This window comes from Catenulispora yoronensis, assembly GCF_039531695.1.
Classification (GTDB): Bacteria; Actinomycetota; Actinomycetes; order Streptomycetales; family Catenulisporaceae; genus Catenulispora; species Catenulispora yoronensis.
Map to the genome: position 1 here is coordinate 1 of NZ_BAAAQN010000055.1, position 57,671 is coordinate 57,671.

Below are 57,671 nucleotides of genomic sequence, written 5' to 3' on the forward strand. Positions count from 1 at the left end.
GGCCGGCGGGCCCGGCGCGGGGTTCCCGGAGCCGGGTGCCCGGCCGCTGCCGGGCGGCGCGCCCGGGGCGTCGCAGGGCCCGGACGGCGCGAACCGCCCGACCCGGCCGATCCGTCCGCGTCCGGCCGGGGCGCCCGGCGGCCCGGCGGTGCCGCCCGGTTCCGGGTTCCGCGAGCAGCCGCAGCGTCTTCCGGTCGACGGACGTCTGGACGGCCGGCTCGATGGCCGCCTTGACGGTCGCCTCGACGGCCGCCTGGACGGCCGCGCCGACGGCCGGGGGCAGCGTCCCGGCCCGCCGCCGGCCCGGGGCCCGCAGAACGGCCCCGGCGCCCGGAATCAGGGCTCTGACGCCCGTGGCTTCAGCCTGCCGCAGCAGCGCGACTCCAACGCCGACTCCGGCACCCGCCGCGCGCCGACCTCGCCGACCGCGCGCGGCGCCGAGGCGCTGCGCCAGGCCCAGCAGTTCGACGTCTTCCGCCGCGACCCGGTGGTCCCGCAGCAGACCTCGCCGGCCGACGGCAACGACTTCGACGAGGCCGCCGACCGCACCCCGCTGGGCCGCGACGGCCGCGCCGACGGCCGGGGCCCGGACCCGCGCACCCCGGACCCCCGGGTCCAGGACGGCCGCGGCCAGGTGGACATCAGCGTCTTCGACGGCGGCGAGCCGGCCGAGCGCCCCGGCAGCTTCGACCTGCGCTCCCCGCTGCCCGGCTCGGCGTCCTACGACCAGCCGACCGACATCATCCCGGCGATCGTCGACGACTCCGAGCCGCGCCCCAACCCCGGCAGCCGGCGGCCGCGGACGCAGAACGCTGAGAACCGCGGCTACGGCGCCGCGCCGACCACGCCGCCGTTCGGCGCTCCGCAGAACGAGGAGCCGGCCTACGACCCCTTCGGCGGCCAGGGCTTCCCGCCGGCGAACCCGCACGGCGACGCCTTCGCCGCACCGGGCTTCCCGCCGGCCGCCGAGGAGCAGCCGCCGGCCGGCGCGGGTTTCCCGCCGGTCGGGTTCGGCGCCGAGACCGCCGAGGACCCGCAGGCCGGGTTCGGCGTGCCGCCGGGCTTTCCGCCGGCCGCGCCCGGGTTCGGCCCGGAGGCCGAGTTCTCGCACGAGTTCCCGGGCCAGGCCGCGCACGAGTTCCCTGGTCAGGCTCCGGGCCAGATCCCGGGCGAGTTCCCGGGTCAGGCGCTGGGCGAGTTCCCGGGCCAGCTGCCGCACGAGTTCCCGGGCCAGGCGCCGGCCCAGGGCGGCTTCCCGCCCCAGGCCGAGGACGAGCCGTCCTACGGCTTCCCGCCGCCGGTGCCGCCGCCGTTCCTGAACCAGGCTCCGAACCAGGCCCTGAACCAGCTCCCGAACCAGGCCCCGAACGCCCACGGCTTCGGCGAGGCCGGCCTGGATCCGGCGGCGACCTTCGGCGGCCCGATGCCGTTCCCGCAGCAGGCCGGCAGCGATCCGTCGTTCAACAGCCGCTCGGCCTTCCCGCCGGCCGCCGAGGTAGCCGGGTTCCCGGCGCCCCCGGCGGAGATCCCGACCGGCCTGGGCGACCTGCGAGCCTTCGGCCCGAACGGCGAGTCCCCGCTGGCCGGCCCGGTCTTCGGCCCGGACGGCGGCCTGCCCTCGTTCGGCGACCGGCCGCTGACCGCCACCACCGGCCCGGACTACGGCCTGCCGCCGGCCGCCGAGGAGCACGGCGCGCCCGCGCCGGAGACCTTCCCGGGGGCGCACTTCGACCCGCCGCGCTTCGAGCCGGCGCCGCCGGTCTTCGACGATCCGGCCGAGGGTGTGGAGTTCCCGGCCGGCGACGGGTTCCCCCCGGCCGCTGAGTACGCGAACGCCGAATACCCGAACGCCGAATACCCGAACGCCGAATATCCGGCCGCCGACTACGCGAACCCTGACTACGCGAACCCCGAGTATTCGAACCCCGAGTACCAGAACACCGAGTTCCCGGCCGCCGAGTTCCCGCCCGCCGGCTTCGCCCCGGTCGCCGAGGCCGCCGACGGACCCGGCCCGGTCTTCGCCACCCCGACCGTGGCCATCACCCCGGCCGAGGCCTTCGCCGACTTCCCGGAGCCCGACGCCGTGGCCGGCGCGCTGCCCGCCGCGGTGGCGGCGGCCGTGAACCACCCGGCCCCGGCCGGTGCCGCCGTCGAGGACGAGGACCCCGAGGACGCCGACGCCGAGCCCGAGATGCTGGTGCCCTGGGCCGCCCCGGCCGAGGCCGCCGACGTCGCCGAGGCCGCAGAGGCCGGCGACGCCGAGGACGACGCCGCCGACCCCTACGACGAGACCCTCGACGCCTTCGACGACGTCCCCCGGGTCCCGCCGTACGACGACGCCGAGCTGGCCGCCGTGCACCGCGTCATCCGCGAGCGCCGCGACGTCCGCTCCACCTTCCTGGCCGACCCGATCCCGGACGAGGTCCTGCACCGGGTCCTGGAGGCCGCGCACACCGCGCCCAGCGTCGGCTTCTCGCAGCCCTGGGACTTCCTGGTGCTGCGCAGCCGCGAGACCCGGCAGGCGGTGCACGAGCTGGCCGCCCGCCAGCGCGACGCCTACTCGGCCTCGCTGCCCAAGGCCCGGCAGCGCGCCTTCAAGGACCTGAAGATCGAGGCCATCCTCGACACCCCGGTCAACGTCGTCGTGACCTGCGACCCGACCCGCGGCGGCCGGCACACCCTGGGCCGCCACACCCAGCCGCAGATGGCCCCGTACAGCGCCGCGCTGGCGGTGGAGAACCTGTGGCTGGCGGCCCGGGCCGAGGGCCTGGGCGTGGGCTGGGTGTCGTTCTTCGACGAGCGCGAGCTCACCCGCACCCTGGACCTGCCGGACCACCTCACCGTGGTGGCCTACCTGTGCGTCGGCTACGTCCGCGAGTTCCCCGAGGAGCCCGAGCTGTCCGGCGCCGGCTGGGCCAAGCGCCGGCCGCTGGCCTGGGCCGTGCACGACGAGCAGTACGGTCGCCGCGCGCTGCCCGGCAGCCACCCGGTGTCGCTGTTGGATGAGACGCTGGCGGCGATCGCGCCGCTGGACGTCGACGCCCAGGAGGCGGCGCTGGCCCGGCAGGCCGCGATGACCAAGCCGGCCGGTTCGCTGGGCGTGCTGGAGGACGTCTCGGTGCAGCTGGCCGGGCTGGCCGGGGTCTGCCCGCCGCCGGTGCCGGAGCCGGCCGCGGTCGCGGTGTTCGCCGCCGACCACGGCGTGCACGCGCAGGGCGTCACGCCGTGGCCGCAGGAGGTCACCGCGCAGATGGTGCTGAACTTCCTGGCCGGCGGCGCGGTGGTGAACGCCTTCGCGCACCAGATCGGCGCCGAGGTGTGCGTGGTGGACGTCGGCGTCAACGCCGACCTGCCGCAGCAGACCGGCCTGGTGCCGCGCAAGATCCGCTACGGCACCGCGGACCTGGCCGAGGGCCCGGCGATGACCCGCGAGGAGGCGCTGGCCGCGCTGGAGGTCGGCGTGGAGACCGCGCGCGACCTGGTGGCGGCCGGCAACAAGGTGCTGCTCACCGGCGACATGGGCATCGCCAACACCACGGCCAGCGCGGCGCTGATCGCGGCGTTCACCGGCGCCTCGCCGACCCAGGTCACCGGCTACGGCACCGGGATAGACGAGCAGACCTACGCGCACAAGGTCGACGTGGTGCGCCGGGCCCTGGACCTGCACCGCCCGGACCCGGGCGATCCGCTGGGCGTGCTGGCCGCGGTCGGCGGCCTGGAGCACGCCGCGCTGGCCGGGTTCATCCTGGGCGCCGCCTCGCTGCGGATCCCGGTGATCCTGGACGGCGTGATCGCCGGCGCCGCCGCGCTGGTGGCGCAGGCCCTGGCCCCGGACGCGACGGCGGCCATGGTGGCCGGGCACCGCTCGGCCGAGTCCGGGCACCAGCTCGCGCTGGAGGCCCTGGGCGTGGTCCCGCTGATCGATCTCGAATTGCGGTTGGGGGAGGGCAGCGGCGCGGTCCTGGCCCTACCTTTGGTGCAGGCGTCCGTGCGCGCGCTGCGGGACGTGGCCACTTTCGAGTCGGCCGGCGTCGCCGGGCGCGAGGACGAGGACGACGCCGCCGACCACTAGGCCGACGGGTCCTGCGGACCCCGCGAACACCGGGAACCACCTTCTATGAGCACCTACGGCGACGCCACCCCCGTCTACCCGGCCGCCCTGCGGCTGGCCGGCCGGCGGGCGGTGGTGATCGGCGGCGGCCCGGTCGCCCAGCGCCGGGTGCTGGGGCTGCTGGAGGCCCAGGCCGAGGTGCTGGTGGTGGCCCCCGAGGCGACGCCGGCGCTGGAGGCCCTGGCCGACGGCGGCGAGGTGCGCTGGGAGGCGCGGCCCTACCGCGACGGCGACCTGGCGCAGGCCTGGTACGCGGTCGCGGCCGCCGACGACCCGGCGGTGAACGCCGCGGTGGCGCGCGAGGCCGAGGCCGGGCGGGTGTTCTGCTCCCGGGCCGACTCCGCCGAGGACTCCACGGCGTGGACCCCGGCGGTCGGGCGGCACGACGGCGTCACCGTCGCGGTGATCGGCGGCGGCGATCCGCGCCGGGCCGTGGACCTGCGCGACGGCGTGCTGGAGGGGCTGCGGGCCGGCACCCTGGCCGCGCCGCACCACCGGGGCCGGACCCCGGGCGTGGCGCTGGTCGGCGGCGGCCCCGGCGACCCGGACCTGATAACCGTGCGCGGCCGGCGGCTGCTGGCCGAGGCCGACGTGGTGGTGGCCGACCGGCTCGGCCCGCGCGGGCTGCTCGACGAGCTGGCCTCCGACGTCGAGATCATCGACGCCTCGAAGATCCCCTACGGCCGCGCGCTGGCCCAGGAGGCGATCAACGAGGTGCTGATCGAGCGGGCCAAGGCCGGCAAGTTCGTGGTCCGGCTCAAGGGCGGCGACCCGTTCGTCTTCGGCCGGGGCTTCGAGGAGGTGCTGGCCTGCGCCGAGGCCGGCGTGCCGTGCTCGGTGGTGCCGGGCATCACCAGCTCGATCTCGGTGCCGGCGCTGGCCGGGATCCCGGTCACGCACCGCGGCGTGGCGCACGAGTTCACGGTCGTCTCCGGGCACGTGGCGCCGGACCACCCGAAGTCGCTGGTGGACTGGGCCGCGCTGGGCCGGATGACCGGGACGCTGGTGATCCTGATGGGGATCGAGCGGATCGCCGCGATCTCCGCCACGCTCATCGCCCACGGCCGCGACCCCGAGACCCCGGTCGCGGTGGTCCAGGAGGGCACGCTGCCCGGCGAGCGGCGGGTGCGGACCACGCTCGGGCTGGTCGAGGCGGCGGTGGCCGAGGCCGGGATCCGGCCGCCGGCGATCGTGGTCGTCGGGCCGGTCGTCGCGCTCTCCTGAGCCCTTACGGAACCCTTATTCACCGGCGGTTTATCCCGGCCGCTGTCTACTGGCGGCATGAGCCAGGACGACGACCGGGAACCGTTGGACGCGACGCGGCAGTTCCAGCCGATCGATCCGTACAACATCGGCCCGGACACCGCCGGGGCGCCGCTGCCCGGGTACGAGGACGGCTACGCGGGCGAGCCCGGGTCGCAGGGCGCCGGCTACGGGGCGGCGGGGCCGGGCGGCGCGGCAGGGCGGACGCGTGCCCTGAAGCAGCGCCTCGGGCGCCTCGGCGCGCCGAAGCTGGCGGCGCTCGGCGCCGGGCTGGTGATCGTCGTGGGCGGCGCGGCGTGGGGCACCTCGGCGGCGCTGGCCTCTTCGTCCTCGGACAGTTCCAGCTCCAGCACCGCGCAGCCGCAGGGCCAAGGCCAGCCCCCGGCCGGTCCGGACGCGACCACCGGGACCGGGAAGAAGGGCAAGAACGGCGGCAAGAACGCGGCCAGGACCGCCGCCCGCGTCAAGATCACCAAGGTCGACGCCGGTTCCTTCACCGGGACCGAGGCCAAGGGCAAGGCGGTCACCGTGGTCTACGGCGACGACACCAAGTTCGGGACCAAGGCGCGGCCGCTGAGCGCCGACCAGCTCCAGGTCGGGATGACCGTCACGGTCGCCGGGACCCTGGCCGGGGACAAGATCACCGCGCTGCTGATCTCCGAACCGATGAAGAAGGCCACGCCGGCGCCGGGCGGGGAGACGTCCGATTCCGGGGCGAGCCCCGACCCGAGCGGCGTGCCGAGCAGCGCATCGAGCAGTGCGCCGACAATATCGGGCTGACAAAACTTGAAATCTGTCAGCTGTCAGTCGTAGAGTCGAAGTATGACGACGACTGACAGCACCCGCGCCCTCCGCACGCTCGGCCGGACCGGCCCCCAAGTCTTCCCCCTCGGCCTCGGGGCCATGGGCATGTCCGCCCTCTACGGCCCGGCCGACCGCGACGAGTCCATCGCCACCGTCCACGCCGCCCTGGACGCCGGGATCACCCTGATCGACACCGGCGACTTCTACGGCATGGGCGACAACGAACTGCTGCTCGCCGACGCGCTGCGCGGTGTCGACCGGGACCGGTACCAGCTCAGCGTGAAGTTCGGGGCCCAGCGCAGCCCCGACGGCGCCTTCATCGGCTTCGACGGCAGCCCGGCGGCGGTGAAGACGTCGCTGGCCTACTCGCTGCGCCGCCTCGGCGTGGACCACGTCGACATCTACCGGCCCGCGCGGCTGGACCCGCGCGTCCCGATCGAGGAGACCGTCGGGGCGATCGCCGAGATGGTGCAGGCCGGCTACGTCCGCCACATCGGCCTGTCCGAGGTCGGCGCGGACTCGCTGCGCCGCGCCGCGGCCGTGCACCCGGTTTCGGACCTGCAGATCGAGTACGCGCTGATCACGCGCGGCATCGAGAACGAGATCCTGCCGACCGCGCGCGAACTCGGGATCGGCGTCACCGCCTACGGCGTCCTGTCCCGCGGCCTGATCAGCGGCCACTGGACCAAGGACAGCGGCGCCGCCGGGGACTTCCGGTCCCGCTCGCCGCGCTTCCAGGGCACGAACCTGGACCACAACCTCGCCCTGGTCGAGACGCTGCGGGCGATCGCCGAGCGCAAGGGCGTGACCGTGGCGCAGCTCGCGATCGCCTGGGTCGCGGCCCAGGGCGCGGACATCGTGCCGCTGGTCGGCGCCCGGCGCCGGGAGCGGCTGGCGGAGTCGCTGGGATCGCTCGACGTCGCCCTCGGTGCCGAGGACTTCGCCGAGATCGAGAAGGCGGTGCCCGTGGGCGCGGCCGCCGGCGACCGCTACGACGCCGGGCAGATGGCCCACCTGGACTCCGAGAAATAGAGTTCAGCGATGAGCACCAGCGTCCCCCTGACCCCCGAGCGCATCCTCGAAGCGGCGGAGGAGACCCTGCGCCGCTTCGGGCCGGCCAAGACCACGGTGGTCGACGTCGCGCGGGCGCTCGGGGTCAGCCACGGTTCGGTCTACCGGCACTTCCCGACCAAGGCGGACCTGCGCGACGCCGTGGTCGACCGGTGGCTCCAGCGGATGCACCCGGCGCTCGCGGCGGTCGCCGACGGCGCCGGGCCCGCGCCGGAGCGGCTGCGGCTGCTGCTGTGGACGCTGGCCGAGACCAAGTGGGAACGGGCCCAGGACGACCCCGAGTTCTTCTCGGCCTTCGCCGAACTGGCCGAGGACGCCCGCGCGCCGGTGGTCGCGCACATCGACTTCGTCGTGGCGCGGCTGACCCAGGTGACCGCCGAGGGCGTGGCCCGGGGCGAGATCGCCTCCGCCGATCCCGAGGCCACGGCCCGGGCCCTGTTCGACGCCACCGCGCGCTTCCACCACCCGGCCGGCCGCTCGGCGTGGGTGCGGCCGCGGATCGACGCCTCGTTCGAGGGCGTGTGGGACCTGCTGCGCACCGGACTGCTGCCGCGCGATTCCGGCTGACCGGGGCCGATGCGGCAGGATGCCAGGCGTGGGAGAACTGATCGAAGTCACCGACCCGGCCGACCCCCGGCTGCACGACTACTCCGGCCTGACCGACATCGAGCTGCGCAAGGTCCGCGAACCGGCCGAGGGCCTGTTCATGGCCGAGGGCGAGAAGGTCATCCGGCGCGCGCTGACCGCCGGCTACCCGATGCGCTCCATGCTGCTGTCGCCGAAGTGGGCCGAACCGATGCGCGCGCTGATCGACACCGCCGACGCGCCGGTCTACGTCGGGGCGGAGCCGCTGCTGGAGGCGGTGACCGGATTCCACGTGCACCGCGGAGCGCTGGCCTCGATGCAGCGGACCCCGGCGCTGGAAGCGGGACCGCTGCTGGCCCGGGCGAAGCGGATCGTGGTGCTGGAGGACATCGTCAACCACACCAACCTCGGCGCGATCTTCCGCAGCGCGGCGGCACTGGGAATGGACGCGGCGCTGCTGACACCACGCTGCGCCGACCCGCTGTACCGGCGATCGGTACGGGTGTCGATGGGCACGGTCTTCGCGCTGCCCTACGCCCGCCTGGAGTCCTGGCCCGGCGGCCTGCACACCCTGGCCGACCACGGATTCCGCACCATCGCCCTGACCCCGGGCCCGACCGCCGTCGACCTGCCGGCGCTGCGCTTCGGCCCGGACGAGAAGGTGGCGCTGCTGCTGGGCACCGAAGGCGACGGCCTGTCGGACGACGCACTGGCGGCCGCCGATCTGCGGGTGCGGATTCCGATGACGGCCGGAGTGGACTCGCTGAACGTGGCCGCGGCGGCTGCGGTTGCTTGCTATGCGATCGCGGCGGCGCCGGCTGACAGCTGAGGGTGATTCTTGAAACAGGAGCTATGAGCTATGCGATCGTGGCGGCGTCGGCTGAAAGCTGAGCGTGATTCCTGAAACAGCGGCGGCGTTTGTTATCGCAAGTTTTACTATCGCGGCAGTGCGGGCTGAATGCTTCGGGCGATTCGTGAAGCATCCCGGCTCTGTCTCCGGCCGCGGTTGCTTGCATTTACGATCGCGGCGGCGCGCCTGCTAACAGCTGAGCGCTGCTAATGACAAGCGGCTGCTGCGGCTGCCCGCTCTGCGATGGCGGCAGCGCGAATCGTCGATGCGGGAAGGCGATTCGCGGTTCCAGCAAAACATCGAGCGCCGGGGGACCCCTGCGATCCGGCCCGGCGCTTCGATGTTCGTGGCTGCGTTTGTGGCTGCTTGCTGTTCCCGTTGTTCCTTGCTGTTCGTGCACTGCTCCGGCGGCTGCTGGGGCCGGGCAATGCGGCGGCGGTCAGGCCGCCACCTCGGTGCCCTCCCTGGACGGCTGCTGGGCCTGGGCCTGGGTGTCGGCGAACCCGCGGTCGCGCTGGCTGCCGATGCGGATCGGCACCACCACCGGTGCCCGGCCGGTGCCGGCCGCGCCGCGGCGGCGCCGTGATTCGTCGGCCCGTTCCAGTTCGGTCAGGCCGCCCCAGATGCCGAACTGCTCGGGCAGCGCCAGCGCGTGCTCCAGGCACTGCTGGCGGACCGGGCATTCCTCGCACACCCGCTTGGCCGCCGCTTCCCGCTTCTCCCGCTCCCGGATCCGTTCGGAATCCGGGGCGAAGAACGCGGAGGCGTCCCCGGACTGGCATGAGCCGCGCTCCTGCCACCCCAGCTTCAACTCCGCGATCGGCGGGATCCTGGCCGCCGTCCGCGCCGACGACGAGCGGGCCGGTATCGGTCCGACGGCCCCTCGGATCGTGGTCTGCTGAGCCATTGTTCCGGCTCACCCCCTTCATAACTCTCCCGCGCACCTGCCGTGTCCCACCCGGCACGGCCACCACTCCCCAGCAGGAGGCGTACAGCGGCGATACCGGGCTACGGGTGTAACGGATCACGGCCGTCCCGTGTTCCCGGGAATCGAGGTGGAATCTTCTCAGCTCGTTTCGATGAAGCGGCCTGGGGAAGGGCCCGCGTCGGGGGTCCGCCAGGGCCCGGAGGCGTCCGCGATGCGACCTTTGTCAACGATCGCCGCTTATCAGAGATCTTGTTGCGGTAAGCGAATTAGCGGTTTGGTTACTCAGGTTCGTCAACTATTGTCGCGCCTGGTCGATCCGACGGTGGCGTCGCCCGCCACCCCGGCGCCGACCGCGCCACGCCGTTCCGGTGCCCGTCCGGCGACGCACCGTCATCGGCTCTGGTAGCGCCCTGCGATCACGCCGTGACGGCCCGCGCCCTCGGGGTTTCCGTTCAGGGGGCGCCGGTGACGCAGGGTCCTGATCAGCGTGATCCTTGTTTTCGCAGGTATTCGCCATAGTCCTTTCGGGTGGTTGTACTACCATTGGAGGCTTGTTCGGGTCTAACGTCTGAACCAGCCCTCTGCGACAATCGATCTCCGATCGGTGGCGGACCGGGCTGCGGTCGGCGCGGGGCCGTCCGCCGTTGCGCATGGACCGAAGGGTTCTGCCATGCAGGTGGATTCTGGCTCCTCCCCGGGAAGAAAACCCGCGGGTAATACCGCGTTGAAGGCCTTGCGGCTGTCCCGCCATTGGACACAGGCGGAATTCGCCGCGGAGTTCGAGAAAGCCTCGCGGGCCCTTGGTAAGGTGCTGTCGCTTTCCGTCCGGCAGGTCCGCCGGTGGGAGAGTGAGGACCCGCCGTGTCCGCTGCCGGCGTACCAGCGGGTCCTGGAGGAAGTGTTCGGCGTCTCCGTCGCGCAGATGGGGTTCCAGGTCGGATGGACGGTGCCGTGGGCACCGCGGCCGGAATCGTCGCAGCCACCGACCGCCGTCACCGGGCGCGCTCCCGAGCCGGAGCCCGAGGACGGCGGGGGAGCTGGGGGAGCCTCGCAACACGGACGGATGGCAGGGCTGTGCCGCACGCGGCCCGCCGACCGATCTGGAGGGCACGACCCAGTGAAGCGCCGAGAATTCGTCACCAGCGCCGCCGCCGCGCTGACCGTGGCCGGGGCGGGGGAGTCCGCCTACGGGGCGGAGTCCGCCGAGCGGCTGCCGGCCGCCGCCGACCCGGCGGGCCGGGCGGTCCCGTTCGACCGGCAGATGGTCGACGGCTATGAGTTCATCACCAGCCAGCAGCGATCGCTGTACTACACGGTTCCCCCGGCCCGCATGTACTCCCCGGCCGTCGCGCACGCCCAGCTCGGCGCGGCGCTGCTCAGCGGCACCGGGCCGCAGGCGCAGCGGACCCGGCTGGCCGGGTCGCTGGCCGAGGCCTCGCTGCTGGCCGCCCGGCTGGCGTTCTTCGACCTGAAGCGGGCCGACCCGGCCCGGCTGCACTACCGCAACGCCCTGGTCGCCGCCCGGGAGGCCGACGACCACCAGCTGGGCTCGGCGATCCTGGCGCACCTGGCCTTCATCCCGGCCTGGGACGGCAAGGCCGGCGAGTCGCGGGACCTGATGCGGGCGGCGTACGCGCACGCCGCGCGCGGGGTCAGCGCCGTGCAGCGCTCATGGCTGCACGCCGTGGACGCCGAGATCGAGGCCCGGCTCGGCGACCACAAGCGCGCGGTCGACCTGATCGGCCGGGCGGAGGAGGCCCTGTCCGACGCCGACCGCTCCCCGGTGCCGGACCCGGAGTGGCTGGACTATTTCGACGCCACCCGCCTCAACGGCTTCAAGGGCTTCTGCCACATCAACGGCGGCAGTCCCGAGCTGGCCCAGGAGGCGCTGCTGTGCTCGCTGATGGCCCTGAAACCGGCCGAGGCGAAACAGCGCACCATCGTGTTGGCCGACATGGCCGACATCCATGTGCGCACGAAGGAGATCGAAGCGGCCTGCTCCACATTGGAGCGGGCCTTGGTGAATCTGGACAAGCACTGGTACGGCATCGGCTGGGACCGGATCTACAACGTGCGCCGCAAGATGGACACCTTCGACGACACCCGCTGCGTGCGCGAGCTGGACATGCGCATGAACTCCTCGTGGGGCGCGACCATGCGGCTGGCGACCTGACCGGTGCTTTCCGGCAGGCGGGGTCCGCCGTCGCGACGGCCTCCGGGCCGCGCGGCGGACCCCGGCCCCGGCCGGGTCCCGGCGTTGCCTGGACGGCCCGGGGCACGAGGGACTAGCGTCCCAGCGTGTCACAGCCTTCTTCGACGGAATCAGAGCCCATCGACAGCGGCGACGGCCGCGATCACGCCGGCGATAGCGCCGGCGACAGCGGTAATGGCGGCAGCGGCGGCCGCGTGGTCGTCGTCGGCGCCGGTCCGACCGGCCTGCTGCTGGCCGGCGACCTGGCCGAAGCCGGGATCCCGGTCACCCTGGTGGAACGACGGCACGCCGGGCTGTCCAACCTCAGCCGCGCGCTGGTCGTCCACGCCACCACCCTGGAGGCCTTCGACGCCCGCGGCATCGCCGCCGACCTGATCGCCAAAGGCGCGCCGGTGCAGTCGCTGCGCCTGTTCGACACCGCGGTCGTGGACGTCTCGGAGCTGCCGACGCCGTACCCGTACCTGCTCGTGGTGCCGCAGTACGAGACCGAGGCCGTGCTCCAGGCGCGGCTGGACCGGCTCGGCGTCCGGATCCGCTACCAGACCGAGGTGGTGGACCTGCGTCAAGACGCCGACGGAGTGACGCTCACCGTGCAGGACGCCGACGGCACCCGCGAGGAGCGGGCCGCCTACGTGGTCGGGACCGACGGGCACAACAGCTCGATCCGCCGGCTGCTCGGCGTGCCGTTCCCCGGCCACACCGTCGTCGCCTCGGTGATGCTCGTCGACGCCGTGCTCACCGACCCGCCCTCGCTGCGGATCGCCACCAACACCGACGGGGACAAGTTCGCCTTCGTCGCGCCGTTCAAGGACGGCTATCACCGGATCATCGCGTGGGACCAGTCGCACCCGAAGGCCGAGTCCGAGCCGGTGGACCTCGCCGAGGTCCGCGAGATCCTGCACGCCACCCTCGGCACCGACTTCGGGATGGGGGAGCCGCGCTGGTCCAGCCGGTTCCACAGCGACGAGCGCCAGGCCGAGCGCTACCGCGTCGGCCGCGTCTTCCTGGCCGGCGACGCCGCCCACACCCACAGCCCGGCGGGCGGCCAGGGCATGAACACCGGCCTGCTCGACGTGGCGAACCTGTCGTGGAAGCTGGCGGCGGTGCTGCGGGGCCGCGCCGGCGAAGCGCTGCTCGACACCTACGAGAGCGAGCGCTATCCGGTCGGGACCGCGGTGATCAAGGGCTCGGGCCGCCTGCTGCGCGCCGCGCAGATCAAGGTGACCCCGGCGCGCAAGCTCCGCAACGCGGCGATGCACTTCGCGCTGCAACGGCCGGCGGTGAACCACCGCCTCGGGCTCGCGCTGTCCGGCCTGTGGATCAAGTACTGGGCTCCGATCGGCGCCCACGAGCTGACCGGTCACCGGGCCGGCGACGTGCCGCTCGCGGGCACCCCGGCGCGGCTGTTCGAGGCCATGCGCGGCGGCGGCTTCGTGCTGCTGGCGCCGGAGGATCTGCACAAGACGGCGACCGAGGCCGGAGTCAAGGCGGCGGTGCCGACCGACGGCGGACCGGTGCGGCTGGTGCGGCCGGACGGCTTCATCGCCTGGGCCGCGGACGCGCCGAGCGCGGAGGAGGCAGGGCTGGCGATCGGCGCGGCCGGGGCTTGAGTTGCCGGGTCGGGGTCGCGAGGTGCGCCCCGGCCCGCGATGAACGGTGGATGGTGGACGGTGGACGGTCCCAGGCTTCGATGAGAGCCTATGGCGGTGTCCAAGCCTGGCAGTCGGCGCCGCGATCGGCGCTGCCGGATCCACCGGATCCGCCGCGGCTCGGGATCGGCGGCGGCCGCCGTGCTCGTGGCCGTGCTCATGGCCGGGTTCGCGAGCGCCTGCGGCGGCGACGACCGGCCGGCGCCGATCCCGGCCGACTACCACGGCGTGCCGGTGGCGGCGGAGAAGTTCAACGGCGCGGTGCCCAGCGGCGGCCCGGGCTCGGCGGTCATGGCCACGCCGCTGGCCGAGCTCGCGCGGCAGATGGAGAACTCGCTGGCCGGCCAGCTCGGCTCCTACCAGCCGGTGCAGCCGGACTGTGCCGCGTCGCTGGTGTTCGACGGCACCTACAAGAGCTTCACCTGCGACGCGAAGTGGCAGAACCTGTCGGTGCCGTTCCAGGTCTCGATCGAGGGCAACGCCAAGCCCTACTTCACGATCGCCAGCCGGCAGGCCAAGGGCCTGCTGACGCTGGACAGCGTGCGCCGGCAATGGGGACGCTCCGGCTACGGCAAGGTTCTGAGCTGCGACAGCACGATCCCCGCCGCGGTGCTGGTCCCGTTCGACACGCCGACGCCGTACCGCTGCGTCGCCGACGGCGAGCTCTACCACGTGGAGATCATCTCCGACACCACGATGCTCCAGCAGGTCGCCTTCGACCAGGGGTAGCGAAAAAAGGGGCAGCGAAAAAGCGGTGGGGAGGCCCTCTTCCGAGAGCCTCCCCACCGCTGTCGTGCTATTCAGCGGGTCCTGCTGTGCGGGCCGGGACTACGAGACCAGCACGCCGTCGTCCGCCGCCCGCGCCGCCTCCAGCGAGCCGCCGTTCGGCTCCTCCGACGTGGACAGCTTGCTCGGCCACCAGATCCGCTTGCCGATGTCCAGCGTCAGCGCGGTGACCAGCACCGAGCGGACGATCATGGTGTCCAGCAGCACGCCGAGCGCCACCGCGAAGCCGATCTCGGCGAACGGCACGATCGGCAGCGTGGCCAGCACGCCGAAGGTGGCGGCCAGCACCAGGCCGGCCCAGGTGATCACGCCGCCGGTGGCGGACAGGCCGACCAGCGCGCCGCGCCGGGTGCCGCGCCGCACCGACTCCTCCCGGATCCGGGTCATCAGGAAGATGTTGTAGTCGATGCCCAATGCCACCAGGAACACGAACCCGTACAGCGGCATCCCGATGTCCACGCCGTGCCAGCCGAAGCCCTTGAACGCCAGCGCGCTGATGCCCAGCGAGGCGGTGAAGGACAGGATCACCGTCAGGATCAGCAGCAGCGGCGCCAGCACGGCGCGCAGCAGCAGGCCCAGGATGATGAACACGGCGATCAGGATCAGCGGGATGATCAGCTTGCTGTCGTGGCTGGAGGCCCGGGAGATGTCCAGCGTGATCGCCGGACCGCCGCCGACCTTGGCGTCGGCCCCGGGCACCGCGTGCACCGCGTCCCGGACCCGGTCCACGGTCTTCTGGGCGGCCTTGGAGTCCGGCGCGTCGGTGAGCGGCGCTTCGAGGTAGAAGTGGCCGTTCACGACCGCCGACTTGATGATCGACGGCGTGCCGACCCCGGCCGCGTCCACCCCGGACACGGTCTTCAGCTTGGCCTCGACCGCGTCCTTGGCCGCCGCGTTCCCGATGACGACCAGCGGCTGGCCGTTGTCGGTCGGGAACAGCTGGGCCTGGACGACCGCGCCCTTCACCGAGTCCGGCTCGCTCACGAACTGCTCGGCGACGGTCTGCTGGTGGGCGTTGAGCTGGCCCATGCCGGCGGCGAAGGCGGCCAGGATGATCGCCGTCACCACCCACACCGCGCGCGGCCGCACCGCGATGCGCTTGCCCATGCGGGCCCACACGCCGTGCGCGGTCGGCTCGTCGGAGCCGAAGGTCGGCTTGACCGGCCAGAACACCCAGCGGCCGAAGATCACCAGCAGCGCCGGCATCAGGGTCAGCATGGCGGCCAGCGCGATGATCACGCCGATCGCCAGCACCGGGCCCATGCCCTTGGTCGAGTTCATCTCAGCGACCAGCAGGATCAGCATGCTGACGGCCACGGTGGCGGAGCTGGCGACCAGGGCCGGTCCGGCGCGGTGCACGGCGTGCGCCATCGCCTCGTGCCGGTCCTCATAGCGCCTGAGCTCCTCGCGGTATCTCGCGATGAGCAATAGGGCGTAGTCGGTTCCAGCCCCGAACACCAGGACGATCAGGATGAACGCGGCCTGGCCGTTCACGGTCAGGCCGGCGTGCTTGGCCAGCAGGTAGATCACCGACTCGGCCACGGTCAGGGCGCCGCCGCCGACGGTGATGATCGGCAGCAGCCACAGGATCGGGCTGCGGTAGGCGATCAGCAGGATGACGATCACCGCGATGCCGGTGAAGTATGTCAGCGAGCCGTTGATCTTCTTGAAGGCGTCCGCCTCGTCCCCGGCCTCGCCCATCGGCCCGGTGACCCAGGTCTTCAGACCCGGACCCGCGGTCGCGACCGCGTCCTTCATGGCCTTGATGGTGTCCGGGAACTTGTTCCAGCCGTCGGTGCCGGGGTTCACCGGCACGATCACCTGCATCGCCGTCCCGTCCTTGGACGGGATGACGGTGACCGCCGAGTGCACGACCAGGCCCAGGTTCGCGGCCGCCGGGTCCTGCTTCATGATGTCGGCGGCGTGGTTGATCTTCGCCTTGTCGTCATCGGTCAGCTGGCCGTCGGTCTTCTGGAACAGCAGGATCGCCGGGTACCAGTTCGGGTGGAAGTCACCCTCGATCTTCAGTTCCTTCGTCGATTCGGCGCTCTTGGGCAGCCACGACGTGGTGTCGTTCTTCTGGGCGTCGTTCAGCTTCGAGGCGAAGCTGCCGAGACTGATGATCAGCAGCACCCAGATGCCGAAGACCACCCACTTTGACTTCTTCCCGGACACGAACCGGGAGTAGGCCCCCGGCTCCGAATCCGCGTTGGTCAACGCGTTACCACTCACGAAAGAGCCCCCTCAGGCTATCGCGACCTTCGTCCGCGGACGGCTCCCGGCGCGTGCGGGTCCGCAACACGGACTCGTTACCCTCCCATTGTGACACGCGATACAACGCGTTTTCGCAACGGGTCGGAGAACTCTGATGGTCGGGCCGTGAGCGGCCAAGTTCCGGCTAGGCATGGAGAAACGGTTGGACACCGGACCGAACCATGCGAAACGCTGCCGCGATGAGCGCCGACGCCGACGAACTCACCGACGCCGACCTGGCGCTGGTGTACGACATGGAGAATCCGTGGGACCGCCGGGGGTTCCCGCAGGACCGGTTCTTCTCCGACGCGGTCGCCGCCGCGGATTCCGTGCTCGACGTCGGATGCGGGACCGGGAGCATGCTCCATGTGGCCCGCGCCGAGGGACATACCGGACGGCTGACCGGAGTGGACCCGGACCCGGCGATGCTGGGCCGGGCCCGGCGGCGGACCGGACTCGGGCCCGGCCTCGAACCTGGCTCCGGCCCTGGCCCTGAGATCGAGTGGGTCGCGGGAACGGCCGCGGAACTCGCCTACGACGCCGAGTTCGACCTGGCGACGATGGCGAGCAACGCCTTCCAATGCCTGGCCGACCCCGACGAGCTGCGGGACTCGCTGACGGCGATCCGGCGCGCGCTGCGGCCCGGCGGCGCGTTCGTCTTCGGCACCCGGCACCTCCAGGCCCGGGCCTGGGAGCAGTGGAACCCCGCGAACGCCGGAACGCTGACGCTGCCCGACGGCCGCGAAATCCGCGGCTGGCACCAGGTGGAGCGGGTCGAGGGCGCGCTCGTGACCTTCACCGAGACGGCGGCGCGCCCGGACGGCACGCCGCTGCGCGTCTCCCGCACCACGCTGCGCTTCCACACTCCCGAGACCCTGAACCCGCTCCTGGCGGCCGCCGGCTTCACGGTCGAGGCCCAGTTCGGGGACTGGGACCGCGGGCCGCTGACCGACCGGAGCCGGGAAATCGCCACGATCGCGCGGGCTCGATAACCCGCGGGGCCGCGCCCAATAAGATGCTCATAGCAGTCCTGGACGCTCCTGGCAGTCCTGGAAACGATCGTCGAACAGCGAAGGACCACGCATATGACCGAGACCGGCGCCCCCGTCGAGCGGACGCTCGTCCTGCTCAAGCCCGACGCCGTGGCCCGCGGCATGATGGGGCGGGTCCTGACCCGGTTCGAGGACGCGCTGCTGAAGGTGGTCGGGTCCAAGATGGTCTGGATGGACGCGGACCTCACCCGCAAGCACTACTTCGACCTGGAGGAGCGCTTCGGGGCCGGCGTCTACAACGCCACGGCGTCGTTCATGCAGTCCGGGCCGGTGCTGGCGTTCGTGCTGGAGGGCATCGACGCGGTCAAGACCGTGCGCAAGATCGTCGGCTCCACTTACCCGAACGAGGCCGCGCCCGGCACCATCCGCGGGGACTACGCGCACCAGAACAAGGCCTACGCCACCGCCAAGGGCATCGCGGTCGCGAACCTGGTGCACGCCTCCGGGAACGTGGACGAGGCCAAGCAGGAAGTCGCGCTGTGGTTCCAGGACGAGGACCTCTTCGAGTACTCCACGGTGGCCGAGAAGTTCGTGCTCTAGCCGATTCCGGGCTCTGGACGATCGAGTCCTGGGGGCGTCCGACCGGCGCCGCCGATCAGTCGTTTCGCGGCGGTACCCCCAGGAATCGAGCGTCTAGGGCCTAGGATCGCTCTCGCGAGTTAGCAGGCCTTTATCTGGCGGGAGTACCACGCGTGGCAGCGACAGCAGCGTCCATCCACCTGCGCATCGCCGAGGAGCTCGGCGTCGCCGACCGGCAAGTCCGGGCGGCGGTCGAGCTCCTGGACGGCGGCGCGACCGTGCCGTTCGTCGCGCGGTACCGCAAGGAGGTGACCGAGGGCCTGGACGACGAGCAGCTGCGCACCCTGGAGGAGCGCCTGCGCTACCTGCGGGAGCTGGAGGAGCGGCGCGAGGCGATCCTGGAGTCGATCCGCGGTCAGGGCAAGCTGGACGACGCGCTGGAGGCGCAGATCCTCGCCGCGGACTCCAAGGCCCGGCTGGAGGACATCTACCTCCCCTACAAGCCCAAGCGCCGCACCAAGGCGATGATCGCGCGCGAGGCCGGGCTGGAGCCGCTGGCCGACGCGCTGCTGGCGGACGCGAGCCTGGACCCGACGGCCACCGCCGCCGGCTACGTCGACGCCGACAAGGGTGTGGCGGACGCGGCGGCCGCGCTGGACGGGGCGCGCTCCATCCTGGTCGAGCGCTTCGGCGAGGACGCCGACCTGATCGGCGCGCTGCGGGAGCGGATGTGGAGCTCCGGGCGGCTGACGTCCAAGGTCCGCGAGGGCAAGGAGGAGGCCGGGGCGAAGTTCGCCGACTACTTCGACTTCGCCGAGCCGTTCACCGCGCTGCCGTCGCACCGGATCCTGGCGCTGCTGCGGGGAGAGAAGGAGGAGATGCTCGACCTCACCTTCGACCCCGAGTCGGAGGACCCGGACCCCGGCGCGCCGGTGACGCAGACCGGGTATGAGGTGCGGATCGCCAAGAACTTCGGGATCCCGTCCCCCACCGCGCCCGGCGCCGGGGTGAAGTGGCTCAACGACACCGTCCGCTGGGCCTGGCGGACCCGGATCCTGGTCCGGCTGGCCGTCGACGTGCGGATGCAGCTGTGGACGCTGGCCGAGGACGAGGCGGTGCGGGTCTTCGCCGCCAACCTGCGCGACCTGCTGCTGGCGGCGCCGGCCGGGACGCGGGCGACGATGGGGCTGGACCCGGGGTACCGGACCGGGGTGAAGGTGGCCGTGGTCGACGCCACCGGCAAGTCGGTCGCCACCGACGTGATCTATCCGCACGTGCCGCACAACAAGTGGACGGAGTCGCTGGGCAAGCTGGCGACCCTGGCCAAGGCGCACAACGTCGAGCTGATCGCCATCGGCAACGGGACCGCCTCGCGCGAGACCGACAAGCTGGCCTCGGAGCTGGTGGCGGCGATGCCGGAGCTCAAGCTGACGAAGATCGTGGTCTCCGAGGCCGGGGCGTCGGTCTACTCGGCCTCGGCGTACGCGACGCAGGAGCTGCCGTCGATGGACGTCTCGCTGCGCGGCGCGGTGTCGATCGCGCGCCGGCTCCAGGACCCGCTGGCCGAGCTGGTGAAGATCGACCCCAAGAGCATCGGCGTCGGGCAGTACCAGCACGACCTGGCCGAGGGGAAGCTGTCGCGGTCGTTGGACGCGGTGGTCGAGGACTGCGTGAACGCGGTCGGGGTCGACGTCAACACCGCTTCCGCGCCGCTGCTGACGCGGGTGTCGGGCATCGGGTCGTCGCTGGCCGACAACATCGTGGCCTACCGGGACGCGAACGGGCCGTTCGCGACGCGCGGGGCGATAAAGGATGTGCCGCGGCTGGGCGCGAAGGCGTTCGAGCAGTGCGCGGGCTTCCTGCGGATCCCCGGCGGGGACGACCCGCTGGACGCCTCGTCGGTGCACCCGGAGTCGTATCCGGTGGTGCGGCGGATCCTGACCGCCACCGGCGCCGGGATCAAGGAGCTGATCGGCGACACCAAGACCCTGCGGGCGCTGAAGCCGACCGAGTTCGCCGACGAGAAGTTCGGTGTGCCGACGGTGACGGACATCCTGGCGGAGCTGGAGAAGCCGGGGCGGGACCCGCGGCCGGCCTTCAAGACGGCCACGTTCAAGGAGGGGGTCGAGAAGATCGGCGACCTCCAGCCGGGGATGATCCTGGAGGGCGTGGTGACGAACGTCGCCGCGTTCGGGGCGTTCGTGGACGTCGGCGTCCACCAGGACGGCCTGGTGCACATCTCGGCGCTGTCGAAGACGTTCGTGAAGGACCCCCGGGACGTGGTGAAGCCGGGGGACGTGGTCCGCGTGAAGGTGCTGGACGTCGATGTGCCGCGCAAGCGGATCGCGTTGACGCTGCGGCTCGACGACGAGGCGGGCGCCGGAGGCGCCGGAGGGCCGGGCCGGCAGCGGCAGTCGGGCGAGAACAGCGGCACCGGCGGCGGAGGCGGCGGAGGCGGCGGCCGGGGGCGCGACGGGCGCGGTGGCGGCGGCAACGACCGGCGTGGGGGCCAGGGCGGCGGCGGCAACGACCGGCGCGGCGGCCAGGGCGGCGGCGGTCACGGCGGTGGCAGTGGCGGTGACCGGCGCGGCGGGAGCGAGCCGCAGGGGGCTTTGGCGGACGCGTTGCGGCGGGCCGGGCTGGCGTAGCGGCCCGGCGGCCTTGGCGGCGTAGCGGTCTAGCAGACTAGCGGCGTAGCCGGGCCGGACGCCGGTGAGCTGTCGGCGCCCGCTGGAGACCTCGGTCTCCAGCGGGCGCTTTCGTCGTCTTCCCGCTTCCCCCTACTGCCCCGCCAGTTCCTCGATCACCGGCTCCAACGCCGTCAGGTCGTCGACCAGGAACGAGCTGATCCCCAGCGTCTCCCGCAGGGCCACGATCTTGTCCGCGATCTCCCGCGTGCTCCCGATGAACACGTGCGGCGACTCCAGAACCTCGTCGAACGTCAGCTCCACGCCGGTCCTGGTCCGGATCTGGTCGACGCGCCGCTGCACCTCGCCCCGGGTGTCGCCGGTGACCACGATCGGCCCGCCCGTGGGATAGGTGTTGAGCTCGATCTCGTCGAACCGGTCGCCGGCGGCCTCGCGGATCCAGCCGATCTTCTCCTCCGTCGCCGCCACCGTGATGCTCGGGGCGTCGAGCCCGGGCTCGTCGCCGGGGATGATGCGCGGCGCCAGCCCGATGATCTGGGCCTCCCGGCCGGCGAGCGTGAGCAGACGCTTGCCCCCGCCGCCGACGAAGAACGGCGGATGCGGGCGCTGGACCGGCGCGGGCGCGGCGTCGAAGTCGGTGATCGTGTAGTGCTCGCCGCTGAAGGAGAACGGTCCCTCGGCGAAGCAGCCCTTGAGGATGGTGATCGCCTCGGCCAGCCGCTTCAGCCGGACGCCGACCGGCTCGAACGGGATGCCGATGGCGTCGTGCTCGGGCTTGTTCCAGCCCGCGCCGATGCCGATGTCGAGGCGGCCGCCGGACAGGGCGTCCAGGGTCGCCAGCTCCTGGGCCAGCACGGCCGGGTGGCGCAGGCAGACGTTGAGGACGAACGTCCCCACCCGCAGCCGCTCCGTGGCGGCCGCGACGGTGGCCAGCGGCAGCAGCGGGGCGGGGTACATGAGGTGGTCCGGGATCACGAAGCTGTCGCAGCCGATCGCTTCGGCGCGGCGCGCCAGCTCGGGCAGTTTCGCGAGGTCGTTGGTGTCGTCGAAGGTAGCCAGGAAGCGGAATGGGCGCATGGCGGCCATCATTGCAGGATCCTGACGGACTGCGGCGGGAGATCGGCGGCTCGCGCGAGCCGGCGACACGGACCGGCGACACGGACCGGCGACACGGACCGGCGACACGAGCCGCCGACGCGGCCCGTCAGCCGTTGACGCTGCCCCAGAACCGGAACAGGTGGTACCCCCAGAACTGGCCGTCGGTCGGCACGTGCCCGGCGAGGATGTCCTGGGTCCAGTTGGCGATGAAGTTCCGGTCCGGGCCCAGGGCGTAGAGCAGGGCGAAGACGATCAGGATGCCGTAGGGCGCGATCTGGGCCGCCATCCGGCGCCACTCGTGGCTCAGGAACGGCTCGATGATGCCGTAGCCGTCCAGGCCGGGGATCGGCAGCAGGTTCAGTATCGCGCTGGCGACCTGGATGTAGGCCAGGAAGGTCAGCGCGGACCAGAAGGCCGCGTGGTCGGGGGCGGAGGGGCTGTAGATCCAGCCCGGGCCCCAGACGTCCAGCACGACCAGCAGCACCGCGGAGAAGACCACGTTGACGGCCGGGCCGGAGGCGGAGACCAGCGAGTCCTTCCACTTGCCGCGCAGGCGGTGCGACTCGATCGACACCGCGCCGCCGGGCAGTGGCAGGCCGCCGATCAGGAGGAAGAACAGCGGCAGGACGAACGTCAGGACCGGGTGGCCGTAGACGCGGGGGTCCAGCCGGAGGTAGCCCTTGCCGGCCACGGTGTGGTCGCCGCCCCAGTAGGCGGCCGCGGCGTGCATGAACTCGTGCAGGCACAGCGAGATCAGCCAGCCGCAGAGGACGAAGATGAACACGCCCGCGCGGTCGCTGCCGAAGCCGCGGTAGAGCGCCACGCCGCTGGCCGCGGTGCCGGCGACGAGGCCCAGGAAGATCGGCGAGATCGGTCCGCCGCGCGCCCGCTGCGACCAGTCGGGGCGGTACTCGCCGGCCACCAGGCGCAGATTGTTGCGGGCCATGTGCTTCACTCACCTCGGCATTCGGCGGGAGCCGGGGCCTCCCGCTGATCGGTGCGGGAGGTTGGGCCCGCCGCGCCATCGTAGGCGCTCTGTCCGGACAACGAGGCGGGACCGTCAAAGGATCCCGCCTCGCCGCGGTGCGCTGGACCGTCGCCGAGCCGGTTGCCGAGCCGTCGCCGAGCCGCGGCTGCACCACCGCTGTACCGCCGCTGTGCTGTGCCGGACGTGCCGTTGCCGTGCCGCGATCGTGCCGCCGCAGTGCCGCAGTGCCGCAGTGCCGCGGTCTGCCGGCCGATCCGCCGCGGTACCGCCGCCCCGCACCGGGTCAGAGCTGCCCGACCTCCGTGACGGTCACCACAGCGGTCCCGGCCTCGTCGCTCGCGGCCAGGTCCACCTCGGCGCTGATGCCCCAGTCGTGGTCGCTGTCCGGGTCGTCGAAGATCTGCCGGACCTGCCACGTGCCGGGCCGGCCCTCGGGCTTCTCGTCGATGATCAGCAGCTTCGGGCCGCGGGCGTCGGGGCCGGTCCCGAGGTCGTCGTGGGCCTCGAAGTAGTCCTCGATCGCGTAGTACCAGCGCTCCGAGTCGAATCCCGAGCCCGCGTCCAGCTCCCCGAGGTCGTCGTACTTCTTCAGGGCGAACAGCTCCACGCGGTGGAACAGCTCGTTGCGGACCATGACGCGGAACGCGCGCGCGTTGGCGGTGACCGGCGGCGGGCGCTCGTCGAAGTTGTGCGGCGAGATGGCGGGCGTCTCCTCGCCGGGGTTGACCAGCTCCTCCCACTCGTCGAGCAGGGAGGAGTCGACCTGGCGCACCAGCTCGCCGAGCCACTCGATGAGGTCGTTGACCTCGTCGTTGCGCATCTCCTCGGGCATCGTGTGCTTCAGCGCCTTGTACGCGTCGGCGAGGTAGCGCAGCAGGAGGCCTTCGGAGCGCGGGAGCGTGTAGAGGCTCACGTACTCCGCGAACGTCATGGCGCGCTCGAACATGTCGCGCGCCACGGACTTCGGGGCGACCTCGTAGTCGGCGACCCAGGGGGAGCTGCGCTTGTAGACGTCGTAGGCCGCGTAGAGGAGCTCCTCCAGCGGCTTGGGATACGTGACCTTCTCCAGGAGCTCCATCCGCTCCTCGTACTCGATCCCGTCGGCCTTCATCTGCGCGACCGCCTCGCCGCGCACCTTGTTCTGCTGCGCCGACAGCACCTGGCGCGGGTTGTCCAGCGTGGACTCGATGACCGACAGCGCGTCCAGCGCGTAGGTGGGCGACTCCGGCTCCAGCAGCTCCAGCGTGGCCAGCGCGAACGGCGACAGCGGCTGGTTCAGCGCGAAGTCGAACTGCAGGTCGCGGGTCAGGCGCACGACGCGGCCCTGCTCGTCCGGCTCGTCCAGGCGCTCCACGATGCCGGCGGCCAGCAGCGCCCGGTAGATCGCGATGGCCTTGCGGATCAGCTTCAGCTGGGACTTGCGGTCCTCGTGGTTGTCCTCCAGCAGGTGCCGCATCGCCTGGAACGCGTCCCCGGGGCGGCTGATGACGTTCAGCAGCATGGCGTGGCTGACCTGGAAGCTGGACGTCAGCGGCTCGGGCTCGGCGGAGATCAGCCGCTCGAAGCTGGGCCGGCCCCAGGACACGAAGCCCTCGGGCGCCTTGACCCGCACCACCCGGGACAGCTTCTTCTTGTCGCCGCCGGCCTTGGCCACCCGCTTGGAGTTCTCGACCTCGTGCTCGGGGGCCTGCGCCACCACGTAGCCGGCGCTGTCGTAGCCGGCGCGCCCGGCGCGGCCCGCGATCTGGTGGAACTCGCGGGCCTTGAGCTGCCGGGTCTTCACGCCGTCGTACTTGGTCAGGCCGGTGAACAGCACGGTGCGGATGGGCACGTTGATGCCGACGCCCAGCGTGTCGGTGCCGCAGATCACCTTCAGCAGCCCGGCCTGCGCCAGCAGCTCCACCAGCCGCCGGTACTTCGGGAGCATGCCCGCGTGGTGCACGCCGATGCCGTGCCGGACCAGGCGCGAGAGGGTCTTGCCGAACCCGGCGGTGAACCGGAAGTTGCCGATCATGTCGGCGATCGCGGCCTTCTCCTCCTTCGTGCAGACGTTGACGCTCATCAGCGCCTGCGCCCGCTCGATGGCCGCGGCCTGGGTGAAGTGCACGACGTAGATCGGCGCCTGGTTGGTCTGGAGGAGCTCCTCCAGCGTCTCGTGCAGCGGCGTCTCTTTGTAGGAGTAGTACAGCGGCACCGGGCGCTCCCCGGACGAGACCACCGCCGTCGGCCGGCCGGTGCGCCGGGTCAGGTCCTTCTCGAACCGGGTGACGTCGCCGAGCGTCGCCGACATCAGGATGAACTGCGCGTTCGGCAGCTCCAGGATCGGCACCTGCCAGGCCCACCCGCGGTCCGGTTCGGCATAGAAGTGGAACTCGTCCATCACCACCTGGCCGAGGTCGGCCGTCGCCCCGTCCCGCAGCGCGTGGTTGGCCAGCACCTCGGCGGTGCAGCAGATGATCGGCGCGTTGGGGTTCACGCTGGCGTCGCCGGTGAGCATCCCGACCTTGTCGGCGCCGAACATCGCGCACAGCGCGAAGAACTTCTCGCTCACCAGCGCCTTGATCGGCGCGGTGTAGAACGTCCGCTGCTTGGGGTCCTCGCGGTAGCGGGCCAGCGCCGCGAAGTGCGCACCGGCCGCGACCAGCGACTTACCGCTGCCGGTGGGGGTGGACAGGATCAGGTTGGACCCGCTCACCACCTCGATCAGCGCCTCCTGCTGCGCCGGATAGAGGGTGATCCCCCGCTCGCCGGCCCATTCGCTGAAGGCGTCGAAGAGGGCGTCGGGGTCGTCGCGGTCCGGCAGGCGGTCGGTGAGGGTCATAGTGCCGTCAACTTTAGGCGCTCCGGTGCCCCGGTCGCGGTGCTGAGCCGGGCCGGGGTGCTATTCCGTACCGAAAGCGGCACCGCTTAAGCTCTCCTTCATGACCATCCCGGACCCGCCCGACGTCCCGACCGCCCCGGCCGAGCTGCAGGAGCAGCACGGGGTGGGCGAGCCGGACGGCTTCCGGCGGCTGTGGACGCCGCATCGGATGGCGTACATCAAAGGGGAGAACAAGCCCACCGGGCCCGATGCCGGGCAGGATCCGTTCTGCCGGATCCCGGCGCTGTCCGACGAGGACGGGCTGATCATCGCGCGCGGCGAGCTGGTCTACGCGGTGCTGAACCTGTATCCGTACAACGGCGGGCATCTGATGGTGGTGCCGTACCGGCACGTCGCCGACTACACGGACCTCACGGTGCCGGAGACCGCGGAGCTGGCCGAGTTCACCAAGCGGGCCATGGTCGCGGTGCGGGCGGCGTCCGGCGCGCAGGGCTTCAACATCGGGATGAACCAGGGCGACGTGGCCGGCGCCGGGATCGCCGCCCATCTGCACCAGCACGTGGTGCCGCGCTGGGGCGGGGACACGAACTTCATGCCGGTCGTCGGGCACACCAAGGTGCTGCCGCAGCTGCTGGGGGAGACCCGCAAGCTGCTGGCCGACGCCTGGCCCGCCGCCTCGTGAGCGGCTGTTCTTAGCGGGTTGACAACCCGGTCCCAGGCTGGCGAACGTTTGTGCGTGCTTTACCCTGAGAGAGAAGGGCAGCCGGAGCAGGGCCTGGTGGGGGCGGGATGAAGCTGAGGCCTTTTCTTGTTGTACTCGGTGTATGGCAGTCCGGCTCAGGCATCAGCAAAGGGAGGGCCAATGCGTGAGTCCAGGTTTGACAAGCCGGTGCTGATTTTCGACGGCGACTGCGGCTTCTGCACGCGCTCGGTCAACGTCTTCAAGCGCCTTCCGGTGGACGCGGACGTCACCGCGTACCAGTTCGCAGACCTCGCGTTGTACGGAACAACGGAGGAGCGGGCGTCCTACGAAGTGTTGTGGGTGGACCGCTCGGGTCAGGTCCACGGAGGCGCGCAAGCAATTGCGCGCCTTTTGGTTTCTGCGGGCGGTATTTATGCCGCCGCCGGGTGGCTCCTGCGCACGCCGCCGCTGCGCTGGCTCGCGGCCGGGGTATACCGGCTCATCGCCAACAACCGGCAGAAGATGCCGGGCGGCACCGCCGCGTGCGCGCTGCCGCCGGCCGCGCGGGAAAGCGGGATCGGCGCCTGACAGGCCGGTTCGGCTCGCTCGAACGTGCGCTTCGCCATGCGGAGCGCACGTTGCCAGGCGCCCGAGACCGACGGCTTCGCGGCTGATACCGACGGCTTCGCACCTGATACTGACGGCCGCGCGCCCGAGACCGACGGCCTCGGACCCGCCGCCGGGTCATGGCCGGCAGCGCCCCAGCAGCTGAGTGGCCACCGCCGGATTCCCGTTCATCGTCTCGACCGGCACGTCGCGCTCGCGCACTACTTCGAACCCTGACAGCAGGTCGTGCAGCCACTCGCGCTCGTGGTGCCGACACACCGCGCCGTCGCCGGTCTCGAACACGCCGTACCGGCCGAACCGGGCTTCGTGCTCGCCATAGCGCGTGACGTTCCGCGCGTCGCTCTGCAAGCAATAGTCGCTGAGATACAGCAGCCCGCCCGGCTTCACCACCCGCCGGATCTCCCCGACGATCCCGCGCTGGGCATCGCTGTCGGGGGCACAGGTCAGCACCGCGAACAGCAGCAGCGCGTCCACCGACGCGTCGGCGCGCGCCAGCCGCGGCGGGTCGTCGAGCACGGCGAACCGCGCGCCGGGCTGTTCCCGTCGGGCGCGCTCGATCAGCGGTGCCGAGACGTCGAAGCCCTCGATATCCGGGTAGCCGGCGGCCAGCAGTGCGCCGGCGAGCCGTCCGTATCCGCAGCCGTAGTCGACCACCGCGGCGTCCGGACCCAGCGAGCCGAGCCAGGCGAGGTCCAGCGGATGCCCGAAGGTCTTGGCAGTCCCGGCCTTGTTCCAGTAGTCGGTGCCCGCGGAATGTGTGTCCACGTTCGTGAGGATAGAGAAGCAGCAGCGCGGGCGGCGGTCGGCCGCGAAGCCGTCCGCCGCCCGCGCCGTCACGCGAGCCCGGGTCCCCGACTCACTCGTCGTGGGCGGCCTCGGCCTTGATCTTCGTCGCCAGCTGCGGCGGCATCGGCTCGTGCCCCAGGTAGGCGCGGGTGAACGTCCCGGTGCCGTGCGACAGCGAGCGCAGCTCGATCGCGTAGCGCCCGATCTCCACCTCCGGCGCGTCGGCCCGGATCATGGTGCGCCCGTTGTCGGTCGGCTCCGAGCCGGACACCCGGCCGCGCCGGGACGACAGATCGCCCATGATCGCGCCCACGTACTCGTCGGCGACGTGGATCTCCAGGCTGTCGACCGGCTCCAGCAGCAGGATGCCGGCCTTCGTGGCGGCGTCCTTCAACGCCAGGGCGCCGGCCGTCTGGAACGCCATGTCGCTGGAGTCCACCGAGTGGGCCTTGCCGTCGAACAGCGTCACCCGCAGGTCGATGACCGGGTAGCCGGCCATGACGCCGCGCTCCATCTGCGCGCGCACGCCCTTCTCCACCGAGGGGATGAAGTTCCTGGGCACCGCGCCGCCGACGACCTTGTCCACGAACTCGAAGCCGCTCCCGGCCGGGAGCGGCTCGACCTCGATGTCGCAGATGGCGTACTGGCCGTGGCCGCCGGACTGCTTCACATGCCGGCCGTGGCCCTTGGCCGCGCCGCCGAAGGTCTCCCGCAGCGAGATCCGGTGCGCGACCGGGTCCACCGCCACCCCGAACTTGTTCTTCAGCCGGTCCAGCACCAGGTCCATGTGGGCCTCGCCCATGCACCACAGCACCAGCTGCCGGGTCTCCGGGTTCATCTCCAGGCGCAGCGTGGCGTCCTCGGCGACCAGCCGGGACAGCGACTGCGCCAGCTTGTCCTCGTCGCTCTTGGCATGCGCGCGGATCGCGACCGGCAGCAGCGGGTCCGGCATCAGCCACTGCTCGATCAGCATCGGGTCGTCCTTGCCGGACAGCGTGTCGCCGCTCTCGGCGTGCAGCAGCTTGGCCACCGCGACGATGTCCCCGGCGATCCCGGCCTCGATCGCGCGCTGGGTCTTGCCCAGCGGGCTGGACAGCGCGCCGACCCGCTCGTCGACGTCGTGGTCGGCGTGCCCGCGGGACTCCTGGCCGTGCCCGGACACGTGCACCGGCAGGTCCGGGCGCAGCGTGCCGGAGAACACCCGGACCAGGCTGATCCGGCCGACATAGGGGTCGGTGGAGGTCTTCACCACCTCGGCCACCAGCGGACCGGCCGGGTCGCAGGTCAGCGGCCCCTTCGGCGCGCCCTCCGGGGTGGTGGCCGGCGGCACCTCGTGCTCCAGGGGGGAGGGGAAGGCCTTGGCCATCAGCTCCAGCAGCTCGATCGAGCCCAGGGCCGGCGGAGTGGCAACGGTCCCGGCGGCGATCGCCGAGTACGGCAGCACCGGGTAGAACGACCCCCGGGCCACCGCCTTCTCCAGGTCCTCGATCAGCACGTCGATGTCGAGGTCCTCGCCGCCCAGGTAGCGGTCCATGAGGGTCTCGTCCTCGCTCTCGGCGATGATCCCCTCGATCAGCGCGTTGCGCGCCTCCTCGATGCCCTCGACGTGCGCCTCCTCGGCGTCGCGCTCCTCGCGCTCGCCGCCGGAGTAGTCGTGGATCTTCTGGGTGAGCAGCCCGATGACGCCGCCCACGTGCTCCTCGTCGTCCAGCAGCGGCAGGTACAGCGGCTGCACGCCGTCGCCGAAGACCCGCTGGCAGATGGCCACCATCTCGTCGAAGTCGGCGCGCGCCGAGTCCAGCTTGGTGACCACCACGGCGCGCGGCATCCCGACCGCCGCGCACTCCTCCCACAGCAGGCGGGTGGAGCCGTCGACGCCGTCGGCGGCGGAGACCACGAACAACGCGGCGTCGGCGGCGCGCAGGCCGGCGCGCAGGTCGCCGACGAAGTCGGCGTAGCCGGGGGCGTCCAGCAGGTTGATCTTGACGCCCCCGAACTCCACCGGGGCCAGCGCCAGCGCCACCGAGCGCTGCTGCCGCTGCTCCACCTCGTCGAAGTCGGTGGTGGTGGTGCCCTCCTCGACCCGGCCGGGCCGGCTCACCGTGCCGGTGGCCGCCAGCAGCGACTCCACCAGCGTGGTCTTGCCGGCCCCGGTGTGCCCGACCAGCACCACGTTCCGGATCTGCTCGGGCCGGGAGGGCGCCGCCACCCTGCCGGCGGCCCCGGCATGACCGCCCTGTCCGCCTGATTTGTCCGCCATCGAGCGTGCTCCTCTTCCTGTGTCAGGGCGGCTCGTCCCCGAGCCGGAGCTGATCTTTCCAGACCGGGTCACGACACCGGGACGTCGGATGCGTGTACCGGCTGTACAGAATTCGTTACCCGGCCGTTCCTTGCAGCCAACTCCTATATGGGGGCCGCGACAAGGGGGCCGCGTCCGGCCGGTTCACGCCAGCCGGCGCAGCGTGGTGGCCGCGATCTCCTCCGAGACCAGGGTCTCGGCCCGCTCCGGGTTGCCCTCGGCGACCGCCGCGACCAGCGCCGCGTGCGCCCGGTGGCCCAGGTTCTCGTCGGCCCGGCCGCTGTCGCGGACCAGCGCGGTCAGGCCCGCGCGCAGGGCCGGGGCGAACTGCTCGAACAGCGCGGTGAGCACCGGGTTCCCGGCGGCCGCGACCACCGCGGTGTGCAGCGCGATGTCGGCGTCGATGAACTCCGCGTCGGAGCGGCGCGCGGCCCGCGTGCGGCGGTCCAGCGCGGCCTCCAGCGCCCTGACGTCGGCCTCGGTGCGGCGCTCGGCGGCCAGGCGCGCGGCCCGGGTCTCGATCATCATCCGGACCTCGTAGACGTCGGCGATCGCGGCCTTGCGCAGATGGTCCCCGAAATCCGCCCGTGACTCGGTGGCCAGCACGAACACCCCGGCGCCCTGCCGGGGCTGGAGCAGCCCCTCGCCGGCCAGCGCGCGGATCGCCTCGCGCACCGTGGAGCGGCCGACGCCCAGGCTGGCGGCCAGCGTGGTCTCGCCGGGCAGCTTGGTGCCGACCGGCCAGGAGCCGCCGGTGATCTGCGCGCGCAGCTGCTCGGCGGCCTGTTCCACCAGCGGGCTGGGCTGGATCGATCGGAGGGTCACGGCCCCAGTTCTACCACCGCGCGGGCAGAACTCAGCAACTCAGGTGCTCAGCTTGTCTGAGGAGTTGTGCTACGGTGCTGCCCATGACGCAGCAGTGGAGTCTTCTTCGCCGCCGCGGCGGGGCCTGACGCGATCGGCGGCCCCGCCGTGGCGCCCCGCCCGGCCGACGTTCCTTTTCTCAAATTCTTGTGAGGATCCTTCCGATGACCGGCGTCACCCCTTTCTGGAATCCGCAGCGGCCCAGCCCGATGCCCTCGCACCGCTACCGGAACGTGTTCGAGCGCGTGGACGTCCCGCTGCGCGAGCGGAGCTGGCCCGACAACCGCTTCACCGCCGCGCCGCTGTGGGTGCCGGTGGACCTGCGCGACGGCAACCAGGCCCTGGCCGAGCCGATGGACACCGCGCGCAAGACGAAGATGTTCGACTTGTTCGTCCGGATGGGCTACAAGGAGATCGAGGTCGCCTACCCCTCGGCCAGCCGGACCGACTTCGACTTCGTCCGCTCGCTGGCCGCCCGGCAGGCCGCCGGCGATCTGCCCGAAGACGTCGCGATCTCGGTGTTCACGCCGGCCCGGCCCGAGCTGATCGAGCGCACCTTCGAGTCCGTGGCCGGGATGTCCAACGTGCTGGTGCACCTGTACACCGCGACCGCGCCGGCCTGGCGGGACCTGGTGCTGCGCGGCAGCCGCGCGGACGTCAAAGCCCTGGTGGCGGACGCCGCCGAACTGGTCGCCAAGCTGGCCGACCGGCGCGGGCCGGACGCCGGGAGCATGCGCTTCGAGTTCTCCCCGGAGGTCTTCAACCTGACCGAGCCGGACTACGTGCTGGAGGTCTGCGACCGCGTCACCGAGATCTGGGACGCCTGCGCCGACCGGCCTGTGGTGCACAACCTGCCGGCCACCGTCGAGGTCGCCACCCCGAACATCTACGCCGACCAGATCGAGTACATGAGCCGGAACCTGGCCCGGCGCGAGCACGTCATCCTGTCCGTCCACCCGCACAACGACCGCGGCACCGGCGTGGCCTGCGCCGAGCTGGCGGTGCTGGCCGGGGCGCAGCGCGTCGAGGGCTGCCTGTTCGGCAACGGCGAGCGGACCGGCAACGTCGACCTGGTCACCCTGGGCCTGAACCTGCACGCCCAGGGCGTGGACCCGATGGTCGACTTCTCGGACATCGACGCGGTCAAGGCCGTGGTCGAGGAATGCAACCGCATCGAGGTCCACCCCCGGCACCCCTACGGCGGCGAACTCGTCTACACCGCCTTCTCCGGCACCCACCAGGACGCCATCAGCAAGGGCATGATCCACCACGCGGCGCGCGCCGCGGAGCTGGGCGTCGAGGCGTCGCAGGCGCCGTGGGACGTGCCCTACCTGCCGATCGACCCGGCCGATGTGGGGCGCAGCTACGAGGGCGTGATCCGGGTCAACAGCCAGTCCGGCAAGGGCGGAATGGCCTACCTGCTGCGCACCCACTACGGCATCGACCTGCCGAAGGACTTCCAGCCGGTGTTCTCGAAGGTGGTCCAGCGGGCCACCGACGAGCACGGCCGGGAGATGGAGCCGAAGGACTTGTGGGAGCTGTTCCGGGCGACGTATCTGGCGCCGGGGGAGGACGGGGCGTGGACGCTGGCCGAGTCGGCGTTCACCGAGCCGGAGCCCGGCGAGCACCGGGTGGCGGCGGTCCTGGTCCGGGCCGACGGGACCAAGGCGGAGGTCGCCGGCTCGGGGAACGGGCCGCTGTCCGCGCTGACCGCCGCGCTGGCCGAGGCCGGCGTGCCCATCGAGGTGGCGGACTACACCCAGCAGGCCGTGACCTCGGGCGTCGACGCGGCCGCCGCCTGCTACCTCCGGTGCCGCGCCGGCGGCCGGGAGGTGTGGGGCGTGGGCCTGGACACCTCGGTGCTGACGGCCACGGTCCGGGCGGCGCTGTCGGCGGTCAACCAAATGTTCGACTAGCGGGGAGAATCCCTACGGGTGGCGGGCTGGGGACCCCTTGTCCCGCCACCGTCGGTAATGGTGGAGGAAGGGCCCCCTATGATGGCCTCGCGGTCGGCTGGCCGCTGAACCACCCGCCCACCGACCCCGTACGGCTATTCATCAGGACGGTCATGCTCAACCGCTACGCGCGTGCCTTCTTCACCGCGATCTTCACCCCGACCGCCCGCTTCTTCCTGAAGGTCGGGATCAGCCCGGACGCGGTGACGCTGGTCGGCACCCTGGGCGTGATCGCCGGCGCGCTGTGCTTCTTCCCGCGCGGGTCGTTCTTCGTCGGCACCCTGGTCATCACCGCTTTCGTCTTCTCCGACCTGATCGACGGCACGATGGCGCGGATGAGCAAGCGCAAGGACAAGTTCGGGGCGTTCTGGGACTCCACGCTGGACCGGCTCGGCGACGCGGCCATCTTCGGCGGCCTGGCGTACTGGTTCGCGCGCGGCGGGGACCAGCCGGTGCTGTTCGTGGTGTGCCTGGCCTGCATGGGGCTGGGCGCGGTGGTGTCCTATGCGCGGGCCCGGGCCGAGGGCCTCGGCGTCGACGCGAACGTCGGCTACGTCGAGCGCAGCGAGCGGCTGGTCGGTTCGCTGGTGGCGACCGGCCTGGACGGGCTGGGCGTACCGTACGTGCAGGCGATCACGCTGTGGGCGATCGCCATCGGGTCCTTCATCACGCTGGTGCAGCGCGTCATGCTGGTCCGCAGGGAACTGCTGAAGGGGGAGGCGGTCGCGTGAGCGCGAAGGACCGGGTCGTCGGCTGGGGGTACGGGGCGGCTTGGTCCGCTGTGAAGCTGCTGCCCGAACGGGCCGCGTACAAGCTTTTCGACCGCGTCGCCGACCGGCTCTGGTCCAAGCGCACCGGCCAGGTCCGGCAGCTGGAGAAGAACCTGCTGCGGGTGCTCGGCAAGGACACTCCGGAGGCCGAGCTGCGGGCCACGTCGCGGCTGGCCATGCGGTCGGCGCTGCGGGTCTACTGCGAGCAGTTCCGCGCCCCGGTGTGGGATCGCGCGCGGGTCGTGGACAGCGTCGACTTCCCCGAGGCCGACCAGGCGATCCTGAAGGAGTCGCTGACCTCCGGTCGCGGAACCGTTCTCGCGCTGGGCCACACCGGCAACTACGACCACGCGGCCATGTGGCTCGTGGCCTTCACCGGTGAGGGATTCACCACCGTCGCCGAGCACCTCAAGCCGGAGGCGGTGGCCGAGAAGTTCCTGGACTACCGGCGCGGCCTGGGCATGGAGGTGCTGCCGCACGACGGCGGCCCGTCGGTGTTCGGCACGCTGGCCCGGCGGCTGCGGGCGGGCAAGACGGTGGCGCTGGTCGCCGACCGGGACCTGAGCGCCACCGGCGTGCAGGTGACGATGTTCGGCGAGGCGACGCGGATCGCCGCCGGACCGGCCGCGCTGGCGGTGCAGACCGGCGCGGCGCTGCTGCCGGTGCAGCTGTTCTATCCGGGCTACGCGAAGATGGCGGTCCGGGTCCTGCCCGAGATCCCGGTCCCGGCCGAGGGCAAGCGGCCCGAGAAGGTCGCCGTGATGTGCCAGCAGCTCGCTGACGCCTACGCCGCCGGGATCGCCGCGCACCCGACCGACTGGCACATGCTGCAGAAGTTCTTCCTCGCCGACCTCGATCCGGCCAAGGCGCCCAAGGCTGCCAAGGCCGCCGAGCCCGAGCAGGTCGCCGAGCCGGTGCGGACCGGCGAGCCCGAGCAGGTTGCCAAGCCGGTGCGGACCGCCGAGCCCGACCGCTCCGACGAACCGGACCAGCCCGAGAGCGCCGGGTCCGGGGAGGCGTCATGAAGATCGGCGTGGTCTGCCCCTACGCGTGGGACATCCCCGGCGGCGTGCAGAACCACGTCCGGGACCTGGCCGAGCACCTGATCCGGCTCGGCCACGAGCTCTCGGTGCTGGCCCCGGCCGACGACGAGGCCACGCTGCCGCCCTACGTCACGCACGCCGGCCGCGCCGTGCCGGTGCCGTACAACGGCTCGGTGGCCCGGGTGAACTTCGGCTTCCTGTCCGCCGCGCGGGTCCGGCGCTGGCTGCACGACGGCGACTTCGACGTCCTGCACGTGCACGAGCCCAGCTCGCCGAGCCTGTCGATGCTGGCCTGCTGGGCCGGCTCCGGGCCGATCGTGGCCACCTTCCACACCGCCAACCCGCGCTCGCGGGCGATGACCGTGGCCTACCCGATCCTCCAGCCGACGCTGGAGAAGATCAGCGCCCGCATCGCGGTGTCCGAATACGCGCGCCGCACGCTGGTGGAGCACCTCGGCGGCGACGCGGTGGTCATCCCCAACGGCGTCGACGTCGGCTTCTACGAGCGCGCCGAGCCCAAGCCGGAGTGGCAGACGCAGCCCGGTCAGGGCGGGACGCTGGCCTTCATCGGCCGGATCAACGAGTCCCGCAAGGGCTTGGCGACGCTGCTGGAGGCGTTCCCGGAGATCGCCGCCGCGCGGCCCGGCGTCCGGCTGCTGGTGCTCGGCGGCGGCGACATCGAGGAGGTCGCGGAGGACCTCCCGGCCGACGTGCGCGACCAGGTGGAGTTCCTGGGCCGGCTCTCCGACGAGGACAAGGCCCGGCTGCTGTCCAGCGTGGACGTCTACGTGGCGCCGAACCTGGGCGGCGAGAGCTTCGGCATCATCCTGGTCGAGGCGATGTCGGCCGGCGCGCCGGTGCTGGCCAGCGACCTGGACGCGTTCGGCCTGGTGCTGGAGGGCGGCCAGGTCGGGCGGATGTTCCCGACCGGCGACGCGCACGCGCTGGCCAAGGACGCCATCGAGCTGCTGGAGAACCCCGAGGAGCGGGCCCGCCTGGCCGAGGCGGCGGCGCTGGCGGTGCGCCGCTACGACTGGTCGGTGGTGGCCGCCGACCTGCTCGCCGTCTACGAGATGGTGACCACCGACCCGCTGGCGGTCGCCTCGGCCCCGGACATCGAAGCGCTGGCGGCCGGCGAGCTCGGCGCCGGGGAGCTGCTCGAACCCTGACCGGCGCCGAGCGGATCCGGCAGCCCGGTCACTCCTCGTCGTCGTCGGACAGCAGCCAGGCGATGCGCAGCTCCTCGGCGCCGGCGCGGAAGATCTCCATGAGCATCGCGCGCTCCGGGTCGTCCTCGGGAAGGTTGTAGGCGAGGGCGGCCTGGGCCGCGAGGATCTGCGGGCGGATGCCGACGGCGCAGCGCAGGTGCAGGGAGCGGCGGAACATGGCGATCCGCTCGTCGTCGTCGGCCTGCTTCCGGGCCGTGTGCCGGATGACGATCGACTCCAGCAGGAGGTCGCCGTTCGACAGGGCGATGTCGAAAGCCGTGTCGTAGTGCGGGGCCGCCGCGTCGAAGTCGGCGTCGACGTTGTCCAGCAGCACGGCCCAGTGGAACTCGGCCCAGCCACGCTGCGTCTCGTCCTGTGCGGCGGCGACCGCGGCCCGGTAGGAGGCCTCGGAGTCGGCGCGGTCCCCGGGGCGCGGATCGCGCCGGAACAACAGCCGGCTGTAGGTCATGCGGCCGTTGAGCAGCTGCGCGGTCCACGAGCCCGGGTCCAGCGCGGCGACGGCCTTCTCGGCCTCGTCGTGGTCCTCCATCCGGAAGAACCAGCGCTCGACGGCGATCTCGGCCCGCAGCGCGGCGTCGCCGTCCGGCCCCAGCACTCCGAGCGCGGCGTCCCAGTCCCCGGCCACGGACAGGCGGCGGGCTATGTAGGCGTCATCAGCTATCATGGCGCCTACAGTAGGTAGCGGCAATGTAGGCGGTCAAGTGCAATACGGTGACTACATAGGGAACGTGATCCGGCTCGCGGTGGAGCTCGCGAACACCGGCACGCTCGACCGGACCGGCGAGCTGGTCGGCGACTTCTTCGAAGAACACGAGATCACCCCACCCGGCGACGGCGCCTACGGCGACCTCCCGGACCTGGTGGGCGCGGCGCTCGCGCAGCTGGTCGACGGCGAGCCGCCGCAAGCCGTCCACCAGCTGCTGCGCGACTTCCCGCCGGAGATGCACCTGACGGACCACGACGGCCTCGGCGGCTGGCACATCCACTTCAGCCGCAACGGCACCGAGGCCCGGCGCTGGCTCGGCCAGCTCCTCGCGGCCGAACTCGCGCGGGTCGCGGCCGGCGACCCCGCCGTGACCCTGGGCCGCTGCGGCGCCGCCGGCTGCGGCAACTACTTCGTCGACCAGTCCCGTAACCGCACCCGCCGCTTCTGCTCCAACGCCTGCGCGAGCCGGACCACGGTGGCCGCCTACCGCGCGCGAACCGCGAAGGAGTGAAAGGAGTGAGCGGGCCCCGATCAGCCGGATCAGTCGGATCAGGCTTCTTCGCCCGCGAGGCCGGGCCACAGCTCGGGCACCGGACTCCGGCGAACCACTCGATCCGGTCGTCGACGAGGCGATCCCCGGCGGAACGGCCGAGTCTCCGCCGCAACGGCCGCAGTCCTCGGGCGGTCGGCCGAGTAGCGCGCTCATTAACGCCCGGCGCCTTCGACCGCCCCGGCCCACTAGGCTGACCAACCGTGTCCGTCCTCGTCTACGCCGCAGCGGTCGTCCTGCTCATCGGCGTCTACCTCACCTGGACCGCGAACCGTCTCGACCGGCTGCACACCCGGCGCGACGGCGCGTGGGCCGCGCTGGACGCGCAGCTGGTGCGGCGGGCCTCGGTGTCGCTGGACCTGGCGGCCTCCCGGCTGCTGGATCCGGCCGCGTCGATCCTGCTCGACGACGCCGCGCACACGGCGCGGGAAGCGTCCGCCGAGTCGCGCGACCTCGCGGAGACCAATCTGACGCGGGTGCTGCGCGACGTCTTCGAGGATCCCAAGGAGAGCCTCGCGCTCAAGGAACGGCCCGGGGGCGGCGCGCTGCTGACCGAGCTGGACTCCTCCTGCCGCCGGGTCCAGCTCGCGCGGCACTTCTACAACGACGCCGTCCGAGTCACCTGGGTGCTGCGCCGGCAGCGGCTGGTGCGGTTGTTCCGGCTCGCCGGGCACGCGCCGTTCCCGCAGACCTTCGAGATGGACGACGAGGAACCCGTGGGCCTGCGGGGCATGGCCGCGGGGTAGCGCCCGATGCGGCGGCGCGCGGTAAGGGGCGCCCCGCCTGTAAGGAGCGTCACTGAGCAGCGCTTCTGACCGGTCCCAGGTGTCGCAAGCCGCCTCACCGTCCACTCCCGCATCCTGACCTGGCCAGATTGTCAGGTGGATCACGCTTGCGCGCCGTCTAGGATGGTGCCTCGGGAGCAGTCCGCTCATCCGAAGAATTCTTCCCTTGTGAGGTCACCCGTGTCCGCGAACGAGAACACCGCGCCCGAAGTCGGCACCGCCCGCGTCAAGCGCGGCATGGCCGAGATGCTCAAGGGCGGCGTGATCATGGACGTCGTCACCCCCGAGCAGGCGAAGATCGCCGAGGACGCCGGCGCCGTGGCCGTGATGGCGCTGGAGCGCGTGCCGGCCGACATCCGCAAGGACGGCGGCGTGGCCCGGATGAGCGACCCGGACATGATCGACGGGATCATCGAGGCGGTCTCCATCCCGGTCATGGCCAAGGCCCGGATCGGCCACTTCGTCGAGGCCCAGGTCCTCCAGGCCCTCGGCGTCGACTACATCGACGAGTCCGAGGTCCTCACCCCGGCCGACGAGACCCACCACGTCGACAAGTGGGCGTTCACCGTCCCCTTCGTCTGCGGCGCCACCAACCTGGGCGAGGCCCTGCGCCGGATCGCCGAGGGCGCGGCGATGATCCGCTCCAAGGGCGAGGCCGGCACCGGCAACGTCGTGGAGGCCACCCGCCACATGCGGCAGCTGCGCAGCGAGATCAAGAAGCTGGGCACCCTGGACGAGTCCGAGCTGTTCCTGGCCGCCAAGAACCACCAGGCCCCGTACGAGCTGGTCAAGGAGGTCGCGACCACCGGCAAGCTGCCGGTCGTGCTGTTCACCGCCGGCGGCATCGCCACCCCGGCCGACGCCGCGATGATGATGCAGCTCGGCGCCGAGGGCGTGTTCGTCGGCTCCGGCATCTTCAAGTCCGGCGACCCGGAGAAGCGCGCCAAGGCCATCGTCGAGGCCACCACCCACTTCGAGGACGCGGACCTGATCGCCAAGGTCTCCCGCAACCTCGGCGAGGCGATCGTCGGCATCAACATCGACACGCTGCCGGCCGAGCAGCGCTACGCCTCCCGCGGCTGGTGAGCGGTACGGGGACGCGGGGACACACAGGGATACAGGGGAACAGCACCGGATGAGCGACAAGACGATCGGCGTGCTCGCGCTGCAAGGAGACTTCCGCGAGCACGCCGCGTCCCTGAAGGCGATCGGCCAGACCCCGGTCCTCGTGCGCCGTCCGCACGAGCTGGAGCAGGTCGACGCCCTGATCGTCCCGGGCGGGGAGTCCACCGCGATGTGGAAGCTCGCCACCACGGCCGAGATGTTCGAGCCGGTCCGCAAGCGGGTCGCCGAGGGCCTGCCGGTCTTCGGCACCTGCGCCGGCATGATCATGATGGCCGACCGGATCGTGGACGCCGCGGCCGGTCAGCAGACCTTCGGCGGACTCCCGATCACCGTGCGCCGCAACGCCTTCGGCCGGCAGACCGAGTCCTTCGAGGAGCCGATCAGCTTCACCGGTATCGGTGAACTGACCGGCGTGTTCATCCGCGCGCCCTGGGTCGAGGACGTCGAAGCGGGTGTCGAGGTGCTGGCACGCGTCACCAGTGGCCCCGCCACCGGTAGGATCGTCGCGGTCCGGCAGGGCAACCTGCTGGCGACGTCCTTCCATCCGGAGCTGACCGCGGACACCCGGGTCCACGAATACTTCGTGGACATGGTCCGCGGCTCGGCCTGAATGAATTTTCGTAGTTAGGGAGCAGGGGTAATGTCCGGCCACTCCAAATGGGCGACCACCAAGCACAAGAAGGCGGTCATCGACGCCAAGCGCGGCAAGCTGTTCGCCCGGCTGATCAAGAACATCGAAGTCGCCGCCAAGACCGGCGGTGGAGATGTCACAGGCAACCCCACACTCTTCGACGCGGTCCAGAAGGCCAAGAAGAACTCGGTGCCGGCCGACAACATCGACCGCGCGGTCAAGCGCGGCTCCGGCGCCGAGGCCGGCGGCGCCGACTGGCAGACCATCATGTACGAGGGCTACGGCCCGAACGGCGTGGCGGTGCTGATCGAGTGCCTCACCGACAACCGCAACCGCGCCGCCTCCGAGGTCCGGGTCGCCATGACCCGCAACGGCGGCTCGATGGCCGACCCCGGCTCGGTGGCGTACATGTTCACGCGCAAGGGCGTGGTCATCGTCCCCAAGGCCGGCCCGCTGTCCGAGGACGACATCCTGGGCGCGGTCCTGGACGCCGGCGCCGAAGAGGTCAACGACCTCGGCGAGGCCTTCGAGGTGGTGAGCGAGGCCGCCGACCTGATCCCGGTGCGCTCGGCGCTCCAGGAGGCCGGCATCGACTACGAGTCGGCCGAGTCCTCGTTCCTGCCCTCGGTCCAGGTGCCGCTGGACGAGGACGGCGCGCGCAAGGTCTTCCGGCTCATCGAGGCCCTCGAGGACAGCGACGACGTCCAGAACGTCTACGCCAACTTCGACGTCTCCGACGAGGTCATGGAAAAGATCGACGCTTAATCGGGAGTTCCGCGCCAGTTTTTCCGGTATAAGGGTTCGAGCCTGTTGTTGGGGTTCGAACCCTTATATGGTTTCCGCCATGGAAATCGTCGAGCACAGCCCGTCGGACGGCATATACGCCCCCGTGGGCGGTGAATACGCACATGCCGCTGAAGTGCGCAATCCCACTCGTTTCCTTTACACCTCCGGCACGATGGGCCTGGACCCCGAGGGCGTCGCGGGCCAGGACATCAAGGCCCAGATCGGTCTGGTCTGGGACAACCTGCGGCGGCTGCTGGCCGCCGCGGACATGACCGTGGACAACGTGGTCCGGGTCGTGCAGTACATCCGGGACGTCGATTACGACGAGCCGGTCAGCCGGGCCCGGGTGGACGCCCTGGGCGGCCGCCTGGTGCCGACCATCATGATGTGCGCCCAGACCCTGGTCCCGGAATGGCTGGTCGAAGTGGAGATCATCGCCGCCGCGTGACCCGCGGCTCCGCCCTGTTCCGCCCTGTTCCACCCCGTCCGACCCCTGAGTCCGCCCCGGGAACCGCCCCGGAAACGAAGCCGGGCCCGCCGCACGCGGCCCGGCTTCGTCGTTCCTGTCCGCCCGCGCCGCTAGGCTTCGGCGGAAGGGAACTGCTGTTTCAGCCATCGGAGAGGTCGGGCGCGCGTGCGGGTGCTGGGGGTCGATCCGGGGCTGACCCGCTGCGGCGTCGGCGTGGTCGAGGGCACGCCCGGGCGGCCGCTGACCCTGATCGGGGTCGGAGTGGTGCGCACCCCGCCGGACCTGGACCTGGCCCAGCGGCTGTTGCGGATTGAGATCGGGCTGGAGGAGTGGTTCGAGGAGCACCGCCCGGAGGCGGTGGCCGTCGAGCGGGTGTTCAGCCAGCACAACGTGCGCACCGTCATGGGCACGGCCCAGGCCAGCGCGGTGGCGATGCTGGTGGCCGCGCGCCGCGGACTGCCGGTGGCGCTGCACACCCCCAGCGAGGTCAAGGCCGCGATCAGCGGCTCGGGCCGGGCCGACAAGGACCAGGTGGCCGCCATGGTGGCCCGGGTGCTGCGGCTGGCCGAGCCGCCCAAGCCGGCCGACGCCGCGGACGCCGCGGCCCTGGCGATCTGCCACATCTGGCGCGGCACGGCGCAGAACCGGCTCGCGGCCGCGATCGCGAAGCAGCGGTGAGCCCGGGGATGCCCGAGAATCGCACCAGGACCGGTCGGGTGTACGGGTCCGCGAACGGGTACCCGGACGCGGGCACGATCGCGGTCGGCGGCGGCCCGGCCGACGGTTCCCGAGGGAACGGGAACGGCAGCACAGTCAGCACAGTGAGGAGTGGCGCGTGATCGCCTTCGTGTCCGGCCCGGTGGCCGCGGTGAACCCGGCCAGCGCCGTGGTCGAGGTGGGCGGGGTCGGCATGCTCGTGCACTGCGGGCCCGCGACGCTGGCCGCGCTGACCGTCGGCGAGCCGGCCAAGCTCTACACCGCGCTGGTGGTCCGCGAGGACTCGCTGACCCTGTTCGGGTTCGGCAGCGACGACGAGCGCGTGGTCTTCGAACTGCTCCAGACCGCCAGCGGCATCGGCCCCAAGGTGGCGCAGGCGATGCTGTCGGTGCACGCCCCGGACACACTGCGGATGATCTTCATGACCGGGGACGAGGCGGCCCTGACCCAGGTTCCCGGCATCGGCAAGAAGGGCGCCCAGCGGCTGTTGCTGGAGCTCAAGGAGCGGCTGGGCCCGCCGTCCGGCGCGGTCCCGGGCCAGGCCCAGAACGGCTGGACCCGGGCCGGCCTGGGCTCCTGGCGGATCCAGCTGCTGGAGGCGCTGACCGGGCTGGGCTGGTCGGCCCGCGAGGCCGACGACGCGGTGACCTCGGTGGCGCCGCTGGCCGCCGAGCAGGAGGCGGCCGGGCAGACCGTCCAGCTCGGGCCGCTGCTGAAGGCGGCGCTGCGGACGATGAAGAAGTAGCCGCGCTGGCGGAGAACCAGCACTTCGGCGGGTGGGCGGCGAGCGCGGACCGGCGGGAAAGCGACGTGCTGACAGGGGGCGGGAACCGGAACGGCGAGCGGGAAACGGAGACGGCGATGCGCCAGGTGGCCTTGTACGAAACGACGACGCTGGACGAGGTCTGGACCCTGATCGGAGGGCTCGGCTCCCGGTCGCTGGTCTTCGACGTCGAACCGCTGGTGGCGATCTGGGACACCGACACCGCCGCCCTGGACGCCGGGCTGGCCGAGACGCTCCGCCGGCTGGAGCACCTGCCGGACCGCGAGGTGGTGCTGTTCTCCACCAACTCCGCCCGCCGGCCGACGGCGCTGCCGGGCCTGCCGGACACCCGGATCGGCTACCGCTCCTCGGCCGACAAACCGTTGCGGGTCAACGAATATCGGGACCTTCCGCGCCCCGGCCTGGTGGTCGGGGACCAGCTGGCCACCGACGGCGCGCTGGCCTGGCGGCTCGGCTTCGACTTCGTGCACTACCAGCCGCCGCGGGACCGGGTCCCGGTCGGACCGCGGATGCTGATGGCGCTCGGCGAGCTGCTCAGGCCCCTGCTGTTCCGGGCGCCTTGAGGCCGCTCGGCCTTCTGTCGGCCGGACCTGGCAGGATGGACGAGCTCTGTCGCCGGCCGGTACCGACCGGCACCGGTCGGCACCGGCACCGACCGACACCGGCCGAGACCGACGCCTGATCGGACCCGGCCGGCACCGGATCGGAACCAGCCCTGCCGGACCCGGTCGGCACCAGCCGGCCAGTCAGCACCAGCCAGACCCAGCCGGACCCAGTCAGCATCAGCCAGCACCAGCCGGACCCAGCCAGCACCAGCCAGGAGAGCCCCCGCCGTGGAACAGGAAACCGAACGCCTCGTCTCGGGCAGCGCCGTCACCGGCGACCCCGAGGAGCAGGCGGCCGAGGCGGCGCTGCGGCCCAAGCGGCTGGCCGAGTTCGTCGGCCAGCCCAAGGTCCGCGACCAGCTCTCGCTGGTGCTGGACGCCGCGCGGATGCGCGGCGCGGCGCCGGACCACGTGCTGCTGTCCGGGCCGCCCGGCCTGGGCAAGACCACGCTGTCCATGATCATCGCCACCGAGCTGGCGGTCCCGATCCGGATCACCTCCGGGCCGGCCATCCAGCACGCCGGCGACCTGGCGGCCATCCTGTCCTCGCTGGCCGAGGGCGAGGTGCTGTTCCTGGACGAGATCCACCGCATGTCCCGGCCCGCCGAGGAGATGCTCTACATGGCGATGGAGGACTTCCGGGTCGACGTGATCGTCGGCAAGGGCCCCGGCGCCACCGCGATCCCGCTGGAGCTGCCGCCGTTCACCCTGGTCGGCGCCACCACCCGCTCCGGCCTGCTGCCGGCCCCGCTGCGCGACCGCTTCGGCTTCACCGCGCACCTGGAGTTCTACAGCCCGCAGGACCTGGAGCACGTGGTCAACCGCTCGGCGCGGCTGCTGGGCGTGCGCATCGACCCCGACGGCGCCCGGGAGATCGCCGGCCGCTCCCGGGGCACCCCGCGGATCGCCAACCGGCTGCTGCGCCGGGTCCGGGACTACGCCGAGGTCAAGGCGGACGGCGCGGTGACGCTGGAGATCGCCCGGGCGGCGCTGGCCGTCTACGAGGTCGACGAGCGCGGCCTGGACCGCCTGGACCGCGCGGTGCTGCACGCGCTGCTCAAGCTGTTCGGCGGCGGCCCGGTCGGGCTGTCCACGCTGGCCGTCGCGGTCGGCGAGGAGTCCGAGACGGTCGAGGAGGTCGCCGAGCCGTTCCTGGTCCGCGAGGGCCTGCTGGCCCGCACCCCGCGGGGCCGGATCGCGACCGCCGCGGCCTGGGCCCATTTCGGGCTCAGCGCCCCGTGACCAGGCGATCCCGTCCACGATCCGGACGAGATCGGACACAGCGGGCAAAAAGTTTCAGACTCAGTGGCCACAGTGCCCCCACCAGGCGACTTGCGGCCCCTCGAACGCAGGCGGTTCACAACTTCCGGACGATTTCGACTACGTTGAGTCACGGGAACCGGCCGTGGGCCCCGGACCGTTGTTCGGGGCGTATCCACTCGCATAAACTCCGCGAGTCGGGCGGTGCCCCCCACCGCCTACCAGCGACCTCCCGGCCCGGCGCCGGCGGTCTTCACCAAGGACCAGCGACACCATGGGATCTCCCGTCTTCCTGATCTGGATCGTCCTGATCGGGGCCATGTTCTACTTCATGATGATCCGGCCGCAGAAGCGCGCCCGGCAGCAACAGGTGAATCTGCTCGACCACCTGCAGCCCGGCGCCCAGGTGCGGACCACCGCCCAGATCATGGGCACCGTGGTCGAGGTCGGCGACGACTGGGCCATCGTGGAGACCACCCCCGGCACGCGGATCAAGTTCGGCAAGCCCGCGATCGTCGGCATCATCATGGCCGACGAGGAGGAGGGCGCCGAGGACGGTGCCGACGCGCCGACGCCCGGCGGGATCGGCGACGTCCCGGCCGACGCCGGAACGCCGGACGCGACGCACGAAGCGACGCACGACGCGGACGGCCTCGCGGCCGAGGCCGACGCCGAGCCGGAGGCCGACGCGGTCCCGGTCGCGACGGCCAAGGACGCCGAGCCCGTCGCGAAGCCGTAACCCCCGGCACGGAACGGCTTCACAAGACAGAAGGCTTGCTCAGCGAAAACCTGTAAGGTCGCACCGCCGTCCCGGATGCCAACCGGGCCGAGGCGGCGGGCGGCGTGGGGTGTGACCGACGCGCCGGCGACGGATCACGACACGACACGAAGAGACGGACGAATCCCTTGGCCGGATCGAAGGCTCCGCGGTCCCGAAACCGCAAGACGAGCCCATGGACCCCCCTGACGGTGCTGGCCGCCGTGATCATGGTCCTCGTGGGCACCATGATCGGCACCGGGCACCGCGCGCCGCAGCTGGGCATCGACCTGGCCGGCGGTACCACCATGACGATGACCGCCAAGGGCGGCACCCCGTCGGCCGCCGACATGGACACCGCGCTGCAGATCATGCGCAACCGGGTCAACGGCCAGGGTGTCTCCGAGGCCGAGGTGACCAAGCAGGGCAGCAAGGCGATCCAGGTCGACGTGCCCGGCAAGAACTCCTCGGAAATGCTCAAGCAGCTGGGCCAGACCGCCAAGCTCTACTTCCGGATCGTGGTGCCGAACCCGACCGCCTACGGGGTGGCCGAGCGCACCACGCCAGCCCCGGTGGCCGCCACGCCGACCTCGCCGAGCAGCAGCCCGTCCGGCTCGGCGACCCCGTCCGGCAGCGCCAGCCCCTCGGGCACGGCCACCGGTACGGCCTCGCCGTCCGGTTCGGCCACTCCGGCCGCCGGCAGCAGCACCGGTGCCAAGGCCACGACCCCGACCTCCGGGGCCACCAGCAGCCAGCACCGGGTGGCCGACTCCGGTCTGAAGGCCGCCGACGAGGCTCCGTCCTCGAACCCGACCGGCAGCTCCTCGGCGCCGGCCACGCCCTCGGGCACCGCCACGGCGAGCGCCGGCTCCTCCGGCTCGGCCGCCTCCACGGCCCCGGCCTCCGGCGCCACCACCCCGGCGGCCACGCCGGCCGCCCCGAGCTCCTCGGGCCCGCCGGACGTCACCCCGGACGGCACGCCGAAGGAGGCGCAGCCCAGCGCCGACGTGCTGGCGCTGTACTCGACCATCGACTGCCTGCACCCGCCGTCGGACCTGGGCAGCCTGTTCGGCCCGGAGAAGTTCGCGGTCGGCTGTGACTTCACCCGGCACATCCCCTACCTGCTGGCCCCGGCCGACGTCGACGGCAAGGACCTGTCCGGCGCCTCGGCCAACGCCGAGCAGGCCGGCGGCGCGAACGCCATCCTGACCGGGGCCTGGGAAGTCGACCTGTCCTTCAACGGCAAGGGCGCCAAGGACTTCGGCGCGGTCACCACGCTGCTGTACCAGAACCAGGGCAGCTTCGCGGTCGACCTGGACGGCACCGTCTACAGCGCGGCCACCGTGCAGACCCCGATCACCGACGGGAACGCCCGGATCACCGGCACCTTCACCCAGTCGGAGGCCGAGAACCTGGCCAACGTGCTGAAGTACGGCTCGCTGCCGATCACCTTCGAGCAGGGCGACGTCTCGCAGATCTCGGCCTCGCTGGCCGGCAACCAGCTGACCGCCGGCCTGATCGCGGGCGCGATCGGCATGGCGCTGGTCATCCTGTACCTGGTGGTCTACTACCGCGGCCTGGCCGTGGTGGCCGTCGCCTCGCTGGTGATCTCCGGGGTCCTGACCTACGCGCTGGCCACCCTGCTGGGCCCGGCGATGGGCTTCCGGCTCTCGCTGGCCGGCGTGGCCGGTCTGGTGGTGGCCATCGGCATCACCGCGGACTCGTTCGTCATCTACTTCGAACGACTGCGCGACGAGGTCCGTGAGGGCCGGTCCCTGCGCACCGCGGTGGACCACGGCTGGACCCGGGCCCGGCGCACCATCATCTCCTCGGACTTCGTGTCCTTCCTGGCCGCCTTCGTGCTCTACGAGGTCTCGGTCGGCACCGTGAAGGGCTTCGCGTTCACCCTGGGCCTGACCACCCTGCTGGACATCATCGTGGTGTTCATGTTCACCAAGCCGGTGGTCACCCTGCTCGCCCGCCGGAAGTTCTTCGCCGACGGCCACCCCTGGTCCGGTCTGGACCCGAACCGCCTGGGCGTCAAGAAGTCCCCGGGCCTGCGCCAATCGATCGTCGACCGCCGCGCCGCCGCCCGCCGCCAGGGCTCTGCGGAAGGGATGGAAGCCTGATGTCCGCCTCCAACAGCTGGGGCAACCGCCTGTACCGCGGCGAGGTCTCCTACGACTTCATCGGCAAGCAGAAGCGCTGGTACACCGTCTCGGGCGTGCTGCTGCTGGTCTCGGTGGCCTCGCTGCTGATCTTCGGGCTGAAGTTCAGCCTGGACTTCCGCGGCGGCTCGCAGTTCGACGTCAAGTCCGAGACGCTGAGCGTGGAGACCGTCAAGACCCACGTCGCGGAGATCAGCAAGGACCCGACGGTGCAGGTCGCCGACGTGGTCGGCAAGCGGCACGTGATCGTCAAGACCACGCCGCTGACCCCGGAGGAGCAGACCAAGGTCCGCGACGTCATCGCCAAGGACGCCGGGGTCAAGGACTCGAACGAGATCACCACCAACCTGGTCTCCGGCTCCTGGGGCCACGAGATCACCCAGAAGGCGATCGAGGGTCTGGTGATCTTCGTCGTGCTGGTGCTGATCTACCTGGCGGTGTTCTACGAGTGGAAGATGGCGCTGTCCGGCGTCATCGCCCTGGCCCACGACCTGGTGATCACGGCCGGCATCTACGCGCTGGTCGGCTTCGAGGTCTCGCCGGCCACCGTGATCGGCTTCCTGACCATCCTGGGCTACTCGCTCTACGACACCGTCGTGGTGTTCGACAAGGTCCGGGAGAACACCAAGGGCCTGGGCAGCTCCAAGACCGACCTGAGCTACACCCAGGCCGCGAACCTGGCGGTCAACCAGACCCTGATCCGGTCGCTGAACACCTCGCTGATCGCCCTGATCCCGGTGGCCGCGCTGCTGTTCGCCGGCACCCTGGTCGGCGGCGCGGGCGTGCTCCAGGACCTGGCGCTGGCGCTGCTGGTCGGTATCGCGGTCGGCACCTACTCCTCGATCTTCATCGCCACCCCGCTGCTGGCCGACCTGAAGGAGCGCGAGCCGGAGATGCGCGCGCTCAAGCGCAAGACCGCCGGCGCGCAGGCCAAGGCCGCGGCCCGGGCCGAGCGCACGGTCCCGGTGCAGGAGCGGGTGCCGGGGTCCTACCTCGGCGGCGACGCGGACGGCGAGGACGGCGAGGAACTGGACGAGATCCCCGAGACCACGCCGCGGGACCTGCCGCGCGGGCCGCGGAACCAGCCGGTGCGGGGCGACCGCGGCCGGAACCGGCCCAGCGGGAAGCGGCGCTGATCCGCCGCTCCGACAGCTCGGCCCTCAGCGCGCTCCCCGCGTCGCGAGCGGCGCGGGGACGATGAGAGCGCGGGGTAAGCTCACTCGGTGAGCTTCCCCGAAAACCCCGGTGGCGGGGACCTTCTGGAACCTCCGGTTCTGGACCAGGTCCTCGCCACTCGCATTCTCGACGTCCCCGACTACCCGCAGCCGGGCGTCGTGTTCAAGGACATCACCCCGCTGCTCGGCGACCCGGCGGCGTTCGGCGCCGTGGTGGGCGCGATGGCCGAGCAGGTGCGGGCGTCCGGGGCCACCCGCGTGGCCGGGCTGGAGGCCCGGGGCTTCATACTGGCCGCCCCGGTGGCGCTGGCGGCCGGCGTCGGCTTCGTCCCGGTGCGCAAGGCCGGCAAACTGCCGCGCGCCACCTTCCGCGAGGACTACCAGCTCGAATACGGCACCGCGACCATAGAGGTGCACCGCGACGCCTTCGAGCCCGGCGAGCGCGTCATGATCGTCGACGACATCCTGGCCACCGGCGGCACCGCCGTGGCGGCCGCGAAGCTGGTCCGCGACGCCGGCGCGGTGCCGGTGGGCCTGTCGGTGCTGATGGAGCTGGGCTTCCTGGCCGGCCGCGACCGCTTCGCGGCGTCCGTCCCCGAGGCCGGGATCCACACGTTGCTGCTGGTGTGACCTGCCGATCGCAGGAGTGGGAAACAATGTCAAGACAGAGGTCGTTACACTTGGCACACCCACCGACGTGAGAGGGGTCGCGCTTGACGACGAAGGAGCAGGTCGGGACGACGTCCGGATCCGGCGCGGCCGGCGGCGGAGCCGCGGGCCGGGAGCCGGGAGCTGGCGCGAACGGGGCTGCTGCCACGTCGGGGCGCGGCGGGGGATCCGCTGCGGGGGATGAGCGGAAGAAGGGGCGGGGCGGTGCCGGGGCCGGCAAGGGTTCCGGTGGCGGTTCTGGTTCTCACCCTGGTTCTGGTTCTGGTTCTGGTTCTGGTTCTGGCGGGAGCTCCGGCTCTGGCGGCGGTTCTGGTTCCGGTTCCGGCTCGGGCTCCGGTGAGGCCGGCGCGAGTGCGGCCGAGAATGGCGCTGGTGCGGCTTCCGGGTCGGCCGGCGGCGCCAAGGGCGCTTCGGGCGGTGCGGCGGCCTCCGGTGGCCAGAACGGGCCGGCAGGGCGGTCAGGGCCGTCGGCGAAGTCCGGCGGTGCGGGTTCGCCTTCAGTCGCTGCTGTTTCTGGGCCCGCTTCCTCCTCGGGCTCCGCAGGTGCTTCGAGCTCCTCGGGTTCCTCAAGCTCCTCAGGTTCTTCCAGCTCCTCAGGTTCCTCAAGCTCCTCAGCTGCTTCTCCCTCTTCAGGTTCGGCCGGCTCCTCCGGCTCCACTTCCGCCGCGCAGGCCGGTTCGGCGCCCTCGGCCATAGCTCCCCGGACCGCGCCGCCGCCGTCCGCCTCGCGGCCCTCGCCGCAGCCGCAGGCCGCCAAGGCCCCGGCCGTGCCGACGCTGCCGACCGCGCCGCCGGTCCCGGCGCCGTCGGTCGCCGTCGACCGCACCGGTTCCTCGCGGCCCAGCTCCAGCCGGGTCCGCGCGCGCCTGGCGCGCCTGGGCAGCACCCGCAGCGGAGGACCGCCGCCGGTGCTGGACCCGATGTTCAAGATCATCCGGGCCAATCACCCGAAGGCCGACCTGAAGCCGGTCGAGCAGGCGTACGCGATCGCCGAGAAGCACCACCGCGGCCAGCGCCGCAAGAGCGGCGACCCGTACATCACGCACCCGCTGGCCGTCACCACCATCCTGGCCGAGCTGGGCATGGACGTGCCGACGCTGTGCGCCGGGCTGCTCCACGACACCGTCGAGGACACCGACTACACGCTGGACATGCTGCGCGCCGACTTCGGCGACACCATCGCGCTGCTGGTCGACGGCGTCACCAAGCTGGACAAGGTGAAGCTGGGCGAGGCCACGCAGGCCGAGACCGTGCGCAAGATGGTCGTGGCCATGGCCCGGGACATCCGGGTGCTGGTGATCAAGCTCGCCGACCGGCTGCACAACATGCGGACCATGCGCTACATGAAGCGCGAGAGCCAGGAGCGCAAGTCCCGCGAGACGCTGGAGATCTACGCCCCGCTGGCGCACCGGCTGGGCATGAACACGATCAAGTGGGAGCTGGAGGACCTGGCGTTCGCCATCCTCTACCCGAAGATGTACGACGAGATCGTGCGCCTGGTCTCCGAGCGCGCGCCCAAGCGCGAGGAGTACCTGAGCCAGGTCATCGACGCGGTGCACACCGACCTGCGCGAGGCCAAGATCCGGGCCACCGTCACCGGCCGGCCCAAGCACTACTACTCGGTCTACCAGAAGATGATCGTCCGCGGCCGCGACTTCGCCGACATCTACGACCTGGTCGGCATCCGGGTCCTGGTGGACTCGGTCCGCGACTGCTACGCGGCGCTCGGCGCCATCCACGCGCGGTGGAACCCGGTCCCGGGCCGGTTCAAGGACTACATCGCGATGCCGAAGTTCAACATGTACCAGTCCTTGCACACCACGGTGATCGGCCCCGGCGGCAAGGCGGTGGAGCTGCAGATCCGCACCTTCGCGATGCACCGGCGCGCGGAGTACGGCGTGGCGGCGCACTGGAAGTACAAGGAGGACGCGGTCGAGGGCGTCCGCAAGCCGTCCAACGGCGCCGGCACCAACCCCGGCGGCGACATGGCGTGGCTGCGGCAGCTGCTGGACTGGCAGAAGGAGACCGCGGACCCGAACGAGTTCCTCGACGCGCTGCGCTTCGACCTGTCCACCGCCGAGGTCTACGTCTTCACGCCCAAGGGCATGGTGATGGCGCTGCCCTCGGGCTCCACCCCGGTCGACTTCGCCTACGCGGTCCACACCGAGATCGGGCACCACACCATAGGGGCCCGCGTCAACGGCCGCCTGGTCCCGCTGGACAGCCGCCTGGACAACGGCGACGTGGTGGAGATCTTCACCTCCAAGGCGCCCAACTCCGGCCCCAGCCGCGACTGGCTGTCCTTCGTCGCCTCCCCCCGCGCCCGCAACAAGATCCGCCAGTGGTACACCAAGGAGCGCCGCGAGGAGGCGGTCGAGCAGGGCAAGGAGCAGCTCGCCAAGGCCATGCGCAAACAGGGGCTGCCGCTCCAGCGCCTGATGACCTCCGAGTCCCTGGCCACCGTCGCCCACGACCTGCGCCACGCCGACATCAGCGCCCTGTACGCGGCGATCGGCGAGGGGCACGTCTCGGCCCAGCACGTGGTGCACCGCCTGCTGCACCTGCTCGGCGGCGAGGAGGGCGCGACCGAGGACCTGGCCGAGGCCACCGTCCCGGGCAACATCGAGAAGCTGTCCCGCCGCGGCCAGGCCCGCCCCTCCGGCGACCCGGGCGTCCTGGTGAAGGGCGCCGACGACATCTGGGTGAAACTCGCCCGCTGCTGCACCCCCGTCCCCGGCGACGAGATCATCGGCTTCATCACCCGCGCCTCGGGCGTCTCCGTCCACCGCGCCGACTGCTCCAACGTCGAATCGCTGGCCGCCCAGCCCGAACGAATGGTGGAGGTGTCATGGTCGCCGGGTGGGGCGTCCATGTTTCTAGTCGCGATCCAAGTCGAGGCCCTGGACCGGTCCCGACTGCTGTCGGACGTGACGAGAGTGCTGTCGGACCAGCATGTGAACATCCTGTCGGCGTCGGTGACGACGAGCCGCGACCGGGTGGCGATCTCGCGGTTCACGTTCGAGATGGCGGATCCGGCGCATTTGGGGGCGGTGTTGAAGGCGGTTAAGGGGGTTGAAGGGGTGTTTGATGTTTATCGGGTGACTAGTGCGAAGCATGGGTAGGTAGGGGCGGCTGGGCGGCTGGGCGGCGGCAGCCGTGCCGAAACCTTGAGCGAATTCGCACGTTCGGCGAAAGTGACCGATGCCGCTCGAAAGCATGAACTCGCGGCGGTTATCGTCCCAGCTATGGTCGGTTCTTCGCGCGAGGCGACTTTTCGCGTACTGGGACTGGATGTTCCGGCCCCCGACACGTTGTCGGTCATCTCTGACGACGTGACGGAAATCCGCCCTGGAGCCGCGTATCGACACACTGCGCACGACCCGGCCGAACTCACACTTGTCGGCCTGGAGGACACCCCGGCCGGTGCGATCTGGAGGCAGATGATGACGTTGGACAGTTCTTTCTACCGGTCGTCTTTCTCGCGGATGTTGCGGGATGAGGGGCGTGCTGAGGGAGTCGCTGAAGGGCGTGCCGAAGGAGTCGCTGAGGGGCTCATTACTGCGATCAACCAAATTCTTGATCGGCGAGAGATCCGCGTGAGCCAGGAACAGCGGGCGTTGTACAGCGTGTGCAGTGACGCGGACCAGCTCAACACCTGGCTTGACCGTGCTATCACCGCGACCACCGCCGCCGAGATCTTCGACGTCGACTGATTCCTCGACCCGCCCCCCGAGACCCGACCCACCCCTCACCCCCTCACCCCCTCACCCCCTCACCCCCGCGGCACCAACGTCGCCGCCGTCCTCCGCCCCGCGTAGTACGCGTCGACGTTCGCCAGGGTCGTGTTCACGATCTGTTCCACCGCGTCGCGCGTGAAGTACGCCTGGTGCGAAGTCACGAGTACGTTCGGGAACGTCATCAGCCGCGCCAGGACGTCGTCGGCCACCACCTCGTGGCTCCGGTCGTAGAAGAAGACGCCGGCCTCCTCCTCGTAGACGTCCAGGGCCACGCCGCCGAGGCGGTGCTCTTTCAGGGCTTTGACCAGGGCTTCGCTGTTGATCAGGCCGCCGCGGGAGGTGTTGATCAGGAGGGCGTCCGGTTTCATGGTGCTCAGGGCCGGGGCGTCGATCAGGTGGTGGGTCTCCGGGAGGAGGGGGACGTGGAGGCTGATCACGTCGCTCGCGGCCAGGAGGTCGGGAAGGGGGACGTAGGTCAGGCCCAGGGCTTCGCAGGCGGGGTTGGGGCGGGCGTCCCAGCCCAGGAGGGTCACGCCGAAGCCGGCGGCGATGCGGGCGAAGCTCTCGCCGATCTTGCCGGTGCCGATCACGCCGATGGTGCGGCCGTGGACGTCGCGGCCCAGGAGGCCGTCGAGGCGGAAGTCGAAGTCGCGGGTGCGGATGGTGGCGCGGGGCAGGTTGCGGTCCAGGCCCAGGGCGAGGGTCCAGGCGAACTCGGCGACCGAGTAGGGGGAGTAGTAGTCGACGCGGGCGATGTAGAGGCCCAGGCGTTCGGCCTCGTCGAGGTCGATGTTGTTGAAGCCGGTCGAGCGCTGGCAGACGGCCTTGGTGCCGCCGGTGTCGAGCCGCCGCAGGACCGGGGCCGACAGGTCGGCGTTGACGCTGGCGCTGACCACCTCGTAGCCGTCGGCCAGCGGTGCGGTGTCCTCGTTCAGCACGACGTCCAGGCAGCGGAGCGGGTAGCGGCCGGCGAAGGCGGACTCCAGGATGGCGCGCTCGTCGCGGGTCTGGACGCCGAATGCGAGGACTTCGTCAGCCTGGGCCATGGTTCATGACTACGGCCGGAGCGGAGCGGGCGCCCGCCGGGCCGGGGCGTTCGGGCGATGGGGGAGGGGCCGAGGAGCGGTGCCACCTCGATCCCGCAGGCGGACGTCAGGCTGGGAAACTAGGTGAAAGTAGCCGTCCCGAATCCCACCGCCCCGCTCAACGCGAACATCGCCGCCGTCAGCATCAGTACCGCGAGCACCACCCCGGCGGCGGCCGTCGCCGGCGCCACCCGCGCGGGCCAGATGTCGGTCGGACGCCGCGGGTCGTACCGGATCCCCACCTTGCCCTCCGGCGTCTCCCGGAACGTCGCCCGGCTGCCGGCCCGCCGCTTCTCCCCGTGCAGCGTCGTGAACTCGTAGACCCGGTGCAGCACGAAGCTCTCGTCGGACGGATGCGGCGGCACGGTGTACCCCTCGGAGGTCGCCACGCCCTCCACCACGACGGTGCGCCACAGCGCCGCCGGGTTCACGACGTAGTCCCGGCACAGCGCCAGCAGCATCCACGGCAGGCCTCCGGCCAGCAGCCCGAATCCACCGGTGACGAGCCACAGCGCGGCCCTGGTGCCCTGACCGCTGACAAGGAATGCGAGCAGCATCGCGAGATACGTGGCGACCGCCACGATCAACCCCTTACGCGCCGGAGACAACGTCCGCGCCAGGACTCGCATCCGCACGTCGCACACCTTAGCGATCACCGGAGACGGAATGTAGCCCGTCGGCCGAAGTGCCATGCCGCGCCAGCCGGTGGCCGGGCTGACGCGAAAAAGCGCCCGGGCGCCCTCCCTCAGGAGCGCACCCGGACGCCGGGCCTTACACCTTGACCAGCCGAGTGGCTGGAGCTGGCGGAGTGGACAGAGCCGGTGGAACGGACAGAGCCGACGGAGCTTCCGCAAGCAGTCGAGCCGCCGAGCGAGCCGCCGCAAGCAGTTGAGTCAGCCAAGCCGCCGCAAGCAGTCCAGCCGACCGAACCACTGTGAGCAGCCGAAGCAGCCGAGCCGATCGAGCCGCCACAAGCAGTCCAGCCGACCGAACTACCGCAAGCAGCCGAACCAGCCGAACCAGCTGAGCCGACCGAGCCGCCTGGTCCGGCCCAACCAGCCGAGCCAGCGGCCCAATCAACCGAGCTGGCCCAACCAACCGTGCCGACCCAACCAACCGAGCCGATCGAGCCGCCGGATCTGGCCCAACCAACCGAGCCAGCCCAACCAACCGAGCCAGCCCAACCAGCCGAGCCGGCGGCCCAACCAACCAACCACCCCACCCCAACCCTCACCGAGTGAACTCGGCCAGCGCCTTCTCAGCCTCCGTCAGCCACTCCTGCCGCGCCGCGATCGAAGCCTCCGCCTCGGCGACCTTCTTCTCCTGTCCCGCCGCCCGCGCCTTCTCCGCCTGCGTCTGGAGCTTCGCGATCGCCGTGCGCAGCTGCTCGACCGTGGCCTCGGCGCGGGCCCGCTTCTCCGGGTCCTTGCGCGAGAGCTCCGCCGCCTCGGCGTCGGCGATCGCGCGGTCCACGGTGTGGAGCCGGCCCTCGATGCGCTGGCGGGCGTCGCGCGGTACCGGGCCGATGGCCTCCCAGCGCTCGTTGAGGGAGCGCAGGGCGGTGCGGGCCGCGCGGTGGTCGGTGATCGGCAGCAGGGCCTCGGCCTCCACCACCAGCACCTCCTTGGCGGCCAGGTTCTCGCGCTCGGCGCCGCTGCGCTCGTCCAGGACGGCGTTGCGGGCCGCGAAGAAGGTGTCCTGCGCCGCCTTGAAGCGCTTCCAGAGCTCGTCCTCGACGTCGCGCTGGGCCCGGCCGGCGGTCTTCCACTCGCCCATCAGGTCGCGGAAGCGGCCGGCGGTGATGTTCCAGTCGGTGCTGTCCTGCAGCGCCTCGGCCTCGGCGATCAGGCGCTCCTTGTGCGAGCGGATCTGCACCCGCTGCTGGTCCAGCTCGGCGAAGTGCTGCTTGCGGCGCTTGGCGAAGGCCGAGCGGGACTGCGACAGGCGGTGCCACAGCTCGTCGTCGGTCTTGCGGTCCAGCCGCGGCGCCGCCTTCCACTCGTCGAGCAGCACCTTCATCCGGTCGCCGGCCACCCGCCACTCGGTGCTGACCGCCAGCCGCTCGGCCTCCTCGGCCAGCGCCTGCTTGGCCTGCCGGGCGTCGGCCTGCTGCTGCTCGCGCGCCGCGCGGTGCTCGGCGCGGCGCTGCTCGGCCAGCTCCACCAGGCCGTCCAGGCGGGCCAGCAGGCCGTCCAGGTCGCCGACCGCGGCCGCGCCGGTGATCTGCTCGCGGAGCTTGCCGATCTTGTCCAGGGCGTCCTTCGGGGACGGCGCCGAGGGGCCCGACTGCTTCAGCCGGTTGGCGATCAGGTCGACCTCGACCTTCAAACCGTCGAACTTGCGCTGGTAGTAGGCCAGCGCCTCGTCCGGGGAACCCGCCGCCCACGAGCCGACCTGCCGCTCGCCGTCGGCGGTCCGGACGTAGACGGTGCCGTCCTCGGCGACCCGGCCCCAAGCCTCCGGTGCCTCGCCCACGATGAGCCTCCAAGTTCTCGAACCGGGTGTCGGCTGACGGGTCCGCCACATACACCTGCACGGATCCGGATCCCGGTCATCCAGTGGGACACAATAGCGCGGACCGTCCCGGGTGGGGGACGGCCCGCGTCACGTTCCGGCGTCGAAGCGCCGTCCGGGCCCGGTGCGGGCCCGTGCCCGCCACCGCCCGCGGGGGTTATTTGATCGTCACGCTCTTGATGTCGGCCGGCAGCTTCGGCTTGCCGTCGCCGGAGCCGGTGTCCTCGCCGCCCGCGGCGATCTTGGTGACCACGTCCAGGCCGCCGGTGATCTTGCCCCACGGGGTGTAGCTGGCGGGCAGCTGGGTGTCCTTGTAGACGATGAAGAACTGGCTGCCGTTGGTGCCCGGGCCGGCGTTCGCCATGGCGATGGTGCCGGCCGGGTAGGTGGCGCCGGTCAGGTTCTCGTCCTGGAACTGGTAGCCGGGGCCGCCGCTGCCGGTGGCGCTCGGGTCGCCGCACTGGAGCACGTAGATGCCCTGCGTGGTGAGCCGGTGGCACTTGGTGTTGTCGAAGTAGCCCTTCTTCGCCAGGTACTCGAAGGAGTACGTGGTGTAGGGGGCCTTCGTGGTCAGCGCGTCGAACGTGAGGTCGCCGGAGCTGAAGTGGAGGGTCGCGGTGTACGGCTTGGCCGCCTCGGCCGCGTCGTAGGTCGGCACGCCGACGTCCTTGGAGGCCTGGCCGGTCTTGGTGTAGCCCACCTTCTCGGCGCTGGAGCTCGGGCTCGCGTCCGGGGTGGCGGCGGTGCTGTCCGCCGTGGTCGGGGCCGACGTCGTCGGCGTCGAGCCGGCCGCCGGGCTCGCCTTGTCGCCGTTGCCGCTGGTCAGAACCGCGACGCCGATCCCTATCCCGACGACCACGACAGCGGCGACGGCGGCCGTGATGATGTTGCGCTTCTTGGCGGCCTGCTGCTGCTCGGCAAGGCGGGCCTGGACGCGCTCGTAACGGGCGCGCTCGAGCTCTCGCTGACGGTCCTTGCTGGTCACCGATTCGCCTCCGGGAAGTGGTCGACCTTGTCGGCCAGGTCGTGTCGAGTCTGATGAGGAGCGGGATATGGGGTGATCCAAGCTCCAGCGGGACAGTGTACGGTGCATTCCCTAGAAATCAGCTGTGAGCTTCCAATGAGTTCGCTTAGGGCCCGTCGCCGCCGGTAATCTGCGTAGGGAAATCTCTCGACCGCTGACCGAAGTGTGGGGCGCGCGTGCTTGTCGCCGGATTCCCAGCCGGAAGCCTGGGTGCGAACTGCTATCTCGTGG

The 57,671-nt window shown here is 71.7% G+C and carries 48 protein-coding genes (1 of these 48 running past the window's edge); 35 read left to right on the plus strand and 13 right to left on the minus strand.

Going from position 1 to position 57,671, the window contains the following annotated elements:
• The first annotated feature begins 634 nt into the window (after positions 1 to 634).
• From cobT to ABD481_RS34485, 6 genes are read left to right on the plus strand one after another with little or no spacing between them, the layout of a single operon-like run.
• Complete coding sequence (gene cobT, locus ABD481_RS34460; protein ID WP_425559364.1) at positions 635 to 4,072, plus strand: nicotinate-nucleotide--dimethylbenzimidazole phosphoribosyltransferase; 3,438 nt, start codon at positions 635 to 637, stop codon at positions 4,070 to 4,072.
• Between the two features lie 45 nt (positions 4,073 to 4,117).
• Entirely contained in the window at positions 4,118 to 5,335 is a 1,218-nt protein-coding gene (cobA, locus tag ABD481_RS34465; protein WP_344670027.1) for a uroporphyrinogen-III C-methyltransferase, read from the plus strand.
• 57 nt (positions 5,336 to 5,392) lie between these two features.
• Positions 5,393 to 6,154 carry a hypothetical protein gene (locus ABD481_RS34470; RefSeq protein WP_344670028.1) on the plus strand — a complete coding sequence of 254 codons (762 nt, stop codon included), beginning with the start codon at positions 5,393 to 5,395 and terminating at the stop codon, positions 6,152 to 6,154.
• 42 nt (positions 6,155 to 6,196) lie between these two features.
• A complete protein-coding gene (locus ABD481_RS34475; RefSeq protein WP_344670029.1) occupies positions 6,197 to 7,210 on the plus strand; it encodes an aldo/keto reductase in 1,014 nt (337 codons plus the stop codon).
• A 9-nt stretch (positions 7,211 to 7,219) separates the two neighbouring features.
• A complete protein-coding gene (locus tag ABD481_RS34480) occupies positions 7,220 to 7,816 on the plus strand; it encodes a TetR/AcrR family transcriptional regulator (RefSeq protein ID WP_344670030.1) in 597 nt (198 codons plus the stop codon).
• Between the two features lie 28 nt (positions 7,817 to 7,844).
• Positions 7,845 to 8,663, plus strand: a complete 819-nt coding sequence (locus ABD481_RS34485) for a TrmH family RNA methyltransferase (protein ID WP_344670031.1) — start codon at positions 7,845 to 7,847, stop codon at positions 8,661 to 8,663.
• Positions 8,664 to 9,123: 460 nt separating this feature from the next.
• Here the strand turns inward: ABD481_RS34485 and ABD481_RS34490 are convergent, their stop codons facing one another.
• Positions 9,124 to 9,591, minus strand: coding sequence for a WhiB family transcriptional regulator (locus ABD481_RS34490; protein ID WP_344670032.1), 468 nt, complete (start codon positions 9,589 to 9,591; stop codon positions 9,124 to 9,126).
• 691 nt (positions 9,592 to 10,282) lie between these two features.
• Here ABD481_RS34490 and ABD481_RS34495 point away from each other — a divergent pair.
• From ABD481_RS34495 to ABD481_RS34505, 3 genes are all read left to right on the plus strand, one after another.
• Entirely contained in the window at positions 10,283 to 11,785 is a 1,503-nt protein-coding gene (locus ABD481_RS34495) for a helix-turn-helix domain-containing protein (RefSeq protein WP_486323368.1), read from the plus strand.
• Positions 11,786 to 11,910: 125 nt separating this feature from the next.
• Positions 11,911 to 13,434 carry an FAD-dependent oxidoreductase gene (locus tag ABD481_RS34500; protein ID WP_344670034.1) on the plus strand — a complete coding sequence of 508 codons (1,524 nt, stop codon included), beginning with the start codon at positions 11,911 to 11,913 and terminating at the stop codon, positions 13,432 to 13,434.
• 90 nt (positions 13,435 to 13,524) lie between these two features.
• Positions 13,525 to 14,202 carry a hypothetical protein gene (locus ABD481_RS34505; protein ID WP_344670035.1) on the plus strand — a complete coding sequence of 226 codons (678 nt, stop codon included), beginning with the start codon at positions 13,525 to 13,527 and terminating at the stop codon, positions 14,200 to 14,202.
• A gap of 99 nt (positions 14,203 to 14,301) precedes the next feature.
• On the opposite strand, the gene ABD481_RS34510 is transcribed toward ABD481_RS34505, so the two are convergent.
• A complete protein-coding gene (locus ABD481_RS34510) occupies positions 14,302 to 16,491 on the minus strand; it encodes an MMPL family transporter (RefSeq protein ID WP_344670036.1) in 2,190 nt (729 codons plus the stop codon).
• Positions 16,492 to 16,712: 221 nt separating this feature from the next.
• Here ABD481_RS34510 and ABD481_RS34515 point away from each other — a divergent pair, with 221 nt between their 5' ends.
• The 3 genes from ABD481_RS34515 (at position 16,713) to ABD481_RS34525 (ending at position 20,731) form a co-directional block, all read left to right on the plus strand.
• A complete protein-coding gene (locus tag ABD481_RS34515; RefSeq protein ID WP_344670037.1) occupies positions 16,713 to 17,504 on the plus strand; it encodes a class I SAM-dependent methyltransferase in 792 nt (263 codons plus the stop codon).
• Positions 17,505 to 17,597: 93 nt separating this feature from the next.
• Positions 17,598 to 18,104: a nucleoside-diphosphate kinase gene (locus ABD481_RS34520; protein WP_344670038.1), complete on the plus strand. Its 507-nt coding sequence runs from the start codon at positions 17,598 to 17,600 to the stop codon at positions 18,102 to 18,104.
• 152 nt (positions 18,105 to 18,256) lie between these two features.
• Entirely contained in the window at positions 18,257 to 20,731 is a 2,475-nt protein-coding gene (locus ABD481_RS34525; protein ID WP_344670039.1) for a Tex family protein, read from the plus strand.
• A gap of 132 nt (positions 20,732 to 20,863) precedes the next feature.
• Here ABD481_RS34525 and ABD481_RS34530 read toward each other — a convergent pair whose 3' ends face one another.
• The 3 genes from ABD481_RS34530 to ABD481_RS34540 form a co-directional block, all read right to left on the minus strand.
• On the minus strand, positions 20,864 to 21,808 hold the full coding sequence (locus tag ABD481_RS34530) for a TIGR03621 family F420-dependent LLM class oxidoreductase (protein ID WP_344670040.1): 945 nt from the start codon (positions 21,806 to 21,808) through the stop codon (positions 20,864 to 20,866).
• 127 nt (positions 21,809 to 21,935) lie between these two features.
• On the minus strand, positions 21,936 to 22,775 hold the full coding sequence (locus ABD481_RS34535; RefSeq protein WP_344670041.1) for a site-2 protease family protein: 840 nt from the start codon (positions 22,773 to 22,775) through the stop codon (positions 21,936 to 21,938).
• Between the two features lie 325 nt (positions 22,776 to 23,100).
• Positions 23,101 to 25,638 carry a DEAD/DEAH box helicase gene (locus ABD481_RS34540; RefSeq protein WP_344670042.1) on the minus strand — a complete coding sequence of 846 codons (2,538 nt, stop codon included), beginning with the start codon at positions 25,636 to 25,638 and terminating at the stop codon, positions 23,101 to 23,103.
• Between the two features lie 100 nt (positions 25,639 to 25,738).
• Here ABD481_RS34540 and ABD481_RS34545 point away from each other — a divergent pair, with 100 nt between their 5' ends.
• Both ABD481_RS34545 and ABD481_RS34550 read left to right on the plus strand, forming a co-directional pair.
• Positions 25,739 to 26,320, plus strand: coding sequence for an HIT family protein (locus ABD481_RS34545; RefSeq protein WP_344670043.1), 582 nt, complete (start codon positions 25,739 to 25,741; stop codon positions 26,318 to 26,320).
• Positions 26,321 to 26,500: 180 nt separating this feature from the next.
• Positions 26,501 to 26,908 carry a thiol-disulfide oxidoreductase DCC family protein gene (locus ABD481_RS34550; RefSeq protein WP_344670044.1) on the plus strand — a complete coding sequence of 136 codons (408 nt, stop codon included), beginning with the start codon at positions 26,501 to 26,503 and terminating at the stop codon, positions 26,906 to 26,908.
• 156 nt (positions 26,909 to 27,064) lie between these two features.
• On the opposite strand, the gene ABD481_RS34555 is transcribed toward ABD481_RS34550, so the two are convergent.
• The 3 genes from ABD481_RS34555 to ABD481_RS34565 all read right to left on the minus strand — a co-directional run bounded on the left by ABD481_RS34555 (position 27,065) and on the right by ABD481_RS34565 (position 30,857).
• A complete protein-coding gene (locus ABD481_RS34555; protein WP_344670045.1) occupies positions 27,065 to 27,712 on the minus strand; it encodes a class I SAM-dependent methyltransferase in 648 nt (215 codons plus the stop codon).
• Positions 27,713 to 27,803: 91 nt separating this feature from the next.
• Positions 27,804 to 29,993 (minus strand): elongation factor G-like protein EF-G2, encoded by a 2,190-nt coding sequence (locus tag ABD481_RS34560; protein ID WP_344670046.1) that lies wholly within the window; start codon positions 29,991 to 29,993, stop codon positions 27,804 to 27,806.
• Positions 29,994 to 30,176: 183 nt separating this feature from the next.
• Positions 30,177 to 30,857, minus strand: coding sequence for a FadR/GntR family transcriptional regulator (locus ABD481_RS34565; protein WP_344670047.1), 681 nt, complete (start codon positions 30,855 to 30,857; stop codon positions 30,177 to 30,179).
• A 203-nt stretch (positions 30,858 to 31,060) separates the two neighbouring features.
• Between ABD481_RS34565 and leuA the strand changes: the two genes are divergently transcribed.
• From leuA to ABD481_RS34585, 4 genes are all read left to right on the plus strand, one after another.
• Entirely contained in the window at positions 31,061 to 32,812 is a 1,752-nt protein-coding gene (gene leuA, locus ABD481_RS34570; protein WP_344670048.1) for a 2-isopropylmalate synthase, read from the plus strand.
• Positions 32,813 to 32,964: 152 nt separating this feature from the next.
• On the plus strand, positions 32,965 to 33,582 hold the full coding sequence (pgsA, locus tag ABD481_RS34575) for a phosphatidylinositol phosphate synthase (RefSeq protein ID WP_344670049.1): 618 nt from the start codon (positions 32,965 to 32,967) through the stop codon (positions 33,580 to 33,582).
• Positions 33,579 to 34,646, plus strand: coding sequence for a phosphatidylinositol mannoside acyltransferase (locus ABD481_RS34580; RefSeq protein WP_344670050.1), 1,068 nt, complete (start codon positions 33,579 to 33,581; stop codon positions 34,644 to 34,646). The genes pgsA and ABD481_RS34580 overlap by 4 nt, the downstream gene beginning before the upstream one ends.
• On the plus strand, positions 34,643 to 35,833 hold the full coding sequence (locus ABD481_RS34585; RefSeq protein ID WP_344670051.1) for a glycosyltransferase family 4 protein: 1,191 nt from the start codon (positions 34,643 to 34,645) through the stop codon (positions 35,831 to 35,833). Before ABD481_RS34580 ends, ABD481_RS34585 begins: the two co-directional genes overlap by 4 nt.
• Positions 35,834 to 35,861: 28 nt before the next feature.
• On the opposite strand, the gene ABD481_RS34590 is transcribed toward ABD481_RS34585, so the two are convergent.
• Entirely contained in the window at positions 35,862 to 36,557 is a 696-nt protein-coding gene (locus tag ABD481_RS34590; protein ID WP_344670052.1) for a hypothetical protein, read from the minus strand.
• Positions 36,558 to 36,594: 37 nt separating this feature from the next.
• Here ABD481_RS34590 and ABD481_RS34595 point away from each other — a divergent pair, with 37 nt between their 5' ends.
• From ABD481_RS34595 to ABD481_RS34670, 16 genes are all read left to right on the plus strand, one after another.
• On the plus strand, positions 36,595 to 37,110 hold the full coding sequence (locus ABD481_RS34595) for a CGNR zinc finger domain-containing protein (RefSeq protein ID WP_344670053.1): 516 nt from the start codon (positions 36,595 to 36,597) through the stop codon (positions 37,108 to 37,110).
• A 242-nt stretch (positions 37,111 to 37,352) separates the two neighbouring features.
• Positions 37,353 to 37,895, plus strand: a complete 543-nt coding sequence (locus ABD481_RS34600; RefSeq protein WP_344670054.1) for a LemA family protein — start codon at positions 37,353 to 37,355, stop codon at positions 37,893 to 37,895.
• Positions 37,896 to 38,114: 219 nt separating this feature from the next.
• Complete coding sequence (pdxS, locus tag ABD481_RS34605) at positions 38,115 to 39,020, plus strand: pyridoxal 5'-phosphate synthase lyase subunit PdxS (RefSeq protein WP_344670055.1); 906 nt, start codon at positions 38,115 to 38,117, stop codon at positions 39,018 to 39,020.
• A 49-nt stretch (positions 39,021 to 39,069) separates the two neighbouring features.
• Positions 39,070 to 39,669, plus strand: coding sequence for a pyridoxal 5'-phosphate synthase glutaminase subunit PdxT (gene pdxT / locus ABD481_RS34610; protein WP_344670056.1), 600 nt, complete (start codon positions 39,070 to 39,072; stop codon positions 39,667 to 39,669).
• A gap of 30 nt (positions 39,670 to 39,699) precedes the next feature.
• On the plus strand, positions 39,700 to 40,455 hold the full coding sequence (locus tag ABD481_RS34615) for a YebC/PmpR family DNA-binding transcriptional regulator (protein WP_344670057.1): 756 nt from the start codon (positions 39,700 to 39,702) through the stop codon (positions 40,453 to 40,455).
• Between the two features lie 79 nt (positions 40,456 to 40,534).
• Positions 40,535 to 40,924, plus strand: coding sequence for a RidA family protein (locus tag ABD481_RS34620; RefSeq protein WP_344670058.1), 390 nt, complete (start codon positions 40,535 to 40,537; stop codon positions 40,922 to 40,924).
• 186 nt (positions 40,925 to 41,110) lie between these two features.
• On the plus strand, positions 41,111 to 41,623 hold the full coding sequence (gene ruvC / locus ABD481_RS34625; RefSeq protein ID WP_344670059.1) for a crossover junction endodeoxyribonuclease RuvC: 513 nt from the start codon (positions 41,111 to 41,113) through the stop codon (positions 41,621 to 41,623).
• Positions 41,624 to 41,780: 157 nt separating this feature from the next.
• A complete protein-coding gene (gene ruvA / locus ABD481_RS34630; protein ID WP_344670060.1) occupies positions 41,781 to 42,407 on the plus strand; it encodes a Holliday junction branch migration protein RuvA in 627 nt (208 codons plus the stop codon).
• Between the two features lie 116 nt (positions 42,408 to 42,523).
• Complete coding sequence (locus ABD481_RS34635) at positions 42,524 to 43,009, plus strand: hypothetical protein (protein WP_344670061.1); 486 nt, start codon at positions 42,524 to 42,526, stop codon at positions 43,007 to 43,009.
• A 270-nt stretch (positions 43,010 to 43,279) separates the two neighbouring features.
• Complete coding sequence (gene ruvB, locus ABD481_RS34640; protein ID WP_344670062.1) at positions 43,280 to 44,293, plus strand: Holliday junction branch migration DNA helicase RuvB; 1,014 nt, start codon at positions 43,280 to 43,282, stop codon at positions 44,291 to 44,293.
• Positions 44,294 to 44,585: 292 nt separating this feature from the next.
• On the plus strand, positions 44,586 to 45,050 hold the full coding sequence (gene yajC, locus ABD481_RS34645; protein ID WP_344670063.1) for a preprotein translocase subunit YajC: 465 nt from the start codon (positions 44,586 to 44,588) through the stop codon (positions 45,048 to 45,050).
• A gap of 266 nt (positions 45,051 to 45,316) precedes the next feature.
• A complete protein-coding gene (secD, locus tag ABD481_RS34650; RefSeq protein ID WP_344670097.1) occupies positions 45,317 to 47,197 on the plus strand; it encodes a protein translocase subunit SecD in 1,881 nt (626 codons plus the stop codon).
• Positions 47,197 to 48,372, plus strand: a complete 1,176-nt coding sequence (gene secF, locus ABD481_RS34655; protein WP_344670064.1) for a protein translocase subunit SecF — start codon at positions 47,197 to 47,199, stop codon at positions 48,370 to 48,372. Before secD ends, secF begins: the two co-directional genes overlap by 1 nt.
• A gap of 87 nt (positions 48,373 to 48,459) precedes the next feature.
• On the plus strand, positions 48,460 to 49,041 hold the full coding sequence (locus tag ABD481_RS34660; RefSeq protein ID WP_344670065.1) for an adenine phosphoribosyltransferase: 582 nt from the start codon (positions 48,460 to 48,462) through the stop codon (positions 49,039 to 49,041).
• A gap of 806 nt (positions 49,042 to 49,847) precedes the next feature.
• Positions 49,848 to 52,202 (plus strand): RelA/SpoT family protein, encoded by a 2,355-nt coding sequence (locus ABD481_RS34665; RefSeq protein WP_425559362.1) that lies wholly within the window; start codon positions 49,848 to 49,850, stop codon positions 52,200 to 52,202.
• Between the two features lie 45 nt (positions 52,203 to 52,247).
• Positions 52,248 to 52,793 carry a hypothetical protein gene (locus tag ABD481_RS34670; RefSeq protein ID WP_344670066.1) on the plus strand — a complete coding sequence of 182 codons (546 nt, stop codon included), beginning with the start codon at positions 52,248 to 52,250 and terminating at the stop codon, positions 52,791 to 52,793.
• Between the two features lie 59 nt (positions 52,794 to 52,852).
• Here the strand turns inward: ABD481_RS34670 and ABD481_RS34675 are convergent, their stop codons facing one another.
• The 4 genes from ABD481_RS34675 to ABD481_RS34690 form a co-directional block, all read right to left on the minus strand.
• Complete coding sequence (locus ABD481_RS34675) at positions 52,853 to 53,863, minus strand: 2-hydroxyacid dehydrogenase (protein WP_344670067.1); 1,011 nt, start codon at positions 53,861 to 53,863, stop codon at positions 52,853 to 52,855.
• Positions 53,864 to 53,982: 119 nt separating this feature from the next.
• Complete coding sequence (locus ABD481_RS34680; RefSeq protein WP_344670068.1) at positions 53,983 to 54,537, minus strand: DUF3592 domain-containing protein; 555 nt, start codon at positions 54,535 to 54,537, stop codon at positions 53,983 to 53,985.
• Positions 54,538 to 55,132: 595 nt separating this feature from the next.
• Positions 55,133 to 56,377: a DUF349 domain-containing protein gene (locus ABD481_RS34685; protein ID WP_344670069.1), complete on the minus strand. Its 1,245-nt coding sequence runs from the start codon at positions 56,375 to 56,377 to the stop codon at positions 55,133 to 55,135.
• Between the two features lie 196 nt (positions 56,378 to 56,573).
• Positions 56,574 to 57,401 carry a peptidylprolyl isomerase gene (locus tag ABD481_RS34690; protein ID WP_344670070.1) on the minus strand — a complete coding sequence of 276 codons (828 nt, stop codon included), beginning with the start codon at positions 57,399 to 57,401 and terminating at the stop codon, positions 56,574 to 56,576.
• A gap of 215 nt (positions 57,402 to 57,616) precedes the next feature.
• Here ABD481_RS34690 and ABD481_RS34695 point away from each other — a divergent pair, with 215 nt between their 5' ends.
• Positions 57,617 to 57,671, plus strand: the beginning of a protein-coding gene (locus ABD481_RS34695) for an MBL fold metallo-hydrolase (RefSeq protein ID WP_344670071.1). 641 nt of this gene lie beyond the right edge of the window; only the first 55 of its 696 coding nucleotides appear in the window; the start codon lies at positions 57,617 to 57,619; its stop codon lies off the right edge, out of view.

Coding starts and splice junctions, on each gene's coding strand:
- cobA (WP_344670027.1), top strand. CDS start 4,118: ATGAGCACCTACGGCGACGCCACCCCCGTCTACCCGGCCGCCCTGCGG.
- ABD481_RS34470 (WP_344670028.1), top strand. CDS start 5,393: ATGAGCCAGGACGACGACCGGGAACCGTTGGACGCGACGCGGCAGTTC.
- ABD481_RS34475 (WP_344670029.1), top strand. CDS start 6,197: ATGACGACGACTGACAGCACCCGCGCCCTCCGCACGCTCGGCCGGACC.
- ABD481_RS34480 (WP_344670030.1), top strand. CDS start 7,220: ATGAGCACCAGCGTCCCCCTGACCCCCGAGCGCATCCTCGAAGCGGCG.
- ABD481_RS34490 (WP_344670032.1), bottom strand. CDS start 9,591: ATGGCTCAGCAGACCACGATCCGAGGGGCCGTCGGACCGATACCGGCC.
- ABD481_RS34495 (WP_486323368.1), top strand. CDS start 10,283: ATGCAGGTGGATTCTGGCTCCTCCCCGGGAAGAAAACCCGCGGGTAAT.
- ABD481_RS34505 (WP_344670035.1), top strand. CDS start 13,525: ATGGCGGTGTCCAAGCCTGGCAGTCGGCGCCGCGATCGGCGCTGCCGG.
- ABD481_RS34515 (WP_344670037.1), top strand. CDS start 16,713: ATGAGCGCCGACGCCGACGAACTCACCGACGCCGACCTGGCGCTGGTG.
- ABD481_RS34520 (WP_344670038.1), top strand. CDS start 17,598: ATGACCGAGACCGGCGCCCCCGTCGAGCGGACGCTCGTCCTGCTCAAG.
- ABD481_RS34530 (WP_344670040.1), bottom strand. CDS start 21,808: ATGCGCCCATTCCGCTTCCTGGCTACCTTCGACGACACCAACGACCTC.
- ABD481_RS34535 (WP_344670041.1), bottom strand. CDS start 22,775: ATGGCCCGCAACAATCTGCGCCTGGTGGCCGGCGAGTACCGCCCCGAC.
- ABD481_RS34540 (WP_344670042.1), bottom strand. CDS start 25,638: ATGACCCTCACCGACCGCCTGCCGGACCGCGACGACCCCGACGCCCTC.
- ABD481_RS34545 (WP_344670043.1), top strand. CDS start 25,739: ATGACCATCCCGGACCCGCCCGACGTCCCGACCGCCCCGGCCGAGCTG.
- ABD481_RS34550 (WP_344670044.1), top strand. CDS start 26,501: ATGCGTGAGTCCAGGTTTGACAAGCCGGTGCTGATTTTCGACGGCGAC.
- ABD481_RS34560 (WP_344670046.1), bottom strand. CDS start 29,993: ATGGCGGACAAATCAGGCGGACAGGGCGGTCATGCCGGGGCCGCCGGC.
- leuA (WP_344670048.1), top strand. CDS start 31,061: ATGACCGGCGTCACCCCTTTCTGGAATCCGCAGCGGCCCAGCCCGATG.
- pgsA (WP_344670049.1), top strand. CDS start 32,965: ATGCTCAACCGCTACGCGCGTGCCTTCTTCACCGCGATCTTCACCCCG.
- ABD481_RS34585 (WP_344670051.1), top strand. CDS start 34,643: ATGAAGATCGGCGTGGTCTGCCCCTACGCGTGGGACATCCCCGGCGGC.
- ABD481_RS34590 (WP_344670052.1), bottom strand. CDS start 36,557: ATGATAGCTGATGACGCCTACATAGCCCGCCGCCTGTCCGTGGCCGGG.
- pdxT (WP_344670056.1), top strand. CDS start 39,070: ATGAGCGACAAGACGATCGGCGTGCTCGCGCTGCAAGGAGACTTCCGC.
- ABD481_RS34615 (WP_344670057.1), top strand. CDS start 39,700: ATGTCCGGCCACTCCAAATGGGCGACCACCAAGCACAAGAAGGCGGTC.
- ABD481_RS34620 (WP_344670058.1), top strand. CDS start 40,535: ATGGAAATCGTCGAGCACAGCCCGTCGGACGGCATATACGCCCCCGTG.
- ABD481_RS34635 (WP_344670061.1), top strand. CDS start 42,524: ATGCGCCAGGTGGCCTTGTACGAAACGACGACGCTGGACGAGGTCTGG.
- yajC (WP_344670063.1), top strand. CDS start 44,586: ATGGGATCTCCCGTCTTCCTGATCTGGATCGTCCTGATCGGGGCCATG.
- secD (WP_344670097.1), top strand. CDS start 45,317: ATGATCGGCACCGGGCACCGCGCGCCGCAGCTGGGCATCGACCTGGCC.
- secF (WP_344670064.1), top strand. CDS start 47,197: ATGTCCGCCTCCAACAGCTGGGGCAACCGCCTGTACCGCGGCGAGGTC.
- ABD481_RS34675 (WP_344670067.1), bottom strand. CDS start 53,863: ATGGCCCAGGCTGACGAAGTCCTCGCATTCGGCGTCCAGACCCGCGAC.